Raw genomic sequence first — 40,656 nt, forward strand, 5'->3', positions numbered from 1 at the left:
GAACCTAATGACAATTAAGGTGACGATGACGATCAGTGCTGCGAACACGACCATGATAACAGCGATGAAATTAATCATAAGCGATTTGTCGCTCTTCATCGTCTCGTAATCGATCTGATAATAATTTTTAAGGCCTGGACGTGGAAATTGATTATTAAAATCACTCAGCACATCCGTCGAATGCGTAGGGTCTTGTAAAATAACGGATAACATAGCCCCGTCCGCAGTTCCGTTCAAATTCGCTTTCAATTGCTGATAAGACGCGTTCGGCAGCATGAATTTAATGACGTAATTATCAGTCGTGTTCAATACCGTTGACTCGTAAAATCCAGCGATCCGATAACTGTATTCTTGGTCTTTATAATTGAACGTAATATTATCGCCTAAGCGATAACCCCCTTCGTCCTTAAAGCTGTACGACACGTAAATATCGCTGCTCTGAACCGTATCGAGTTTCTCAACGAGATGGATCGGCGAGATCTGTCTGTTGTCATCCGCGTTGAGCATGGCTGCATTTGTGTTAAAAAGGCTGTCCCCGTAGTGGAAATCGACGCCGCTCATAAGCAGCATCGATTCCTCCTCTACCTCTTTTACTCCAGGGTTATTGTTGAAATACGTTTCGAAAGCCGGCTCATAATCCGCCTGATTCATCACAAGATTAATATGCGCATCGTGCAACGCTTCTACCTTGTCATCGTAAAAGCTGGACATCTTGGTGATAATCGATATTCCCATGCTAAGCAGCAGGCTGGCGATCAGAACGAGAACGAGCAGCGATGTCGTTGAGCTTTTGCTTTTGCGAATATTGGCCCATGCCAGTTTGAAAATTTTCATATTACCACCCCATCTCCGTTAGGAAACCCTTCAACCTCTCAAGCCGCTGCGCGTTACGAGACGGATCATAGGCTCCCAAATTCAAATCCCCGCGCATGACGCCGTCGTGCAAATACAGAATGCGGTTGCCCCTCATGGCGGTTTTCATGTCGTGTGTCACCATAACGATGCTCTGACCATTGTTGTTGACTTTAGTCAGCACGTCGAGCACGCTGTCGCTGGAAGCCGAGTTGAGCGCACCGGTCGGTTCGTCCGCGAAAACGATTTTCGGATCATTGATCAGCGCCCGCACGATGCCTGCTCTTTGCGCTTCTCCACCCGACAACTGCGAGGGGAACTTGCGCCATGACTCCTCGTTCAGGCCTACTTGCTTCAGCAGCTTCTTGGCTTTATCCACTAACGTGCGCTTGCTTTGGCTTGAAAGCATTCCGCTTGCCAGCACATTATCGAGAATGCTCATATTGTCGAGCAGATGAACTTGCTGGAACACGAACCCGCAGTTGTTTCTTCTGAACTTGGCCAGCTTATCGTTGTTAAGCTCGGAAATATTCTTAGCGCCGAAGTGGATCGTACCGAGCGTCGGCTTATCCATTCCGCTGAGCGCGTAGAGCAGAGTTGACTTGCCCGAGCCGGAGCTTCCCATAATGATCGTGAAATCTCCTTCGATGAGCGTGATATCTAAGTTTTTCAGCACATGCTGTTGTACACCGCCGTTGGAAAATGTTTTGCAGAGCTTTTCGGTTTTTAACAATGCGTTTGTCATTTTCGAATCATCCTTGTCATTTTTTTAGTTGGTTGAATTAAAAAAAGGACTGCAACGTTGCTTACAGTCCTAGCATACAATACCGATTCTTATTGGATCTTTGCCGAATCCTTAACGGTTTCTTAATTGTTCCGTAAAGCTTAAATAAGCTTTAATCTGAGAGTTACAGTAAAACCGTCGTTACGATTCCAGCACTCCAGCTCACCTTGCATGCGCTGCATGAACGTATAAGAAATGTGCAGTCCAAGCCCGGTTCCGCTAAACCCTTCCGCATTCGTCCCCCGGTAGAACTTCCCCGTAAGAAGCGGCATCTCGTCCGCGGCGACACCTTTACCGTAATCGTTGATGTCGATTTCCAGAAAACCGCCCTGAATGCGCGCTTGGATCGTAATGTCAGTCCCCGCGTATTTATAGGCGTTGCTTAGTACGTTATCGAATACTTGCTGCAGACGCGACACATCCGCCACGATCGCGCACGGCGGAATGGGTTCGCAATGAATTCGGCCGTAATAGTTGACGCTTGCGATCATCTCTTCGACGAAGCTGCTTAACTCCTCGGTCGGCTCAACCTTCAGCTGCTGTATTTCTTCCAAAGTCGCATGGAACATATCGGTTACGAGCAGGTTGATCTGCTCCGCCTTGGCGACAATCATATTCAGCTGTTTAATCGTCTTCTCATCGTCGGCCCGAAGCAGCATCAGTTCGCTGATCGCTTTAATCGACGCGATCGGCGTCTTCACGTCGTGGCTTAAGCTTGCCACGAGCTCTTTCTTGCTTCTATTGGCGGCATATTCGCTTTCCCGCGCAGCGGCAAGCTCCTCGCGCATGATGTCGAAGCTTTCGGTGAACGCGCCGAACGGATTGCCTGCGCTCACCTTCAGCGGGATATCGAGGTTTCCTCTGGCGATATTGGTGGCGAAGCTTTTCAGTTTTTTAAAGGGCCTAAACACAGTAACGTGCAACAGAAACGCATATACGGCGGACAGAACAGCCAGCAGACTGAATGCCCCCACGATGACGGTCGCGAGCTTCCTTTGTTCTCGTTCGATAATGGGCTTGTACTCGTTCGGCACGATCAGCTTTCCTACGAGCGCGCCGTTCGAATGAACATCCACGACTGTGCTTCGTTTCTTAATCGCGTCGTTTAAATCTACGAACAAGCTCGGAGAAGACTCGAACAGCATGTTGGCCTCATTATCGATAACGATAAACGGCGTTTTGGTTTCGCCGAAGTCCGCTTTTTGGATATCCGGATAGTGGCTCTCGACCGTCTTGAGCAGTGCGTTCACCGCCACTACGTCCACATCGGCTTCCACTTTCGTATTCACCGTCCGGTAGGCCAGCACGACGCCCGCAACGATAATCGCTGCAATCATGAATAGCACAAAGCGCGTTCTCATGCCTCGTCATCCTCCAGAACGTACCCTCTGCCCCAAACGGTTTTAATATATCGCGGTTCGTGCGGCAAGTCTTCGAGCTTTTCCCGCAAATGGCGGATGTGAACGTTAAGCGTGCCATCCCCGACAAAGGAGTCGCCCCATACGTTCTGAAAAAGCTCTTCTTTTGGAATGATCCGATTCTTGTTGACCGCAAGGTAATGAAGCAATTTATACTCGAGCGACTTCAGTTTGACCTCTTCGCCGTTCATCCGCACGCGGCATAGCACCGGGTCGATCTTCACCGGACCGAATGATAATAATGTCGCCTCCGAACCGGAAGAGCCCTCATAGCCGCCGTACCTCTTCAGCATCGCTTTCACCTTAGCGAGCAGAATGCTGAGCGTATACGGCTTCTGCACATAATCGTCGCCGCCGATATTGAGCGCGATCAGCACGTCGTCGTCGCTGGACCTGGCGCTTATGAAAATAATCGGAATCTGCGTCGTTTGCCGCAGTTTCTTGCATAGTTCGAAGCCCGAAGCTTGTCCGAGATTAATGTCGAGCAGGATAAGCGATGTTTCATGCTCCCGCAGAAATTTTGAGCACGCCTCCACGTCGGAGACGTTAGCGGTTACGACTTCGAACATATTAAAATACTCCGTCGTCGTTTCCGCGAGTACGATCTCGTCATCCACGATCAAGCAATCGTATTTCATAGGACGCTCCATTTAATTAGTAGAATGAAAGATGCAGATTAATCTCCCATAATGTACCACATGGGCGGACGTTCGAAAACCCATAAAAAATAAGCTACCCTAAGCCTAACGACTGGAAGAGCTTTCATTCGTCGATAATTTGCTTAGCCAGTTGTACAGCAGGCAGGAAGCCACTAAATGACCGACTTTTCAGGCATCCCCACAGACCTTCAACAATATTCAATTGAGGACTGTATGGTGGTAGAAAGACAAGTTCTAGGCAATCCTTATGGTCCTGTAGAATGGTTCGATTAATTTTGCGTGATGATTTCAAGCGTTGTCCAAAACCAACACGGTTTTCCCGTTAGGATGTTTTGTCATTTTTATGGAGGCATAAATTACTCGCCAGATATATTTGCGACAATTGTTAAAATAAGAGCGGATGATCGTAAGGTGTACTAGCACAGATAGGCGCCGGCCCACATAAACTAGGGTATTCGACATCGCGGGAGGGTGACGGCTCGTGTCCGGACTTTTTGCGGCAATTGCCATGTTTTTAAAGAACCTGTCACTACTTGTCTCTTATGTCAAAAACAATGCGTTCCCTCAGCCTCTTGCCGAAGAGGAAGAGATGAAGCATCTGAAGCGGATGCAGCAGGGCGACCCGGATTCCCGCAACCTGCTGATCGAGCATAACCTGCGTCTCGTGGCGCATATCGTCAACACGTTGTGAACACAAACCGATGTCAGGAAGCGGCGCGGTTTGTATGCAGCGGGCGGTTTGTGAGGTGAGGGCGGACGAGCCTTATGGGGGGATATGCCGGTCCGAGAGGGGCCGCTTGTCTATTTCTTCTTGATCGGAGTGGTGTATGTTATACTGTTGATAATATAAAGGAAATACTTATGACAGGGGTGACATCGAATGGAAAAGGTCAATTCACAGAAAGAGTTGATGGAGAACATCGCTAATATGAACCGCGATAACTCCGTATTCCAATTTCGTATTCCAGGAAAAGGAAAGTTCACTCTCGTTTTGCAAGAGGAAGAGCAGCGTTCCATTCAAGCTGATGTTGAGGCGAATCCGGAATTGAAGGACATGATTGAACAAGGTAGGAAGGAATTCAAGTTGGGCAAATTCACGAGTACATCAGAAATACTGAAATCCTTATCCCCCGAGGACTTTCGATAATGCAACGCTTAGTTCTATGGTCTCCCGCGGTAAGAAACAAGCTCTCCCAGTTTCGCAGCGAGCGATTTTCCCCCGAGGAAACGTTTGATTTTATATCTCAATTGATTCTTGAAACAGAACCTGTACTCTCCAATCTGATATTAAGCAAAGCTTATACGGAGGAAGGGGGCACTTATGCGGGACTGTCACGTATCGTTGTGAAGAGGTTTAGGATTTACTTTGAACAGCAGGAAAATGACGTTTGGATTTTTGCTGTTCTGTTTCCTGGTGAGAAATGAAAATGAGGCTGATAATTGACTGACGAAATTGGAAGGAATGAGCGAAGAAGAATGGGAATGAACCTAAATAACTGACCCATTGTAACTCCATTGAGGATACAGTGGGTTTATTTTATTTCTATATACAGAATATTAATAAGGAGAACAGACGATCATGGTTTATATTTGCAGAATCGAACTGAATGAGATTGTCCCGAAGATTTGGCGTGAGTTTCAATTTCATCCGGAAGTAACGTTTCATCAGCTTCACAAAATCATCCAAACGGTCATGGGATGGGAAAATTACCATCTGTACGAATATCATGTTAATGGACAAGTTATTGGCCTGCCTGATCCGACATTCGCAGATCTGGAAGACCGCGAAGTGGTGAATGCACGGAGAGAAAATGTAAAAAAGCATTTTTACGATGAAAATACCGATTTTTCATACGTCTATGATTTTGGCGATAATTGGGGACATACGGTTACCCTGATCAAAATCGATGCGTCGGTATCGGATCCAACACCCTTGTGTTTGGATGGAGCCCGCAGTTGCCCACATGAAGATGTGGGAGGTGTATGGGGGTATCAGCATATGCTGGAAGTGCTGTCTACTCCCAATCATCCGGAGCAGGATCAGTTTATTGGGTGGGCAAAAAAGGGATATAATCCTGAACATTTTTCGTGCGAAGAGGTGAACCAGGAGCTTCTAAGGCAGAAGGACAAGCTTATCCCCAAGTCATTGATTAAGCGGCCGGAAGGCAAAAAGCTCATGAAGCTGACGAAGTCCGCTCTGAATAAGCATCTGAAGCAGCTAAATAACGATCAGTTGATTGATATTGTCAAGGCTTGTTATGGTGCCAGCAAAGATATGGAGAACTTTCTTGCCGTAAGAATACTGGGCGATGAAGCGGTAGAGTCTCTCTTTCACGAGTATCGCAAGAAGATAGTGCAAGAGTTTTTCCCTGAACGGGGTGATGCTAAGCTGAGGCTTCAAGAAGCTAAAAAAGCGATATCAGAATTCAAAAAATTAACTGGGAGCGCAAAGTACAGTCTGGAGCTGCAGTTGATCTACGTCGAAAATGGAGTGGACTTTACCTTAACCTATGGAGATATCGATGAACGTTTCTACTACAGCATGGAGTCTGTTTATGCTGATATTATAGAGCAAGTGAATGAAGATGAAACAGCTGTGATGTTCGACGAATTCGAGGAACGCCTCGAAGTGATTGTTTCGAAAGCAGACGAGGTCGGTTGGGGATTCCCTGAAGCTTTGGCTGATCTACACGCTCAAATACGATGGATTTAGGCGGAGAACGATATGAGCGGCAGGAAGAAAAAGAAGCGGACGGATCTGAAAACGGAAATCATGGAACTGTTTGAACAGGACGAGAATTTCTATTTTATCGCCGGATATACAGATGGCGGCTTCCCTTATGGGATTACGTGGGAGGAACATGAGGCAGAACAAATTGGCGAGTGGATAAAAACGACAGTAGCTGGAGAGAACCTATGAAAGAATTGAAATTGACCAAGCAGCAGTTTCAGGAGATAGTTGACACCTACGATATGTACATAGAAGGCATGGAGTCCTTCCTGAATATCCAAACTGGCGAAGTCGTCCATTACAGGCGTTTGACATCGATGAAGAGGACGAAGAATTAAGCGAAGCCATTGAAGAAGGCTATAATGAAATTTACTTTCGGATTCCACAACGGGAATCGGATGAAGGGTATGCGGATATGATGGATTTTGCGGCAACGATTGAAGATAAAAAGCTGCAATCCACTTTGATGCACATATTGAGCGGCGGCAAGAGAATATTCCGAAGATTCAAGGATGCGTTATCTTCCGACAAAGAGCAACTTGAGCGGTATTACCTTTTTATTGAAGGACGGAATCGCATGCGTGTCTCGGATTGGTTCATCTCTATTCAAGTGAAGTTGATTCTCGAGTGATTTATTCAATTGCTGTTGGCCATTTAAAGCACTTGGCTCAAGCATACATTAAAAGCATAAAATCAACAAAAGGGCAGGTTTGAAAAGGATGGATGGACGATGAATAATATGGACCGCATTCAAGAGTTGTCAAAATATATCAAGCTGACCGGGGAACGGGCGAAGCTGGATGCGATAGCGAATGGGACGTACATTGTATAAAAAAACGATAACGGACAGATCGTGAAGGAATATGCGAACGGCGAAATCGAAGTCGTTCAAGACCCGGGGGGGTCATGAATGACATCTTCCCCGATCATGTGCAGGGCGGTCTGATTGCCCCGTTCCACCTTGTTTTTTTGCGTTTTAAAAGGGTGGGGATTACAAAATAAGTTTTTACGCAAAGTGAACAGGCACAGATAGGCGCCGGCCCACATAAGATGTTGTATTCGACATCGCGGGAGGGTGACGGCTCGTGTCCGGACTTTTTGCGGCAATTGCCATGTTTTTAAAGAACCTGTCACTACTTGTCTCTTATGTCAAAAACAATGCGTTCCCTCAGCCTCTTGCCGAAGAGGAAGAGATGAAGCATCTGAAGCGGATGCAGCAGGGCGATCCGGTTTCCCGCAACCTGCTGATCGAGCATAATCTGCGTCTCGTTGCGCATATCGTCAAAAAGTTCGACAACACCGGCGAAGATCTGGAGGACCTGATCTCCATCGGTACTATCGGGTTGATCAAAGCCATTGAATCGTTTTCCCCAGAAAAAGGCACCAAGCTGGCCACCTTTGCCGCGCGCTGTATTGAAAACGAAATCCTTATGCATCTTCGTTCTCTGAAAAAGACCCGCAAAGACGTATCCCTCCACGACCCCATTGGTACGGATAAGGAAGGAAACGAGATCACCTTAATCGACATTCTCGGCTCCGAATCCGACGATGTGGCGGAGAAGGTGCAGATGAAGATCGAGAAGTCAAAAATTTACGCCCATTTGGATATTTTGGACCCACGGGAGCAGGAAGTGATCCGCGGACGCTTCGGTCTCGACACCGGCGGCGAGGAGAAGACTCAACGGGAGATCGCCAAAGAGCTGGGCATCAGCCGCAGCTACGTGTCGCGAATAGAAAAACGAGCGCTGATGAAGCTGTACCATGAATTTTATAAGGTGAAACGATAATGCATAAGCAGTCTGCCGAGGGGCAGGCTGCTTTTTATTGTAAAAGAAGATGTATGGCAGTAGAGATGGAGGATCATTCGTGATCCTCTTTTCTTTTCCGGGAGTTCGACTTAGCCAGATTCTGCATAAATCGATTTTCTCAACGACACACTACTCAGTAGGAGGTGGTAAAAATTGCATCGATCCGATGGACAAAACCTTAAAGGGTTGGAAAAGCAGCTTTATGAGCGGTTTTGGAAGAATTCCGATTTCACCTACACAACCCTGGTTGTCGGAAGCGAGGAATATAAAGCCTATTTCCTTGAATCTCTTGTCAATCTTCGGAAAACGGTATCCGCCATGAATCAAGAAGCGGCCAAACCGGATAATGACTCGTTGAGGCAAGCATTTAGAACGATGGATGATGACGCCTCTGCTTCTGTATCTCGTTTGGCTGAACATTTGCTGCAGGGTAAGCTTATTTCCTTCGGTAAGGATGATTTGGCCACGATTATCGAACCGGAGCCGGCTGAACTTTCTCGCTCCATCATGATTCCGAACAGCGAGAATCCCATTCAGTCTGCATTTGATGCTTTTACGGAAGATATTGATAAAAATATCGGGCTGATGCGTAAAAAAATGATTTCGGATCATCTGGTCATCGAAACCCGGTATATGGGGAGCCAATCGGCTAAAAAAATCGCCATTATCTATCTGGAAGGGACCGCCCAGCCGAAAGTTATCGAATCCATCCAGAAAAGTCTGGAGCAGAATCAGGACAAGGAGATAACAACGGCTCGAGATTTGACCCGTGCGTTGGGGCATCCCAAATTCACGATTACGCCTACCTACATCCCAACAGAACTTCCCGGGGAGGCGGTACAGAATTTGATGAATGGGAAAGTCGTGATCCTGATCGACCAAATATCGTTTGCCTTTTCTTTTCCGGCGATCGTAACGGATTTATGGACCACAACCCTAGATGCGAACTACCCGCAGCTCTTTCAACTGTTTTTACGCATTATACGGATAGGAGCCGCGCTTATGGCGGTTATGCTTCCAGGTCTTTATATCGTGTTGAATTCCGTTAACCCGGAGTTGCTACGGATACAGTTGGCCATCACAGTAGCCAAGAGCAGAGAAGGGGTTCCTTATCCTTCACTTATCGAAATGCTGCTGGTCATGCTGCTGCTGGAGATGATCATTGAGGCTACGATCCGGCTTCCCAAGAACATCGGGCCTACCATCACGATGATCGGGGGCATCCTGCTGGGACAGGCGATCGTTCAGGCCAAGCTTGTGAGCAATTTGTTAATCATTATTTTGGTTGCATCCGCTATTGCCAATTTTGCGCTAACGAGTTATATAAACGGGGTCGGCATAAGGATGTACAAGTATGTGGTGATGTTCGCCAGCTCGTTTTTCGGGATATGGGGGTTAGAAGCCGCGATGATCTGGATCACGCTCTATTTCGCGTCCTTGACGACATGCTCGGTCCCTTATTTAAGCTTAAGTGTGAAAGGGAAGGCTTCAGATGAATAAACGGCTGACACTTATCCTTTTGTTTCTGCTGCATCTGGCATCGATCTTTGCCATCGTTCCCGAGCGGATGATTTCGGCTACTGACAAAGGGCATTGGATGGCCATCGCGGCCCTCTTTTTAATAGAGCTGCCCATTCTATGGTTATATTTGAAGGCGTTGGCATTGTTCCCTGAGAAAACGGCAGCTGATATCTGCATGGATGCTTTGGGGAAATGGGGAGCAAGGCTAATTGTTTTGCCTTTACTGATTTTTTTGTTTCTATTAATATTCACGCAGATGTATTACCAAACGGTTGAAATTAAGGCGGTGCTTCTTCAGCAAACGCCGTTCGCCGCAACGTCGGTTCTTTATGTCTTCCTCATCTTCTACGGAGCTTGGAAAGGGCTTTCGGTGATCATTCGGTCAAGCATGTTGTGGTTTTTCTTGTACATGCCTTTCGTCCTTTTCTCCATGCTGATCAGCATCAAAAATTTGAGATTCAGCTACATTTTCCCGGTATGGGATGGCAGCTTTTCCTTTCTCTTTCATCCGGATTTCTATGTGGGAATGGTTATTTATGCCGGATTTCTGTTTCTTGGCATGACATCCTCAAAAAAACCGATCGGTTTTGGCAAAGCAGCCGCGGTGGTTGGGATTGTATTTGTTTTTGCTATGGGATCTGTCTATATCCCGCTGCTCGTTTTTGGGCAGGAAACGGCAGTACATATGAAATACCCTTTGCTTATGGCATCGGATACGATTGATATGGAATGGGTCGTGTTTGACTGGCTCCCGAGCTTCTACGTCGTTTCATCCAATGCGCTCGGAGTATTGAAGGCTTCCGTTCTGATCTGGATGTTTGTGTCGCTTCTGCATCTGTTGTTTATCCCAAAAGCCAATAGTAAATGGATTTTATCGATTGCGAGCATCATTCTGTATGTCTCTGTCCAGCTAATACCGAACGAGAACACCTTGAATAACTATTTATATCTGAACTCGTACTTTTGCCTGTACTCCACGATTGGCTTTCCCATCATCGTATTCCTTGTGGCGCAATGGCGCCGAAGGAAGGTGAACGCATGAGCATCCGCATGATGAAACTCCTGATTGCCTCACTCTGTATGATTTTGCTGCTGTCAGGGTGCTGGGATACGAAGGACATCAACAAACAGTATCTTCCCTCTGTTATGGGCATAGGGAAAGGCCGTTTGGAAAAATACAGGATCATCCTGCAAGTCCCAAAGGCATCCGGAAAAACCCAGTTTTTAGATAAGGAGGCGCAATCCATCAGCAAAGCGATCGATTTGATTCGGACCGATTCCGAGAAAAGCATTGATTTAGTGCATTTGCGGATCCTGCTGATTGATAAGGAATTGGCCAGTCAAGGGATAGATAACATCGTCAATTTCGCAGTCAGAGCCAACGATATCTCCATTAAAGGGATGGTAGCGGTAGTGGATGAAGAATTCGAGAAGACGCTTTACCATGAAATATCCCCGACGCCGGAAGTGTCAACGTATGATTTTTTCAGTGAAGAAGCAGGATGGACACCCAATCAATCGATTATAAGAATATGGGAAGCTTACCGCAGCCAGAATTCCTACTCGGAAGATATGGCCATTCCGATGCTCAAGTACGGCAAGCATACATTGTTTACCTTTAAAGGTACGGCTATCATTCGGGAAAATCGCATGGTTGGAACGCTAAGCCAGGACGAAACGCTTTTGTACAATTTATTCAAGGGGAGGTATACGGGGGGGACGATCGAGGTATCTCAGAACACGAGCGTCTTGATACAGAACGCTAAAATAAAGCATCACCGGCATTGGTCTGATAAGGGGCCGTCTCTTGTGACAGACGTTACCCTCAATGTCGTGATTATGGAAATTCAAAAAGGAAAAACCAAAGATCAGGTTGAGAAAGAGATGCGCGAACAGCTGAATCGGAAATTTAACAAGACTGTGAAAAAGATACACGATTACAAATCAGATGTGCTGGGGATCGGTCTCATCTTTCGACCGTATCTGGCAGATGAGCAAATAAAGGAATGGAAATCGAAGTGGTTTCCATTGCTTGAGCAGAACGTCAATGTTCGTGTGAATGTAATGAACGAAATCTACTTTAAGAGCATGGAAAAAGTTCCTAAGCAGAATAGCTTGTTGAAAAGCTCGTGAACTTGGTTTAGTGTTTGAGAAACGGACGATGAAAAGATAAGGTTGCCGAAAACAGTTCACCGAGGGGCGGGCTGTTTTCCGTTTTTATAATGGACAAGATAGATAAAATGAGAGGAAGCAGTAGATGACCATCAAGATTACGATATTTTCACGGCCAGGTTTGTGATAAGGTGTGAAAAGAAATCATCAGGTAAGAGGTGGATATATGAAGATCAGCAATCCCGTTATTAAAGGGTTCTACCCTGACCCCAGTATCTGTAAAGCGGGCGATACCTACTATCTCGTGTGCAGTTCCTTTCAGTTTTTTCCCGGCGTCCCACTTTTTGAAAGTAAAGATCTGATCAACTGGCGGCAAATCGGCCACTGCCTGACAAGAAAAAGCCAGATTCAACTGGAGAGCGTGAACAGCTCGGGTGGGGTTTTTGCCCCGACGATTCGCCATCACGATGGCCGTTTCTATATGACCACAACGAATGATACGACGCATCAGAACTTCTATGTATGGACGGACGACATTTACGGCGAGTGGTCCGAACCCATTTTTGTAGAGCAGGACGGAATTGATCCAAGCTTGTATTTTGAGGACGGGAAAGCCTTCTTTATGAGCAACGGAACGGATGATCAGGGTGTTGGCGGGGTTGTCCAATGCGAAATCGATATCGAGACGGGCCGTAAGCTGACGCCAAGCCGTTCCATTTGGCAAGGTTCGGGCGGGCGTTATCTGGAAAGTCCGCATCTGTACAAAATAAAGGGAACTTATTATCTCATGGCGGCTGAAGGCGGAACGGAATATGGCCACATGGTAACCTACGCCAGGGGAAATGATCCATTCGGTCCTTTTGAAGCTTACCCCGGCAATCCCGTTTTGACCAATCGGAACTTAGGCGGCTATGAGGTGCAGGGCGTCGGGCACGGCAACCTTATAGAAGACGATCGAGGCAATTGGTGGATTTTCCACTTGGGATTCCGCCAGATTCACCGGTGGCTTACCTACCACCATCTTGGACGTGAAGTATTCCTTGCGCCGGTTACATTCGGGGAGGACGGCTGGTTTCAGGCGGGGCACAATGGAACGACTTTGGCCAGTTTTGAAACGGACTGCATTCCGCACGGCGTGACGCAAATGGAGAAAAAGATCGACACCTTCGAAAATACGAATTGGGATCTGGACTGGTGTTATCTACGCCATCCGCATCATGAAAATTATCGGTTGGAAGAAAACAAGCTAACGCTCAAAGGTACGGGTGTCACCCTTGATCAAGCGGATTCTCCTACTTTCTTCGCGATCCGTCAGAAGGATTTCAATGCTGTCATTTCCTGCGACGTATCCATCAACCATGGCGAGGCTGGCATTACGGTATACATGGACGAAAACCATCATTATGATTTAGCTATTCGCAAAATCGGGACGGGCTATGAGGTCATCAAGCGTCTGAATATCGGCGATATCAAATCGGTGGAAAAAGTCGTGGAGCTTACCGGCGGCAATCGCGCATCGCTGGTGATTCGGGCAACCAGTACCAACTACAGCTTCTTTCTTCGAGCAGAGGAGCAGGAAATTGATTTGGGATCAGCCCAATCCAGATACCTTTCCTCAGAGGTTGCCGGAGGATTCACCGGGGTCGTGATCGGATTGTATGCACAGTCCGAAGGCTCCAGCAATGAAGCGGAGTTTTCGAATTTTTGCTGCGAATACTTGTAATACTGACCCATGAAAGCAATTTGGCTAACCTCATTGTAAAAAGGATGAGAACAAGAAGCACCAGAACGGTTATTGTTGTTTTCGGTGCTTCTTTTTTCGTGGGTGCAAAATTTTAACAAGTTCATTTTCTAAAGCCTGTATCCGGCTGATCCCTACTGTAACTGCGTTTCTGCAAATCGATAGAAGCGTTCCGCTTCGTCCCAGGTTGAAAATCCGGCTTGTGCCATTTTGTCGCTGCCTCCGCCTTTGCCCCCAAAACGGGATAAGTGCTCTTTGAAAAATGCGCCGCAGGAAAACTCTCTGTTGCCACCATGAGCGAGCATGACTTTATTCTCGGCCGTGAGAGCGATCAATACCACCGCGTCACTCTCCGCCGTAAGCAGATGAGCTAGATTCTGAGCTTCCTTCAGCGGCCGGTCGTCCAGCACAATGGATATAATCCCGCTATCGGCAGTTGTTTGAAGATCACCGTTTCCGCTAGATTTGTCCTGGTGACTCGCCAGTAATTCCCGTACAAAAAATTGGTCAATCTTGTCCCTCAGGATAGCGGCATCTTCCAACAATCGTTTCTGTTCCAGTTCGCCCTTTTCGAACCGATCCAACAAGCTGCCCTTATTCGTCTTCAAAGCGGTTGTGAGAGCGCTGATGATCCGTTGATTTTCCTGGGCTTCCGCCAGTGCTCGCGCGCCGCATTTGAAATGGATGCGGGTATTTCCTTTCATTTTTTCCGTCCGGAGCAGCTTGATCATGCCAAGTTCTCCCGTAGAACAGACATGGGTTCCACCGCAAGCGTTGTGTTCCACATTCTCCATTTCCACAATTCGGATGCGGTCTGTCACCTTCGGCTGCTTTACCAGCTCCAGATTTGCAGCCTCTTCCGCCGAAACAAAGGTGCTACGGATGGCATGATTGGTATAGATATGCTGGTTCACGGCTATCTCCAGCTTCTCCAGCTCATCAATGGTCAGGTCCGGTTTTTCCACGTCGATCGTACAGGTATCTGCGCCAAGATGAAAGCTTACGGTCATTGCTCCAAAGAGGTTGCGGCATATGGCAGACAACAAATGCTGGCCGCTGTGCTGCTGCATGTGGTCATACCTGCGGCTCCAGTCGATACGGCACTCCTGGGTGCCGGCACCCGGTAGCTGCGCTACCTTGTGCAGAACCTCACCCTCTTCGGTTATCACATCCAGCACCGGCTCACCGCCGATGGTACCCGTATCGCATGGCTGGCCACCTCCATGGGGATAGAAGGCGGTTTGGGCTAATAAGACGTATTGTCCGTCCTGCCGCGTTATCGTGCCGCTAACTTCTGTTCGCCACTCCGTCATATAGGGTGAATCATAGTAGAGCCGCTCTGTTTCTGCCATTTCGGTCTGCCTCCGTTTCATCATCTAAACCTGGTCTATTATACCACTTCTCATGACCGCAGCGGCCAAGGAGCTTACCATTTTTCGATTATCATGTTTTCGATTAGAATGATAAAGCGGGAGGCCCCTTCCATTCGGGTGCGGGCTTCCTCAAATACAAGGATGTCGTAATTTGAAAAGACACCGGAGATGAGGATTAAGATGACAAAGACACCCTATCAAAACCCCGATTTGCCTCTGGAGGATCGGTTGAACGATCTTCTTAGCCGATTAACATTGGATGAAAAGATCGGTCTTATGCCGCAATATCAAGTGGCAGTGGAACGGCTTGGCATACAAGCTTACAAGCATGGAACGGAAGCCGCCCACGGCATGGCCTGGCTCGGCGAGGCGACGGGTTATCCCCAGCCGATCGGATTGGCGTGTACATGGGATAAGGATTTGCTCAAACGGATCGGCAGCGCGATTGGCGACGAGGCCCGCGGCTTCTACAAGCTGGATCCTACACATAACGGATTATCCCTTTGGGCGCCGACAGTGGACATGGAACGCGATCCGCGCTGGGGACGGACGGAAGAAGCCTACGGGGAAGATCCCGTACTGGCCGGAAAATTGTCCGCTGAGCTGGTGCAAGGCATTCAGGGCGATCATCCGTTTTATTTGAAGGCGGTTGCCACGCTGAAGCATTTTATCGGCAACAACAATGAGGTAGGGCGAGGCAACAGCTCCGTTAGCCTAGATCCGCGGAATCTCCGCGAGTACTATTTGAAGGCGTTTGAAATCCCGTTCAAGGAGGGCGGCGCCCAGTCGATGATGACGGCCTATAACGCCATCAACGGCATACCGGCGAACTTAAGCAGCATGGTAGTCGACATCGTTAAGGGAGAGTGGGGCATGGACGGCTTCGTTGTCAGCGATGCCTTCGACGTGTCGGGAACCGTGCGGGATCATCAATATGTTGAGACTTTTGCGGAAGCCGTAGCCCAGTCCATTCAAAAAGGCGGCATCGATAGCATTACCGATGAAGCCGACTTCGTCATGAAGGAGATTCGGGAAGCACTGGCGAAGGGGCTCTTGTCTGAAAATGACCTCGATACAGCGCTGCGAAATACATTCCGCGTCCGCTTTCGGCTCGGCGAATTCGATCCGGTTGAAGGAAATCCGTACGCCGCAATCGATGAGACCGCAATCCTCCGCAAATCCCATTCCGATTTGGCGCGGGAAGCGACGCAGAAAGCCGTCGTACTGCTGAAAAACGAGGGAGAAGCTCTGCCGCTTCAAGCGGACAAGCTGCGCAAGCTGGCCGTAGTCGGACCACTGGCGGATATCGTATACCGCGACTGGTACAGCGGTTCGCTGCCGTACGCTGTCAGTCCGCTTCAAGGGATAGAGGAGCGGCTTGCGGCCGCCGGTAACGGTGCCCAAACCGTGCACGCCAGAGGCACGGATCGCGTGCGTTTGAAAGCAGTCAGCTGCGGGAAGTATGTCCGTCTCGGCGATTCTGATAAAGCGAAGGATGTTCTTGCGGCTGATGCACTTCATGCCGAGGACGGCGATGTGTTCGAATTGACGGACTGGGGCTTCGGCAGCCATACGCTGATCGCCGAGAAGAACGGCCGCTATTTAACGACAGACGACAAGACCGTTCAAGCGTCGGCCCAGATGATCTGGGAATGGTTCACCAAAGAAGTATTCCTTATTCAACCGGAAGCAAGCGAAGGTTCGCAACGGAAGATTTCGACTTGGAACGGGGTGCCCGTGACAGTCGATGTCAACTCGGGTAATCTTCTTGCTGGCGACGGCCAAGGGGCGGAAACCGCTAACGCCATCAATGTCGGTGGAGCTGCGGAGATAGCCGATGCCGGCGTTGGCGCGCCAGCTGAACGATTCGCATTCGAAACGGTGACAAGCGGTATTCAGTCTGCTGTAGAAGCTGCGCGGGATGCCGATGCAGCGATTGTAGTCATCGGCAATCACCCTTTAATCAATGGGAAAGAGACGATGGACAGGCCGGATATCACATTAGCAGCATCGCAGGAAAAGCTTGCGCTGGAAGTGCTCGCGGCCAACCCGAACACCATCATCGTCGTTGTTGGCAGTTACCCGTTTGCCCTGAATGCTCTGCAGGAGAAGGCTCCGGCAATTCTGTATACATCCCATGCAGGCCAAGAGCTTGGCCGCGCTGTTGCAGACGTGTTGTTTGGCGTTGTCAATCCGGCCGGCCGCGTGAACATGACGTGGTACAAGTCCGTCGATCAACTTCCGCCTTTTATGGATTACGACATCATCCGCGGTGGACGGACGTACCAATATTTCGAAGGCGATCCCTTGTATCCATTCGGTCATGGCCTCTCATATAGCGATTTCAGGTATGAGGATCTGAGACTCTCTTCCAATCAAGTTGAGGTTGGGAAGCAAGATTTCGTCGAGGTCACCTGTCGGGTGACCAACACAAGCGATCGCGCGGGCGAGGAAGTCGTGCAGCTCTATGTGCGGGCAGAAGCCTCCCGTGTGAAGCGACCCCAGTTGCAATTGGCGGACTTCCGCCGGATCGTATTCATGGCCGGAGAGACAAAAGAGGTGACGTTCAGGCTCCCTCTGGAAACCCTCGCCATATGGGATGTGACGCGTGAACGCTTCTGTATCGAAAGCGGTGAGATCACCATTTTCCTGGGGGCATCTTCCCAAGATTTGCGGCTCAAGGACCGTGTGAAAGTTACCGGCGAAACGATCCCGCCGCGGGACCTCAAGCAGGTGACCTTGGCGATGAATTATGATGCATACGAGGGTGTTCAACTAGGGGAATGCACGGAGGGCGGAACCGCCGTCGTCGTTAGCGGTACGGCCGGCTGGTTAGCCTTCCATGACGTCGAGCTGGGAACGGGCGTTTCCGCGATAGAGCTTCGTGCTTCCAGCGTCGGAGATGCGAAAATCGATATCCGGTTGGATGGACCGAACGGCCCCCTCGCCGGCAGTTTCGCGATTTCAAATGACGGTTCGAAGACTTGGCGCAGCTTCTCGAGTGGCTTGACGTCAGCAAACGGCCGTCACGACGTTTATCTCGTCTTGAAGGGACAGGTTTCCCTTAGTTGGTTCCGTTTGTTGGCATAGATCTAAACTCCAATCTGGAGATGCGCCCGTCCAAATGGTAAGATCATAAAAGATGCGAAGGCCATGAGGCCCGTAGGATGGGAGGAGTCGCAAATGGACACAGCAAAAAAGAAAATCAACTGGGGCATCATGGGACCCGGCAGTATTTCGTCTACTTTTGCGAAGGATTTGGTTTATGCGGATGGGGCTGAATTGATTGCAGTCGCTTCCCGGTCATCGGAAAAAGCAAAGCAATTCGCGGACGAACACGGGATTCCACGCGCCTACGGCAGTTACGATGAGCTTGTGAACGATCCGGATGTGGATATTGTTTATGTCGGAACCATCCATCCTTTGCATAAAGATCAGGTGCTCGCTTGTTTACAGGCGGGAAAAGCGGTGCTGTGCGAGAAGCCGTTTACGATTAATGCCGCTGAAGCCAGGGAGATTGCACGTGCTGCACGGGAACAGAAGCTTTTTATCATGGAAGCGATGTGGACCCGTTTTCTCCCTCCTATCGTGAAAGTTCGGGAATGGCTGCAGGCGGGGCTGATCGGAGAAGTCAAGCTGGTCAAGGCCGATTTCGGCTTCGATGCCGGTTGGAATCCGGAAGGCCGTTTGCTTAATAAGGAGTTGGGCGGAGGAGCGCTGCTCGATGCCGGCATCTATCCGGTTTCTTTCGCTTCGATGATTTGCGGCGAGCAGCCAAGCAAAATCATGAGCAGCGCCGTGATCGGCGAAACGGGAGTGGATGAGCAATTTTCGCCTCTTTTCGAATACGAAGGCGGCCGGACGGCGGTTTTGAACGGAGCCATCCGCCTGAACATGACGAATGACGCATACGTATACGGCACGAAAGGGCACATCCATATCCCCAACTTTTTATTCAGCCGGAAGGCTACCCTTCATGTGAATGGGGAAGAGCCGCTGGATTTCTGCGATGATCGGGAGATCCAAGGCTACAAATTCGAGGCGGAGGCAGCCATGGACTCTTTGCGCGCCGGCCAGCTCGAAAACGAGATCATGCCCATAGACGAAACGGTGCAAATCATGGAAACGATGGATCAGATTCGCAACATGTGGGGCTTGCGGTATCCTACGGAATAATCCATCGATCCGCAAAGGACACGTTGGTTTGTTCACTGATAGCATTGGGGGAGGTCACCGCTTGTGGCATCCGATTCATCAATATCGAGAGGCACCTTTGGCTTTCGCTTTTCAACGCCTGATCAGTTGGCGATGTGCAATCTGTTTGCGGTGGGACAGGACACGATTCGCGATTCGTCCTACCGGTGGGACGGGCTGACACGGACAGATGGACCGTTGCTCTTGTTCCAATATACGCTGGAAGGCGAAGGCGTCTTCGAGTCAGGCAAAATCAAGCACCAGATTCAAGCGGGACAAGCTTTCATGGCGGAAATCCCCAGTGATCACCGGTACTATTTTCCCGAAGGGGGAGACCGGTGGTCTTTTCTGTTCCTGCTGATGCGGCCGGATTTGATTCTTCCCAACTGGCTGGATGCCAAGGAGCGTTTGGGGGAAACACCCGAATTGCCGCCGGAAAGCCGGCCGATTCAGCTTCTACGCAGCATTTGGAACGAGGCGAACGGCGGGCGCATTAACGAGGCGTATACGTCATCCTCGTACGTATACCAATTTGTATCCGAACTTTGCCGGTTTGCGGCGGTACCCCGGGGAGACCGGAGAGAATGGCCGGAAAAAGTGCGCCAAGCGGTGGATTACATTCACGCGAATTACGAAAAGATGATCAGCCTGGAGCTTTTGTCGGATCGGCTGGACGTTTCCAAGTATCATTTCTTGCGGATCTTCACATCAGCGGTAGGCGTTTCCCCAAGTGACTATGTGAACCGAGTTCGGATCGAGCAGGCGATTCGATTGCTGCGGGAGACGGACATAAGCGTGGAGCGGATCGCCGAGCAAGTCGGTTATTCTGGCGGCAGCTATTTCATCAAGGTTTTTCGGAAAATGACGGGACGAACGCCCGGAAGCTTCCGTTCCGAAGCGGGACAGCTGACGTTCAACCGTATCTATTTTGATTAGTGATTCCCAAACGGGATGGTAGCAATATATTACAATTGTCGATGCAAAATTACTATGGAATCCAAGTCCCCCAAGGCCGTAAGATAAAGGCGTAAGCGCAATTAATTTCGATGGGTAGACCGGGAGGATGAACCATGAAGCATCACAATTATGCACCGACACCCCCTATGGGTTGGAACAGCTGGGATTGTTACGGGGCTTCCGTACGGGAAGATGAGGTTCGCGGCAACGCCGAATATATGGCCGAATATTTGAAGGATTACGGTTGGGAGTATGTCGTGGTCGATATTCAATGGTCAGAATCGGGCGCCGTCTCCGATCAATACCGGCCTTTTGCCCGGCTGGAGATGGATGACTATTCGCGACTTGTTCCGGCGGCGAACCGTTTCCCATCTGCAGCGGGGGGTCTCGGTTTCAAGCCTCTGTCCGATTATGTCCACGGCCTCGGGCTGAAGTTCGGCATTCACATCATGCGGGGAATACCCCGTCAGGCCGTTCATGACAATACGCCGATAAAAGGAACGGATGTCAGGGCGCGGGACATTGCCCACACTTGTTCTTTCTGCGGATGGAATACGGACATGTACGGCGTTGACGCTTCAAAACCCGGAGCGCAGGAATATTACAACTCCTTGTTTGAACTCTATGCCGAATGGGGCGTCGATTTTATCAAGGTTGACGACATTGCCGACTCTTGGCTCCACGGTGGCCCCCATCTAGCTGAGATCGAACTGATCCGCAAGGCCATCGATCAAGTGGATCGGCCTATCGTTTTGAGCCTTTCTCCCGGACCTGCTCCCGTGAAGCATGCTGATTTCTTTGAAGCCCATGCAAATATGTGGCGGATGACCGACGATTTCTGGGACCGCTGGCCGCTGCTCTTGGACATGTTCGATCGTTGCGAGACATGGCAGGGTCGGCCAAAGATCGGCTGTTGGCCGGATTGCGATATGCTGCCCTTGGGTCACATCGGCATTCGCGCATCCGGTACGGACCGGAGGACGAACTTCACCCGTGATGAGCAGCTGACGATGATGACGCTGTGGACGATTTTCCGTTCGCCGCTCATGTTCGGCGGAGAGATGCGCGACAACGACGATTGGACGCTTTCGCTGCTTACCAACCGTGACGTGCTCCATATGCATCGCTTCAGCATTGGCGCACATCTGGTAAGCCGCGCCGACAATAAGGTCGTTTGGGCAGCGGAAGGTCCTGATGGAGAGCGTTATGCAGCGCTGTTCAATACGGGTGAAGCGATAACGGATGTGTCCGTAGCTCTTGCCGATTTAGGCCTACGCTCGGGAGTTTCGGCAAAGGAACTGTGGACAGGCAAAGAGCTGGAGCTGCAAGTCGGCCATTTACATGGGACGATTCCACCTCACGGAGCGGCTCTGTACAAGCTGACGGCAAAATAACGGAATCATGCATATGTATTTTGAACTCGGGAACCCTTAATGCCATTCAGGCGTAGGGGGTTCCTTTTTTTTTAGAGATGCGGCTTTTCGTGGCATTTTCCAAAATCCGTAAAATTAAGTATTTTCCTCTAGAAATCGCTATGGTAAATATATAGTAAGGAGGTAATTCGGAATCGGGGGGAGAGGGAAGATGAGTGACAGGCTCTTAAGCAGTCTTATCGGGTTAGCCATCGCCGTAGTCATTATGGTTTGCGGTATGTTTTGGGCATTCTCACGGTTCGGAATTTGGGAGCGTTTATCGATACAGGATCCGGTTAAAACCGTGCTGGACTCCGGCATCATCGGGGCCAAAAGCTTGCAAAAGGGACCGGGCGGGTCATCTACTGCTGATCTCCGTGACACTGACCGGAGTACCTACAAATTCAATTTCGCGAAAGCCGGCAATATCGATGCCCAAAAGCTCGTTTACCAAGGCAAAAATGATTACCTGTCCAGCATGTCAGAAGATATTCGCGATGAGGCATTGAAAAGTGCCATCTCCTCGAAGGCGGAAGTCGCCGATTTACTCGAGCGTCTCCACCGGAAATTTGACGAGATGGTCGGATACGGCAATGTGGATCACTTTAAGCCGAATGCAGCAGGCCAAACGCCCGAGACTGCGAAAGAGGCATGGGACAATATCCTGAACCGGCTTACGACACAACCTGACATCTATAACCAAATGGCCATTGCGACCGATGATCCAGACGCCAAGAAAGATTTTGCCAATTTGGCTTCACTCACTGTCATCGCAACGGATAAACGGGATGCTCAGGCCCTCATTTATATGCACCGTATCGTGCACGATTTGGATTATTGGGTGTACAACAGTCCGGGTTCCGCGAAAAATCCCGATAAATTCGGTGCTGCCCATGCTTTCAAAAAAGCGCCGACTTCCCAAATCAAGACGATTGAGGCTTACATTAAATCGGGGGGTGGATCGTGAAACGGGCAAGACGGGTCTGACGGGTAACAAAAGATATCCTGTTGCGGGGTGTTAAGTTCCGACAAAAATCGCTATGATAGAAGGTAGCAAATATCGGATGTACAGGTAGAGCTCCGCCACAGATTCCATAGCAGGAGGTTTTTGTACAAGTGGATTATCGATTTTCAAACCGCATCGCATCTCTCCAGCCCTCTATGATCCGGGAGATTTTGAAAGCAACTTCGGGAAAGGATGTTATTCCTTTTTCCGCAGGCAATCCTTCGCCGGAGACGTTTCCGGTAGAAGCCATCCGCTCGTTCACAGGGGCGATTCTGGAAAATGATCCCGTTGCCGCGCTGCAATACGGCATTACGGAAGGGTATGAGCCGCTCAGGGATAAGTTGAAACAGCATTTATTGACTCGCTTCGGCGCAGGCAAGGATTTTGACAATTTGTTCATCGTTTCCGGTGCCCAGCAGGGGATTGAGCTTGCTTGCAAGGTGCTGTGCAATGAAGGGGACGCTATTATTTGCGAGAGTCCGAGCTTTATCGGCTCGCTGAATTCTTTCCGGTCATCCGGCGCACGGCTAGTAGGAGTTCCCATGGAAAGCGACGGAATTAACGTGGATAAGCTGGAACAGGCGCTCAAGACCGAGAAGAACGTGAAGCTGATCTATTTGATCCCGAATTTTCAAAATCCGACAGGAGCCACAACCAGCCTGGAAAAGCGCAAGGCGATCTATGCCTTGGCCAAACAATATGGCGTCATGATCCTGGAAGACAACCCCTACGGCGAGCTTCGATTCAAGGGTGAAGATATCCCAAGCATCAAGTCCATGGATGACGAGGGGCTAGTGATTTACGTCGGGTCATTTTCCAAAGTTTTGTCCGCAGGGCTCCGGGTGGGCTATGTTTTAGCTCCCGAAGCGGTCATGCAAAAAATGGTAGTGGCCAAGCAAGGCGAAGATGTTCATACCACCATGCTGTCTCAGCTTTTAGCCTATAAGTTTATGACAGAATACGATTATGATGGGCACATCAAGCATATCCGAGCAGTCTATCTGCGAAAATGCAAGCTGATGACGGATAGCCTGGATGGTTTTATGGCTGGCAAGGTTACGTTCAATAGTCCGGAAGGCGGTTTGTTCCTATGGTGCGATCTGCCGAAGTCTGTAGTGATGCTGGATTATTGCAAGAAAGCCGCGGAAAAAGGTGTCGCCGTCGTGCCCGGCACGGCTTTCCTCGTCGATGAAGGGGATCCCTGCAATGCCATCCGTTTGAATTTCTCGACTCCCTCTGATGAGCAGATCGTGAGAGGAATCGAGATTTTGAGCACGGTTCGTCCGTAAGCCATATGATCAGACCGGGAGGAAGCAAGTTGAACACGTTGACACTGGAAATCCAAAATGCAGACGGGGCTGTCCTGTCCGCAAACACCGATGAGGATCAAGTCTATTTGGTACATAAAAACGAGTACGAGCCGGGAGATTCCATTGTTTTGAAAAGCTCAGCGGATCATGTCCATCTCGTCATTCAATTGGAAGATGCGATGAATCCGGCTCAAGTTTATCTGCTAGAGAAGGAATACCGTTTTGTTATTCCATTCGGGGATAAGCGGGTTTCCTACTCGCCAAAATCCTTCATCGGCAGCCGCCATGTCTTAACGGCCCGGTTAGCTACGGAGGAAGAAGTTGCGGCTTACCGCAATCTGGCCAAAAACGAATATGACCATCACCAAAACACAACTCTTTTCCCACATGCTTCCGCCAACGTAGAAACCCGGGGCGAGGCGGTGTTCGCCGCCCGGAATGCCATCAACGGCAATGCCGCCAACGACTCCCACGGGGAGTGGCCCTATGAGTCCTGGGGCATCAACCAGCGGGCGGATGCGGCAATAACCGTGAATTTCGGCAGGATTGTAGAAATCGATAGAGTGGTGCTGACCTTACGGGCTGATTTCCCTCACGACAATTATTGGGAAAAGGTGACGTTGTCGTTTTCGGACGGCAGCAAAATCACGGCAGACCTAGTCAAAACCCATAAGCCGCAAACGGTCGCGCTAGCGAGCCGTAAAGTTGAATGGGTCACCTTGAGCGAACTGATCAAATCTGACGACCCATCACCGTTTCCTGCGCTGAGCCAAATCGAAGTATATGGTTGGGAGATTAATTGATCGATATAGCACTAGTTTGAAGCAGCTTGCCTTGAGCAGGCTGTTTTTTTCGTAATTGGAGAAAATGCACACAGTTGGACTCGAATAGAGAATATCTGCTCTTGGAAGTTTTCATCCAATTTGTATATAATTCCAAATAAAAGATTATGAGTCAGGAGTGGTGTGCGGTGGCGGGACCATTAAAGGAGAGCGCACAGTTGTTTCAGGAGAAGTTAAATGCGTTTGGCTATGCCAACGAGGTGGTCGAGCTGCCGGATAGCGCGCGGACGGCGCAGGAGGCGGCGGATGCTATCGGCTGCCAGCCGGCACATATCGCGAAGTCGATTATTTTTCGCTTGGCGGCGGCGGACAAGCCGCTCTTGGTGGTGGCGAGCGGCGCTAACCGGATCGATGAGAAGCGGATCGGCGCCTTGCTGAACGATACCCTCGGCAAGGCGGATGCCGATTTCGTCCGCAGCCGTACCGGTTACGTCATCGGCGGCGTCCCGCCTCTTGGCCATGCGGAGCCGATTCTCACTCTTGTCGATGAGGATTTGTTCCAATATGAGACGATATGGGCGGCTGCCGGGCATCCAAAGGCGGTGTTTCGGTTGACGCCGGACCAATTGGTGCAGATGACCGGCGGGCAAGTGGTAGGCGTGAAGTAGGTGGGAACTTTTCTAAAGAAGCGAAGCGGCTGCCCGGACAAACACCTGGCGGCCGCTTCGCTTCTTTAGTCGTCAAACATGGCCAAATAAAGTTGCGAGAAATAATAGAACGGAGATTATAACAGTTCCGAATGTCCTCCAATATCTATAAAATAAAGCTTCAATCATTGCATAAAGAGTATAGGCACCCATAACGATGATGAAACTTAATTCATAATAAGAGTGGGTAAAGTATGAAAATAAGCCTGTTGCCCAAAAGAGTATGCCAAACGAAAACATACATATTGTTTTTACTCGTACCTGTTTCCTTGTAGTATGATCGGGCAATTCCCTATGTTGGTTTCTCGCCAGATCAAGCCCTTTTTTTCTCGATAAATAAATGAAGTTTGTTATTGTTTGCAGGGCTCCAAAAGCAACAAAAAATCCCCGGATAATTTCAACTGTCCAGCTCATCTATCCCACCTCCCAGGTTAGATATAATTGTATTTAAGCACTTGGCAAACTGACTAATTTCCGTATCGGTCAGCCCTTGAACCGCTGAGCCGTTTACATTTTCAGCTAACAAAGTAACTTTATCCACAATCGTAACTGCCGGTGGCAAAATTTTTACTCGATAGCTTCTACGGTCGTTTTCAAATAATTCCTTTTGCAATAATCCTTTTGATATGAGTTTATCAATAACAGCTCCGCATGTAGCTCTGTCAGCATTTGTCTTTTCTGCGATTTCAGCTTGCGATAAATGATCTTCCAATGATAATAGCTTTAAGACCGCCCATTGAGCAGTTGTAATGCCATAGCTTTTCAAGTGCATATCAAGTCTTCTTTTTATCAGCCTTGCGCTAGTATTGAGTAGATAACCCAAAGACTGTTGTATTTCCAATATAGACCCCTCCTATCAAAACACATTCATTCATATAGTATGTACACATATAATATGTATACGTACTTTATGACGTTCTACGCTATTTGTCAAGGAATAGCAGCATTTTGACGGGAAACTTTTCTTAAGATACGCTCCCGCTATCAATCGTTTTGGCGAAATCGTCAGTTCGTAAAAATGAAATCGATACCATTTTGGAGCTTTTGCCTATATCGGCCCACCTTGCCGTTCCCTTAATCTACGGGTGAGAGATGCGCATCTCAACGACAAGGAAAACGATGGAGGGTTGAAGCAATGAAGAAAGCACTGACTACCGCGATGACGGTTGTCCTTTCCAGCTCTCTGCTGCTCGCGGCATGTTCATCCGGCGGCGGCAGCAAGGACGAAGCGTCCAGCAAACCGAGCAGCGCGCCAAACGCGACTACGGCAACAGAACAAGCAACAGGAACGACTTACCCCATCAAGACAGACAAGACCCTTTCGTATTGGGGAGAAATCAACGGCAACCTGGTAGGTGTCAAACCTACGCACCAAGACATTCCCTTCTTCCAAGAATGGCAAAAGAAAACCGGCGTTCCGCTGAAGTTTACGGCACCTCCTTCGGGCCAAGTAAAAGAAGCGCTGAACGTGATGCTGGCTTCCGGCGAGCTGCCGGACATGATCGAATACAACTTCCTGAGCTTCCCTGGCGGCCCGGAAAAAGCGATCAGCGACGGATACATCGTGAAGTTGAACGATTTGATCGACAAGTACGCACCTAATCTGAAGAAGTACCTGCAAGAGCATCCGGACGTAGACAAGATGGTCAAAACGGACAGCGGCGCTTACTACGCTTTCCCGTTTATCCGCGGCGATGAATACTTGCGGGTTTTCCAAGGACCGATCATCCGCAAGGACTGGTTGGATGAGCTGGGTCTGCCGGTTCCCGAAACCATCGACGATTGGACGGCAACGTTGACAGCCTTTAAAGAAAAGAAAGGCGCAGCGGCTCCCCTTTCCTTCGTCAGCAAACCGCGCTTCTTCAACGAATCCGGCAACGGAGCGTTCCTCGGCGCTTTCGGCGTAACCCGCGGCTTCTACCAAGAAGACGGTAAAATCAAGTTCGGACCGGAGGAGCAAGGCTTCAAGCAATATCTGAGCCTATTCCATGATTGGTACGCCAAAGGCCTCATTGATAAAAACATCGCGACGGCCGATACGAAGGCCCTCGACGGCAACATCGCATCCGGCGCAACCGGCGCCAGCATCGGCAACGCCGGAGGCGGCATCGGCAAATGGCAGCCCCTCGTGACAGCGAAGGATGACAAAGCCGTCCTGGTCGGCGCGCCTTATCCGGTGCTGAACAAAGGCGAAACGCCGAAATTCGGCCAACGCAATCAAGCCTACGCTTCCGAAGGAACCGTAGCCATCACCACCGCTTGTAAAGATCCGGAGCTGGCTGTTCGCATGCTGGACTACGGTTACAGCGAAGAAGGCGGCCTGTTCTTCAACTTCGGTACCGAAGGCGTCAGCTACAGCATGGTTAACGGTTACCCGACTTACACCGATCTGCTGCTGAAGAACCCGGACAAACTGGCTCCGGCTCAAGCAATTTCGCTGTACGCCCGTGGCAGCTACAACGGTCCGTTCATTCAAGACAAACGTTATGCCGAGCAATTCTTCGCCCTGCAAAGCCAACGGGATGCTGTCACCACCTGGCAAAAGACGGATTCGGCTAAGTACTTCCTGCCGTCGATCACGCCAACCCCGGATGAAAGCACGGAATATGCAACCATCATGAGCGACATCGATACGCTGGTTGACGAGATGACCTTGAAAATCATCCTGGGCACCGAACCGGTAGACAGCTTCGATAAATACGTAGGGAAGATGAAATCACTCAAGCTGGACCGTGCCATCGAGATCCAAACCGCAGCACTGGACCGCTACAACAAACGCTAAGCATTCTGCGAGAGAGGGCTTAACCGCCCTCTCGATTTGAAACGAGGTGACGACCAACGATGGCGACTATGCAATCGCTCAAGAACCGGCTGGTTCGCGATTTCTTGATGAATAAATATTTGTATCTCATGATGCTGCCGGTCATCGCCTTTTACGTTGTTTTTCACTACATCCCGATGTATGGGGCGATCATCGCATTCAAAAATTACACCCCGATGAAGGGCATTCTCGGCAGCGACTGGGTGGGGCTGAAGAACTTTCACGACTTTTTCGACAGCTATTACTTCCTGCGCATTTTGAAGAACACGTTGACCATCAGCTTGTATTCCTTAATTTTCGAGTTTCCGACGCCGATCATTCTCGCTCTCTTGATCAACGAAGTACGTCACCGCACTTTCAAGCGCGTCGTGCAAACGATCACGTACATGCCGTATTTCATTTCCCTTGTGGTAATCTGCGGGATCATTACCGATTTCACCAACTCCGGCGGCATTATCAACCAACTTTTCACTTGGCTCGGATACGACGGTCAGGCCATGCTGCAAAAACCGGATTTGTTCCGGCCCATCTACATCTTGTCGGAGATTTGGCAGCGCATCGGCTGGGAATCGATCATTTATATCGCAGCGCTCATGAGCATCGACCAGGAACAGTATGAAGCGGCGCGGATGGACGGAGCCAGCCGTTTCAAGCAGATGATTCACATCACGCTTCCCGGTATTCTTCCAACCATCTCCATCATGCTGATCATGCGCATGGGGAATTTGCTCAACGTCGGGTTTGAAAAGATTATTCTGCTCTACAACCCGATCACCTACGAAAAAGCGGACGTCATCTCATCCTTCGTCTACCGCAAAGGTCTGCTGGAATTCGGCTGGAGCTACAGCGCCGCAGTGGGGTTATTTAATTCCGTGATCAACTTGTTCCTGCTCGTTACGGCGAACTACATCAGCCGCAGAGTGAGCAAAAACAGCTTATGGTGAGGTGAGAGATAATGAAAACGGAATCCGGCTTTTTCGATAAGGCCTTTACAATATTTATCTACACTCTTTTGATCTTTCTCGTCATCGTTACGCTTTATCCTCTGCTGTACGTGCTGTTCGCTTCGTTCAGCGATGCCAGCCAGCTCATCTCGTACAAAGGGATTCTGTGGAAGCCTTTGGGACTGAGCTTTGAGGCGTACAAGAGCGTGCTGGCGAACAAAGGGATCGGTATCGGTTACCGCAACACCTTGTTCATCGTCGTTTTCGGCGTTGCCGTCAACTTGTTCATGACGGCTTTAGCCGCTTATGTGCTGTCTCGGAAAAATGTCATGTGGAACAGTGTATTCATGTTCCTGATCGTATTCACGATGTTTTTTAGCGGCGGCTTGATTCCTCTATATCTGGTGGTAAAAGGCGTCGGCCTGCTGGATTCTCTCTGGGCTACCATCATTCCTTTTTCCGTCAGCACCTTCAACCTGATCATTATGAGGACATCGTTTATGGGCATTCCCGACGCTCTCGAAGAGTCGGCTAAAATCGACGGGGCTAACCATTTTACGATTCTGTTCCGCATCATCATTCCGCTGTCGATGCCGGTCATCGCGGTGATGATTCTGTATTACGCCGTAGACAAATGGAACGGCTGGTTTTATGCCTCGATCTTCATCAAGAGCCGGGAGAAGTTCCCCTTGCAGCTGGTGCTGCGGGAAATACTCATCTCCAACTCCACGGACAACATGTCCGCTGGCGCTTCGGCAGGCGACCGCTTCCAGATTGGTGAAACGATCAAATACGCCACGATCATGGTGGCGACGGTTCCGATCCTATGCGTATACCCCTTTGTGCAGCGCTTCTTCGTCAAAGGCGTCATGGTCGGATCATTGAAAGGATAAGAACGATGCTTGTCTGGCTTCCGAAAAAGAACGGAGGGCATTTGAACTGGAGGAGCGATTGCGGTCGCTTTTGCGATCGGATTCGTACTTATATGGAGTTAACTAATCATGGAATCTAAGCGCAACAGCGATTGGAAGAATAATCAGGTTTTGCAGGGACGGAATCCTTTCAATCTTTGGTTCGGCTTATTTAACTAAGAAATCTGAAAACAACAGCGACCAGAAGTTCAAATGTTCCGCAGTTCTGGCAATCGGACAGGCTTAACTATCGTTCATCCTAATTGAAGGAGGTTAGCTATGAGTAAGGATACGAATACGGCGGATTGGCCGTCTCTTTGGGAACGGATCGTTCCCAAAGTTGACCAAATGATGGCCGCCATCGGAGATAAAGCGCCTCACGTGGCGAAAGCGGACGGCATTTATGACGACACCCGGCTGGACTGGTGGACGACGGGCTTTTGGCCGGGCATCCTGTGGATTCTTTACGACCGGACAGGGGACGAGCGCTATAGAAACATGGCATGGAGTTGGGATGAACGGTTGGAGCAATTCATGCTTCAGCCCAATGGTTTCGATCATGACGTAGGGTTTCACTTCCTGCCGACAGCCGTGATCAAGTACAAGATCACTGGCGATGCCGATGCTCGGCGTCGGGGCTTGTTCGCCGCGAATTTCCTGGCCGGCCGCTTCAATCCGGCGGGCAGCTTCATTCGGGCATGGAATGGCGACAAGCTCGGCTGGTCTATCATCGACACGGCAATGAACCTGTCGCTGCTCTTCTGGGCGGCAAAAGAAAGCGGCGATCCTCGTTATGCCCATATCGCCAAAGCCCATGCGGATACAGTTCTAAGGGAGTTTATCCGCGCCGACGGCTCTGTTCACCACATCGTCAGCTTCGATCCTGAGACGGGCGAGCGCATTGAAGCGTTGGGCGGCCAAGGCTACGGTCCCGATTCGGCCTGGAGTAGGGGGGCGTCATGGGCCTTGTACGGCATGGTCAATGCTTACCGTCACACCGGCGATATCGCTTATTTGCGGGCTTCCGAGCGCGTGGCCAACTTTTTTATCGCCAACCTGCCGGAGGATCAGGTTCCCCATTGGGATTTCCGGACGGATGCGGAGCTTGCAGGAGAACCTCGGGATACATCCGCGGGCGCCATCGCCGCATCGGGGCTTCTGGAGTTAGCGACCTCGCTGCCGGAATCGGAAGGCCGGTGCTACCGTTCCGCGGCGGAACGGATCATTTGCGGGCTTGACGAGATCTACGGCACTTGGAACTTGCCCAATCATGAGGCCATCCTCTTGCATGGAACCGGCCACAAACCGGCAGGACAAAACGTGGATGTCTCACTGATCTACGGAGACTATTTCTTCGTGGAAGCGGCGGCAAAATTGACCGGATGGAAGCAGCGGGTTTTTTAATCGAAGCCGGTTTCGAACCGAATGATAAGTTATTGTAAATATTGGATATATGCGGCAAACCCGACTGGACAAGATCGTCCTTTCGGGCTGTTTGCATGGAAAAAACGTCGCAATGGAGCTTTTGACAATGGCTGTGTCATTTTTCCCCATTCCCGTTCGCGGTTTGTTCTCGCTATAATAGATACACGACGAACGAATGGAATCCATTTCATCCTTACGAACTAGCAGGTGATGATCGCTTGTTGATACTCCGCACGTTGTGGCACAAACGTAAAAGCATAATCGTTACTTGGCTGGTATCTTACAGCGCTGTTCTTTTTATTCCCATTTTGATCAGCTTGGTGATCTACTCGCAGTCGAGCCATGCGCTTAAGAGTGAGATCCACCGGGCCAACGACTCCTTACTGAAGCAGATGCGCTATACCATCGACAACCAGGTTGACTTGATGAAGCGCCTGAATATGGAAATTACGTGGAACGACAAGCTGCAAAGCTTGATGTACTCCAACAATTCGTCGGTGGACTCTCCTTTTACAGCCTATCAGCTGGTGAAGGAGTTTCGTCTCTATAAAACGTCCTACGCGTCGATCGATGAATTTTACGTGGCCTGGGATCAGGGGACTGCGATTTTACGGCCTGGCAATATCCGGGACATGGACATCGCTTACCGAACCATTCATGATACAGGGGCTCTTTCCTATGAAAAATGGAGCGATATGATTCACCAGTCCGCGACGAACCGTTTTGTGGTGCTGCCGCGCCTTGGGGCTTCGACGAAAACCTCCATCGCTTATATGACCCGGCTGCCCAAGGATTTGAACGGCAGAGAGACGGGAACGGTCGTTGTCATGGCCGACGCATCCCGGTTTCAAAAAGCCATCGAAGGCATTTCCGGTTTCAGCGGCGGGCTGCTGCTGATCTTGAACCAGGACAACGAAGTCCTGCTGTCCAACCGCCCGGACGATCCGATGCTTGCGCCCTTTCTGGATGACGGTCATGTGCGTCTGACGTCCTCCCGGGTGGGGAAATCGGAGCTGTTTTTCATTCCGTCGGCAGTATCGGATTTGAAGTATGCCTTGATCATCCCCAGCAACATCTATTGGCAAAAGGCGGAGTACGTCCGCAGCTTTACATATATCAGCATTTTGATCAGCTTGATCGGCGCGGGCATTTTGACCTGGTTTTTCATGAAGCGCAATTATTCGCCGATTCAGGAGCTGGTGGAGTCTCTGACAGACCGGGATATCTCCGGCGCACGGGAAGACGGAAACGAGCTGCGGATGATTCAGCGGGCGATTTTCAACGCGAAAAGCGAAAAGGATCAGATCGCCCTGCAAATGCAAAAGCACCAGCAGCTTCTGCGTTCCAACATGATCAACCGTCTGCTGAAAGGCAAGCTGGATACGCCCGTGCCTTATGAGGAAGCGTTCCGCAGCCATCACATGACGCTTTTGTCCAATGAATTCGCCGTTATTTTGTTCGTGCTGGAAAACGAGGAAGCCCTATACGAAAAACTGCCGGGAATCGATATGAACGAGCGGCAGAAGCTGATTCCTTTTATCATCGGGAATGTGGTGGAGGAGCTGGCCGGGCAGCATGGCCATGTTGGTTATGTGTCGGAAGTCGACGACATCATGGTTTGTTTAGTTAATTTGCTGGCAGATGCTCCAAATGTGCGGGAGGCGCTGCAGGATATCGCCACGGAGGCGCAAAATTTTCTCCGCCGCTACGAGATGGAACTCACCGTATCCATCAGCGGCACTCATTTCTCCTGGCCGGGTATAGCGGAGGCGTACCAAGAAGCGGTTGATGCGATGGAATATAAAATGGTGCTGGGCAAAAAGGGCATCATCGCCTACGAAGACATTCGCATGGATACGGCGGACAACGCTCAATCCGGGTATTATTATCCGCTGCAGGTAGAGCAGCAGTTGATTAATTTTATAAAAGTGGGCGATCTCGAACAAGCTTCCTTCTATATGAACGAGATTATGGACCGCAACTTCGGCAAGCCGGTGATGTCTTTGACCCTTGCCCGCTGCTTGATTTTCAACCTGGTCGGGACGATGGTGAAGGCGATCAACGAGCTGGGGAACGGGGAAAGCGGTATCCTTGAAAACAACCCCCTGTGGATGGACAAGATCATTGCCTGTGATACGATTCAGGAAATGCAGAGAGAGCTGCATCGCTTGCTGTCGGATGTATGCGTTTTCGCATCTGCCAAACGAACAGCTGGCGTGTCTCAGGAGAGGGAGGAATCCCTTAAGGAAATGACCACCCAGGTCGCCCAGTACGTCAAGGAAAACTATCAGGACGCCAATCTGAACGTGAACGGGATCGGGGAGCATTTTGACATGAAGGGGAGTTATCTCTCCCGGTTGTTCAAAGATCAGATGGGGGACGGATTGTTGGATTACATCCATAAAACCCGCATCGAGCATGCGAAGGAAATGATTCGCGCGAAGCGGGATTCCATCAACGACATCTCAAAGCTTGTAGGATATAACGATGCCGCGACCTTTATTCGGGTGTTCAAGAAATATGAAGGCATCACGCCGGGCAAATATAAAGAAATTTACTAGATAAGATGAACGAGAGGAAGGGATGAAGGAGCGGAGAAACCGATTGTTCTGGAAAAGCGTTAGCGGTCGCCTTTGCGAACGGATTCCTACTTATGTGGAGTTGTCTAATCAGGGAATCTGGTCGCAACAGCGACTCTCCAGAATAATCAGGTTTTGCAGGGACGGAATCCTAACTGTCTCAAGTTCGACTTATATAGATCGGGGGAGTCGGCATGAAAGGAAGAAAAGCCTTCGCCAGCTTGCTGGCGGTGCTCATGATGCTTACCGCATTGACAGCCTGCAAGTTCGGAGGGAATGTTTTCGGCGGAGATAAAGAAGATAAGCCACAGAAAACGGGAAGCGGGACAGGCGCTTCTCTTACCTATTGGGCAGAACTGAACGGGAATGCGGCAGGCACGAAATCAACCTTCCAGGAGGTTCCCTTTTTTCAGGAATGGCAGCGGAAAACGGGAGTTAATCTGACGTTCATCCAGCCCCCGGCGAATCAAGCGAAGGAAGCGATCAATGTAATGCTTGCTTCCGGCGAACTGCCGGACATGATCGAATACGAGTGGGTCAATTTTCCCGGCGGACCAGAGAAAGCGATCAAGGATGGCTATATTGTACGGCTCAACAACGCCATCGACAAATACGCGCCGAATTTGAAAAAATATTTAAGCGAGCACCCGGACATCGACCAGCAGATCAAGACGGCGGATGGCAGCTATTATATGTTCCCGTTTATCCAAAATGATGACCGTTTGCGAACCTACCAAGGTCTGATCCTTCGGAAGGATTGGCTGGACGAGCTGGGGCTGGATGTCCCGATTACGATCGATGATTGGCATACGGTTTTGAAAGCGTTTAAGACAGAGAAAGGCATTGAGGCGCCTCTTACGTTTCTTGGGGTGCCGAATCCGCTCTTCGGTATCGAAGGGGGCGGATTCATCGGAGCATACGGTGTCAAGAAGGGTTTTTATCTGGAGAACGGCCAAGTGAAATTTGGCCCATTGGAAGCGGGGTACAAGGATTTTCTAATGCTCTTCCGTCAGTGGTATGCCGAAGGGCTGATTGACCGGAACTTCTCGGCGGTGGATTCGGTGACTCAAGACGTCAGTATGCTTACGGGTCGAAGCGGCGCCAGCATCTGGAATGCCGGGGCGGGGATCGGTACTTGGCTGCCGAGCATGCGGAAGCTCGATCCGAAGGTGGAACTCGTAGCGGCGCCGTATCCCGTTTTGCATGAGGGAGAGCGTCCGGAATTCGGGCAAAAGGCTCCGGCTATCGGTTCAAGCGGCGGGGTGGCCATTTCCAGCAAGAGCAAGCATGTGGAAGAAGCGGTGAAATTGCTGGACTACGGTTATGGAACGGAAGGGCATTTGCTGTTCAACTTCGGCATCGAGGGGCAAAGCTATGTCATGAAGGATGGCTACCCGAAATATACAGATTTGATTTTGCATAACCCGGACAAGCTGGCGCCTTCCCAAGCGCTGGCAATGTATACACGAGCCAGTTATTTTGGGCCGTTCGTTCAGGATGTTCGCTATATGGAGCAGTACTATTCGATGCCGGAACAAAAAGAAGCCATCAAGCTATGGGCGGACACGGATATGGATGAGCATTATTTGCCTACGACGCCAAAGACGGAGAAAGAAAGCGCGGAGCTGTCGGCCATTATGCAGGATGTGTCAACCTTGGTTGACGACATGTCGCTTAAGTTCATCATGGGGATCGAGTCGATCAGTGATTTTGATAGCTATGTGGAACAGATAAAGTCGCTCAACATCGATCGGGCCATTCAAATCCAGCAAACGGCTTATGATCGATATCGGAAACCGCTGGCAGAGAAGACTGGCGGATCTTAACGGTTCATTATGCCGAAGAGGCCTGGAGCGTATTCTATGCAACAGCCCCGCTCCAAAACGGAGCGGGGTTATTGATTCTCAAAGTCTTTAGTCGCTGGTCATGCCTGTCGAGTTCCGAAGGAATAGCAAAATCGTCTCCAAAACTTTCAACGGATTTTGAATGATATCGAGCAGCTTATTCTGAAGCGCGGCAAGGATGGATACTAGCCCCGTTGAGATTTGACCTAGAATTTGATCAAGATAACTACCATTACCATTACCATTGCCATTGCCATTACCGTCCACATCATTTTCGTTGGTTAACGTGACTTCTTGCTGGAACAGAGCGATACTCACTCCGCTTGAGGAATCGGCGATGCTTGCCTGAATGAGGGCTGTCCCTTCATTAACGTTCCGGGGAATGGATGCGACTCCGTCTGCGGAGACCAAAACCTCGCCACTGCCGGATAGTTTCGTCCAGGTCAGCATGGAGTTCGGAACGGGGCTGCCCGCCAGACGTACCGAAAACCTTTGGCTCAGGCCGTCGTCACCGGGCGAGAGCGATACGTTCAACTGCGGATGTAATTGAGCCAGCAGCTTGGCTCCGGATGCAGCCGGGTAAGAAGGGAGTGCGGAAAGGATGTTCTGGGTCGCAGCCCAGAAGTCGTCCACCGTAACGCCAAGCTTGCCTAAAGCGTAACCGAACCGGTAAAAGCCTCCGTCCATCCCGTTATTAACCGTTTGGATGGCCGAATACAGCAAGCTGTCCCGCTTCTTCTGATCTTGAAGATAAGGGATGGCTTGTTCTCCGTTTAATCCCGTCAATTGCTCCTGCCAAGCCCCTTTTATTCCTTTGAGGTTTTTACCGTCCCCGAGCAGGAAAAGAAGAAAGTCGTTGGCATCGATATACCCGTAGGGATACAGGCTCTGCAGTGCGGTATTGTAAGCTTTATTTTGAGCAAATACCTGCAAAGCTTCCGCTGTCGTGGCATCGTCAAAGGATCCGGCTTCTTTCATCATCTGAAACAAGGCTAGTTTGACTGCTTCTTTATCCACAGAGGCGTTCAATCGGGGAGCGATCTTGCTCCATACGGGATCGATTATTTGCAGCTGACTTGAGCCATCAAGGGCGGCGACTTCGCTGTTCATGTCACGAACCGACAGCAGCCACACCGGATTACCAGCTGTCAGCCCATCGTACAACGATTTGGTTTGTTCCATAAAGAAGTCCGCCCCAAAAGGAGAGACATCGTTTCCTTTCGGATTCCGCAGTTCTTTTTCGTAGATGATTCTCGGTTGTTGGTCATAAGAATGAAGCAGCTTGAGCTGCACGATGCCGGATTCATCGATCGTATCTTGTGAGAATACGATGCTCCCGACATAGTCGGTTTGCATTTCAAATAGATCCAATTTCGTCCTTCCCGCGACTTGAGAGAAGTTTAGCTTCGTGATCTGAGGAGAGACATAGGCACCGAAAACATTCAAAACGTAGCGTACCGTGCCGTCACTGGGGAAGCGGGGATAACTTACCGTTAATGTCGTATTGGAGCGGATGTATGCGACGGCCAGTGGGGCAAAGGCGCGGTCGTCCGTTTGCAGCCGACTGGACAAACGATCCGCTGCTTCCTGTACCTTGGCGGGTTTTACTCCTAGGTTGCGTAAAACACGGCTGACCTGGTAGCTTTCCGCCTGCCCAAGGACTTCTTGTCTTTTTTGGTTATATAGATCGAGGACTGTTTGTTTATCTTGCATGAAAGTGTTGATCTCAAACGGGGACAACTCGTAGAGTTTTTTTCGCAAGGTACCTTCCACGCCAAGGCGGGTTCCGCCATCTCCCAACTGGAAGAGGAGAAAGTCGTCTGCGGTCAGATAAGGTTGTCCGGCAGCGGAGGATAAAATTTGCAGCGCGCTTTTGTAGTCAGAGTTGCTGCGAATTTCGTTGAGAAACTCCGTTTGCGGTTGCAGCAGATACAGTTCCATATCCCGCAAAAACAAGAAAAATTGGCTTTTTACGGCCTCTTGATCGACACTGGCTGGCAGCTTGAGCCGAATGGTCTCCCAAATAGGATCCAGAACAGAGGCGTCCTCCGAGGTAAGACCGGAAAGTTCTGCGCGCAATGCCGACACGGCTAGTCTGTCAGCCGGCTCGCCGGCATTCAACGCGTCATGCAGAGCGAACAACTGGCTGAGTGATGCCTTCGAAACAGCTTCCCCGGCAGCCTTTGCCGTTGGTAGGGAACCAAATCTTAGGTTGCCATCGGCTATTTCCCCGAGAAGTGAAACTAGAAGTGCAAGCGTGATGCTGCATAAGATAAGCCGTATTCTTTTCCCGATATTCAAGGTGTTCATCTCCCTCTACCGGTTAAAGGTATGTAAAGCATCGCAACCTCTTATTTCAGCAATAACCCCGCTCCATAAAGGAGCGGGGCACATCCGCGATCGAGTTATATCGAACTAATTCGCTGTGTAACTGCGAATGAGGTTCAAAAGTGTTTCCAGGTATTTCAAAGGATTTTGAATGAAATCGATGATCTTACTTTGCAGCGCCGCAAGGATGGTCGTTAAACTCGCTCCAAGTTGGCCGAAAATTTGATCCAGGATTCCACCGGCATTGCCACTGCCATTGCCATTTCCGTTGGCATTGCCGTTGCCGTTGGCATTGCCGTTGCCGTTAACGTTACCGTTGCCGTTAACGTTACCGTTGGCATTGCCGTTTCCGTTGCCGTTGGCATTGGCATTGCCGTTTCCGTTGCCGTTTCCATTGCCGTTTCCGTTGCCGTTGGCATTGCCGTTTCCGTTGCCGTTGGCATTGCCGTTACCGTTGCCGTTGGCATTGCCATTGCCGTTACCGTTGCCGTTGCCGTTGGCATTGCCATTGCCATTGCCGTTACCGTTGCCATTACCATTACCATTGCCATTGCCATTGCCATTGCCATTGCCATTGTCGTTTCCGTTGCCGTGGCCATTGCCGTGGCCATTGCCGTTGCCATTGCCGTTGCCATTGCCATTGCCATTGCCATTGCCGTTACCATTGCCGTTACCAGCACCGTTGTCGTCCGTGTAGTTCTTGTTCACCAAGGTGACTTCTCTTTCAAAGAGAACAACGTTTTTTCCGGTGAAAGGGTTGATGGCGCCTGCTTGGATGACTGCAGTCCCTTGGGCAACCTCTTTCGGGATGCTGACGATGCCGCTCCGAGATACCGATACGGCGTCATCTCCGGAGACTTTTGACCACTGAAGCAGGGAATTAGGGAATGCCAGGCCAAAAAAGACGATATTGAACTCTTGCGTCAATCCATCCTCGCTTGCGTTAACGTTTACTGTCGTATAAGGCTTCAAAAATTCCAACAGCTTGTCCACGCCTGCTACGTCGCCTTCTGCTGGCACCTTATCGGCGATCTTGGACCAAAGCAGTTTTACTGCATCTTGATCACCGGTAACGGCTTGTTCCGTTGGCAATGCTTCCGCCGCATGTGCCTTAGGCATTGCCCCCAATCCGCTTGCGAGGGAGATGACTAACGAAAAAACCGCGGTAAAGATGACAATGCGAAGCTTCTTACCTAAATTCATTCCTTTCACCCCTAGTTCAGATTTCGCCTTGAAGAATTAAGATTCTCCCGGCTCTTTTAAAAATATATTCAATTTGACAATATTAATCAATATAGTTATTCAAAATGAGAACTTAAGAACTAAGGAATGATCGAAAACGCTTTATGGTTTCCTGCTTTTTGTATCAGTATTGGGCAATTAGCCCGCCATTTTCGCTATGTCTTTTCCCCTGGCTCTTGATCTGAATCAAGGACGGATTCCCTTTTTTTCGGCAAAATGAAGATACATCAAGGGAGGAGATCGAGATATGGATCCATTTAACTTCAAAGACATGAGCCGCATTGACAGGCCTAAGCTGGGCAACGAGGTTCCCCTCGAACTGTTCCGCACCATTCGTTTGATCGGAATGTACCAGGGACTGCCGATGAACGGAAAAGCGACGACGGTAACCATAGGCCGCAAGATCGGTGAAAATTTGCCGGTGGATTCCATGGACGAATTGTTTCAGATCGTTGAAAAGTTGAAGATCGGCATACCGAAAATCGTTCTTAGCGATGAGCGGACCGTTTGCGTAGCCATCGAGGATTGCTTCTGCAAAGGTCTGCCGCAAGCAGAAGGAAAGCGGGTCTGCGATCTGGAGGGCGCCATTTTGGAAGGTGCGATCAATCGATTTAGCACGCGAAAAGCTTCCGTCAGAGAAGTGAAGTGTAACGTAAACGGCGATGAGCATTGCGAATACGAAATCCGGTTTCTTTAATGCTTAACGGAACATCAAAATAATGGAGGTTAACAATCATGCAAACTCACTTTAACGGCACAGAACAAATTGGCTCCTTGGTCGCCGGCTTTCCCGGCGCCAGCAATGTACTAAAAGCTTACGGCATCGATTTCTGCTGCGGCGGAAACCGCTCGCTGCAAACGGCGATTGACCAGCAAAGACTGAACGGAGACGAAGTTTTGCATCGGCTGAATGAAGCCTACCGGGAGGATCAGGAACGCCAAGAAACGGGTCAGAACTGGCAGGACGCTTCCTTTCACGAATTGATTACCCATATCGTAGAGACGCATCATGATTTTTTGCGGGAGGAGCTGCCGGTGATCAGCGGCTTTTTGACGAAAATCTTGCGTGTCCACGGGCCTCATGAACCGGAAAAACTGGGCCGCTTGCATCAATTGTTTCATACGATAAAAAGCGAGCTGGATGAGCACCTCATTGCGGAAGAAGAGGGACAGTTTCCTCTCATCCTCTCTTATG

36 protein-coding genes and 2 pseudogenes are annotated in these 40,656 nt (G+C 49.9%); 28 read left to right on the forward strand and 10 right to left on the reverse strand.

Annotated features, from left to right (window positions below; genetic code table 11):
- The 5 genes and pseudogenes from TJ79_RS00025 to TJ79_RS26415 all read right to left on the reverse strand — a co-directional run.
- Positions 1-834: hypothetical protein (locus TJ79_RS00025; protein ID WP_040948235.1), on the reverse strand; the 834-nt coding region annotated here is incomplete at its 3' end.
- A 1-nt stretch (position 835) separates the two neighbouring features.
- Positions 836-1,597, reverse strand: a complete 762-nt coding sequence (locus TJ79_RS00030) for an ABC transporter ATP-binding protein (protein ID WP_040948236.1) — start codon at positions 1,595-1,597, stop codon at positions 836-838.
- 140 nt (positions 1,598-1,737) lie between these two features.
- The gene (locus TJ79_RS00035) at positions 1,738-2,997 is read right to left on the reverse strand and encodes a HAMP domain-containing sensor histidine kinase (RefSeq protein WP_040948237.1); all 1,260 of its coding nucleotides are present in this window, start codon (positions 2,995-2,997) and stop codon (positions 1,738-1,740) included.
- Complete coding sequence (locus TJ79_RS00040; protein ID WP_040948238.1) at positions 2,994-3,692, reverse strand: response regulator transcription factor; 699 nt, start codon at positions 3,690-3,692, stop codon at positions 2,994-2,996. The genes TJ79_RS00035 and TJ79_RS00040 overlap by 4 nt, the downstream gene beginning before the upstream one ends.
- Positions 3,693-3,876: 184 nt before the next feature.
- Positions 3,877-4,040, reverse strand: a pseudogene (locus TJ79_RS26415) (transposase); the annotation flags it as partial.
- A 154-nt stretch (positions 4,041-4,194) separates the two neighbouring features.
- Here TJ79_RS26415 and TJ79_RS00045 point away from each other — a divergent pair.
- The 12 genes and pseudogenes from TJ79_RS00045 to TJ79_RS00100 all read left to right on the forward strand — a co-directional run.
- Positions 4,195-4,392: pseudogene (locus TJ79_RS00045) on the forward strand (RNA polymerase subunit sigma-70); the annotation flags it as partial.
- A 201-nt stretch (positions 4,393-4,593) separates the two neighbouring features.
- Positions 4,594-4,860 (forward strand): hypothetical protein, encoded by a 267-nt coding sequence (locus tag TJ79_RS00050; RefSeq protein ID WP_040948240.1) that lies wholly within the window; start codon positions 4,594-4,596, stop codon positions 4,858-4,860.
- Positions 4,860-5,138, forward strand: a complete 279-nt coding sequence (locus tag TJ79_RS27835; protein ID WP_040948241.1) for a hypothetical protein — start codon at positions 4,860-4,862, stop codon at positions 5,136-5,138. The genes TJ79_RS00050 and TJ79_RS27835 overlap by 1 nt, the downstream gene beginning before the upstream one ends.
- 154 nt (positions 5,139-5,292) lie before the next feature.
- Positions 5,293-6,426 (forward strand): DUF6155 family protein, encoded by a 1,134-nt coding sequence (locus tag TJ79_RS00060; protein WP_040948242.1) that lies wholly within the window; start codon positions 5,293-5,295, stop codon positions 6,424-6,426.
- Between the two features lie 12 nt (positions 6,427-6,438).
- The gene (locus tag TJ79_RS27840) at positions 6,439-6,633 is read left to right on the forward strand and encodes a hypothetical protein (RefSeq protein ID WP_238322701.1); all 195 of its coding nucleotides are present in this window, start codon (positions 6,439-6,441) and stop codon (positions 6,631-6,633) included.
- Positions 6,630-6,782, forward strand: coding sequence for a hypothetical protein (locus TJ79_RS27845; protein ID WP_238322702.1), 153 nt, complete (start codon positions 6,630-6,632; stop codon positions 6,780-6,782). Before TJ79_RS27840 ends, TJ79_RS27845 begins: the two co-directional genes overlap by 4 nt.
- A 29-nt stretch (positions 6,783-6,811) precedes the next feature.
- Positions 6,812-7,075 (forward strand): UPF0158 family protein, encoded by a 264-nt coding sequence (locus TJ79_RS27850; protein ID WP_238322705.1) that lies wholly within the window; start codon positions 6,812-6,814, stop codon positions 7,073-7,075.
- A gap of 454 nt (positions 7,076-7,529) precedes the next feature.
- Positions 7,530-8,231, forward strand: a complete 702-nt coding sequence (sigK, locus tag TJ79_RS00080; protein WP_040948244.1) for an RNA polymerase sporulation sigma factor SigK — start codon at positions 7,530-7,532, stop codon at positions 8,229-8,231.
- A 174-nt stretch (positions 8,232-8,405) separates the two neighbouring features.
- Positions 8,406-9,752, forward strand: coding sequence for a spore germination protein (locus TJ79_RS00085; protein WP_052339127.1), 1,347 nt, complete (start codon positions 8,406-8,408; stop codon positions 9,750-9,752).
- The gene (locus TJ79_RS00090; RefSeq protein WP_040948245.1) at positions 9,745-10,815 is read left to right on the forward strand and encodes a GerAB/ArcD/ProY family transporter; all 1,071 of its coding nucleotides are present in this window, start codon (positions 9,745-9,747) and stop codon (positions 10,813-10,815) included. Before TJ79_RS00085 ends, TJ79_RS00090 begins: the two co-directional genes overlap by 8 nt.
- Entirely contained in the window at positions 10,812-11,906 is a 1,095-nt protein-coding gene (locus TJ79_RS00095; protein WP_040948246.1) for a Ger(x)C family spore germination protein, read from the forward strand. Before TJ79_RS00090 ends, TJ79_RS00095 begins: the two co-directional genes overlap by 4 nt.
- Before the next feature lie 205 nt (positions 11,907-12,111).
- A complete protein-coding gene (locus TJ79_RS00100; RefSeq protein WP_040948247.1) occupies positions 12,112-13,608 on the forward strand; it encodes a glycoside hydrolase family 43 protein in 1,497 nt (498 codons plus the stop codon).
- Positions 13,609-13,760: 152 nt separating this feature from the next.
- On the opposite strand, the gene TJ79_RS00105 is transcribed toward TJ79_RS00100, so the two are convergent.
- On the reverse strand, positions 13,761-14,978 hold the full coding sequence (locus tag TJ79_RS00105; protein ID WP_040948248.1) for an alanyl-tRNA editing protein: 1,218 nt from the start codon (positions 14,976-14,978) through the stop codon (positions 13,761-13,763).
- A gap of 201 nt (positions 14,979-15,179) precedes the next feature.
- On the opposite strand from TJ79_RS00105, the gene TJ79_RS00110 reads away from it, so the two are divergent.
- The 8 genes from TJ79_RS00110 to TJ79_RS00145 all read left to right on the forward strand — a co-directional run bounded on the left by TJ79_RS00110 (position 15,180) and on the right by TJ79_RS00145 (position 25,328).
- Positions 15,180-18,089 (forward strand): glycoside hydrolase family 3 protein, encoded by a 2,910-nt coding sequence (locus tag TJ79_RS00110; protein ID WP_238322703.1) that lies wholly within the window; start codon positions 15,180-15,182, stop codon positions 18,087-18,089.
- A gap of 93 nt (positions 18,090-18,182) precedes the next feature.
- The gene (locus tag TJ79_RS00115) at positions 18,183-19,175 is read left to right on the forward strand and encodes a Gfo/Idh/MocA family protein (RefSeq protein WP_040948250.1); all 993 of its coding nucleotides are present in this window, start codon (positions 18,183-18,185) and stop codon (positions 19,173-19,175) included.
- A gap of 63 nt (positions 19,176-19,238) precedes the next feature.
- Positions 19,239-20,129: an AraC family transcriptional regulator gene (locus tag TJ79_RS00120; RefSeq protein WP_040948251.1), complete on the forward strand. Its 891-nt coding sequence runs from the start codon at positions 19,239-19,241 to the stop codon at positions 20,127-20,129.
- 134 nt (positions 20,130-20,263) lie between these two features.
- Positions 20,264-21,544, forward strand: coding sequence for a glycoside hydrolase family 27 protein (locus TJ79_RS00125; protein ID WP_040948252.1), 1,281 nt, complete (start codon positions 20,264-20,266; stop codon positions 21,542-21,544).
- A gap of 190 nt (positions 21,545-21,734) precedes the next feature.
- Positions 21,735-22,529 carry a hypothetical protein gene (locus TJ79_RS00130; RefSeq protein WP_040948253.1) on the forward strand — a complete coding sequence of 265 codons (795 nt, stop codon included), beginning with the start codon at positions 21,735-21,737 and terminating at the stop codon, positions 22,527-22,529.
- Positions 22,530-22,678: 149 nt separating this feature from the next.
- A complete protein-coding gene (locus tag TJ79_RS00135) occupies positions 22,679-23,857 on the forward strand; it encodes an aminotransferase-like domain-containing protein (protein WP_040948254.1) in 1,179 nt (392 codons plus the stop codon).
- Between the two features lie 29 nt (positions 23,858-23,886).
- Positions 23,887-24,681 carry a carbohydrate-binding protein gene (locus TJ79_RS00140; RefSeq protein WP_155987722.1) on the forward strand — a complete coding sequence of 265 codons (795 nt, stop codon included), beginning with the start codon at positions 23,887-23,889 and terminating at the stop codon, positions 24,679-24,681.
- Between the two features lie 167 nt (positions 24,682-24,848).
- Positions 24,849-25,328, forward strand: coding sequence for a YbaK/EbsC family protein (locus tag TJ79_RS00145; RefSeq protein WP_040948256.1), 480 nt, complete (start codon positions 24,849-24,851; stop codon positions 25,326-25,328).
- Positions 25,329-25,400: 72 nt separating this feature from the next.
- Here the strand turns inward: TJ79_RS00145 and TJ79_RS00150 are convergent, their stop codons facing one another.
- Positions 25,401-25,781 (reverse strand): hypothetical protein, encoded by a 381-nt coding sequence (locus TJ79_RS00150; RefSeq protein WP_040948257.1) that lies wholly within the window; start codon positions 25,779-25,781, stop codon positions 25,401-25,403.
- On the reverse strand, positions 25,765-26,208 hold the full coding sequence (locus TJ79_RS00155) for a MarR family winged helix-turn-helix transcriptional regulator (protein ID WP_040948258.1): 444 nt from the start codon (positions 26,206-26,208) through the stop codon (positions 25,765-25,767). Before TJ79_RS00155 ends, TJ79_RS00150 begins: the two co-directional genes overlap by 17 nt.
- A gap of 294 nt (positions 26,209-26,502) precedes the next feature.
- Between TJ79_RS00155 and TJ79_RS00160 the strand changes: the two genes are divergently transcribed.
- The 6 genes from TJ79_RS00160 to TJ79_RS00185 all read left to right on the forward strand — a co-directional run bounded on the left by TJ79_RS00160 (position 26,503) and on the right by TJ79_RS00185 (position 35,873).
- Positions 26,503-28,149, forward strand: coding sequence for an extracellular solute-binding protein (locus tag TJ79_RS00160; protein WP_040948259.1), 1,647 nt, complete (start codon positions 26,503-26,505; stop codon positions 28,147-28,149).
- A 59-nt stretch (positions 28,150-28,208) separates the two neighbouring features.
- Positions 28,209-29,132, forward strand: coding sequence for an ABC transporter permease (locus tag TJ79_RS00165; RefSeq protein WP_040948260.1), 924 nt, complete (start codon positions 28,209-28,211; stop codon positions 29,130-29,132).
- A gap of 11 nt (positions 29,133-29,143) precedes the next feature.
- Positions 29,144-30,025, forward strand: a complete 882-nt coding sequence (locus tag TJ79_RS00170) for a carbohydrate ABC transporter permease (protein WP_040948261.1) — start codon at positions 29,144-29,146, stop codon at positions 30,023-30,025.
- A 366-nt stretch (positions 30,026-30,391) separates the two neighbouring features.
- The gene (locus TJ79_RS00175) at positions 30,392-31,447 is read left to right on the forward strand and encodes a glycoside hydrolase family 88 protein (protein WP_420319362.1); all 1,056 of its coding nucleotides are present in this window, start codon (positions 30,392-30,394) and stop codon (positions 31,445-31,447) included.
- Positions 31,448-31,686: 239 nt separating this feature from the next.
- Positions 31,687-34,029 (forward strand): helix-turn-helix domain-containing protein, encoded by a 2,343-nt coding sequence (locus TJ79_RS00180; RefSeq protein ID WP_040948263.1) that lies wholly within the window; start codon positions 31,687-31,689, stop codon positions 34,027-34,029.
- 212 nt (positions 34,030-34,241) lie between these two features.
- Entirely contained in the window at positions 34,242-35,873 is a 1,632-nt protein-coding gene (locus tag TJ79_RS00185) for an extracellular solute-binding protein (protein ID WP_040948264.1), read from the forward strand.
- 87 nt (positions 35,874-35,960) lie between these two features.
- Here the strand turns inward: TJ79_RS00185 and TJ79_RS00190 are convergent, their stop codons facing one another.
- Positions 35,961-38,201 (reverse strand): hypothetical protein, encoded by a 2,241-nt coding sequence (locus TJ79_RS00190; RefSeq protein WP_238322704.1) that lies wholly within the window; start codon positions 38,199-38,201, stop codon positions 35,961-35,963.
- Positions 38,202-38,306: 105 nt separating this feature from the next.
- A complete protein-coding gene (locus TJ79_RS27650; protein ID WP_052339128.1) occupies positions 38,307-39,422 on the reverse strand; it encodes a hypothetical protein in 1,116 nt (371 codons plus the stop codon).
- A gap of 286 nt (positions 39,423-39,708) precedes the next feature.
- On the opposite strand from TJ79_RS27650, the gene TJ79_RS00200 reads away from it, so the two are divergent.
- Both TJ79_RS00200 and TJ79_RS00205 read left to right on the forward strand, forming a co-directional pair.
- The gene (locus TJ79_RS00200; protein WP_040948266.1) at positions 39,709-40,158 is read left to right on the forward strand and encodes a V4R domain-containing protein; all 450 of its coding nucleotides are present in this window, start codon (positions 39,709-39,711) and stop codon (positions 40,156-40,158) included.
- 38 nt (positions 40,159-40,196) lie between these two features.
- A partial coding sequence (locus TJ79_RS00205; RefSeq protein WP_040948267.1) for a DUF542 domain-containing protein occupies positions 40,197-40,656 on the forward strand: 460 nt, incomplete at its 3' end.

The organism is Gorillibacterium massiliense (assembly GCF_000455485.1).
Classification (GTDB): domain Bacteria; phylum Bacillota; class Bacilli; order Paenibacillales; family NBRC-103111; genus Gorillibacterium; species Gorillibacterium massiliense.

Bases quoted from the DNA above. Each gene is read 5' to 3' on its own strand.
- TJ79_RS00095 (WP_040948246.1), top strand. From the start codon at position 10,812: ATGAGCATCCGCATGATGAAACTCCTGATTGCCTCACTCTGTATGATT.
- TJ79_RS00130 (WP_040948253.1), top strand. From the start codon at position 21,735: ATGAGTGACAGGCTCTTAAGCAGTCTTATCGGGTTAGCCATCGCCGTA.
- TJ79_RS00125 (WP_040948252.1), top strand. From the start codon at position 20,264: ATGAAGCATCACAATTATGCACCGACACCCCCTATGGGTTGGAACAGC.
- TJ79_RS00190 (WP_238322704.1), bottom strand. From the start codon at position 38,201: ATGAACACCTTGAATATCGGGAAAAGAATACGGCTTATCTTATGCAGC.
- TJ79_RS00115 (WP_040948250.1), top strand. From the start codon at position 18,183: ATGGACACAGCAAAAAAGAAAATCAACTGGGGCATCATGGGACCCGGC.
- TJ79_RS00175 (WP_420319362.1), top strand. From the start codon at position 30,392: ATGATGGCCGCCATCGGAGATAAAGCGCCTCACGTGGCGAAAGCGGAC.
- TJ79_RS27650 (WP_052339128.1), bottom strand. From the start codon at position 39,422: ATGAATTTAGGTAAGAAGCTTCGCATTGTCATCTTTACCGCGGTTTTT.
- TJ79_RS00160 (WP_040948259.1), top strand. From the start codon at position 26,503: ATGAAGAAAGCACTGACTACCGCGATGACGGTTGTCCTTTCCAGCTCT.
- TJ79_RS00165 (WP_040948260.1), top strand. From the start codon at position 28,209: ATGGCGACTATGCAATCGCTCAAGAACCGGCTGGTTCGCGATTTCTTG.
- TJ79_RS00150 (WP_040948257.1), bottom strand. From the start codon at position 25,781: ATGAGCTGGACAGTTGAAATTATCCGGGGATTTTTTGTTGCTTTTGGA.
- TJ79_RS00170 (WP_040948261.1), top strand. From the start codon at position 29,144: ATGAAAACGGAATCCGGCTTTTTCGATAAGGCCTTTACAATATTTATC.
- TJ79_RS00105 (WP_040948248.1), bottom strand. From the start codon at position 14,978: ATGGCAGAAACAGAGCGGCTCTACTATGATTCACCCTATATGACGGAG.
- TJ79_RS00110 (WP_238322703.1), top strand. From the start codon at position 15,180: ATGACAAAGACACCCTATCAAAACCCCGATTTGCCTCTGGAGGATCGG.
- TJ79_RS00100 (WP_040948247.1), top strand. From the start codon at position 12,112: ATGAAGATCAGCAATCCCGTTATTAAAGGGTTCTACCCTGACCCCAGT.
- TJ79_RS00090 (WP_040948245.1), top strand. From the start codon at position 9,745: ATGAATAAACGGCTGACACTTATCCTTTTGTTTCTGCTGCATCTGGCA.
- TJ79_RS00050 (WP_040948240.1), top strand. From the start codon at position 4,594: ATGGAAAAGGTCAATTCACAGAAAGAGTTGATGGAGAACATCGCTAAT.
- TJ79_RS00185 (WP_040948264.1), top strand. From the start codon at position 34,242: ATGAAAGGAAGAAAAGCCTTCGCCAGCTTGCTGGCGGTGCTCATGATG.
- TJ79_RS00200 (WP_040948266.1), top strand. From the start codon at position 39,709: ATGGATCCATTTAACTTCAAAGACATGAGCCGCATTGACAGGCCTAAG.
- TJ79_RS27835 (WP_040948241.1), top strand. From the start codon at position 4,860: ATGCAACGCTTAGTTCTATGGTCTCCCGCGGTAAGAAACAAGCTCTCC.
- TJ79_RS00030 (WP_040948236.1), bottom strand. From the start codon at position 1,597: ATGACAAACGCATTGTTAAAAACCGAAAAGCTCTGCAAAACATTTTCC.
- TJ79_RS27840 (WP_238322701.1), top strand. From the start codon at position 6,439: ATGAGCGGCAGGAAGAAAAAGAAGCGGACGGATCTGAAAACGGAAATC.
- TJ79_RS00040 (WP_040948238.1), bottom strand. From the start codon at position 3,692: ATGAAATACGATTGCTTGATCGTGGATGACGAGATCGTACTCGCGGAA.
- TJ79_RS00035 (WP_040948237.1), bottom strand. From the start codon at position 2,997: ATGAGAACGCGCTTTGTGCTATTCATGATTGCAGCGATTATCGTTGCG.
- TJ79_RS27845 (WP_238322702.1), top strand. From the start codon at position 6,630: ATGAAAGAATTGAAATTGACCAAGCAGCAGTTTCAGGAGATAGTTGAC.
- TJ79_RS00060 (WP_040948242.1), top strand. From the start codon at position 5,293: ATGGTTTATATTTGCAGAATCGAACTGAATGAGATTGTCCCGAAGATT.